Genomic DNA, 56337 nt, shown 5'->3' on the forward strand with positions numbered 1-56337 from the left:
ATCAGGCTTTACGGGCCGGGGCTTTGTGTACCAGGGTGTAGGCGTAATCAACGCCCATGCCGTAGGCGCCGCTGTGCTCGCGCACCAGGTCCATCACCGCGTCGTAGGTCTCTTTACGCGCCCAGTCACGCTGGTACTCCAGCAGCACCTGCTGCCAGGTCACCGGCACCGCACCCGCCTGCACCATGCGGTCAATCGAACGCTCGTGGGCATCCACGCTGGTGCCGCCKGACGTRTCGGTCACCACGTAYACCTCGAAGCCCTCTTTCAGCGCCATCAGCGCCGGGAAGGTCAGGCACACCTCGGTCCACAGGGCGGAGATAATCAGCTTCTTACGGCCGGTGGCTTTCACCGCCGCCACGAAGGCCGCATCTTCCCAGGAGTTCATCGARGTACGCTCAATCGGCTGCACCTCCGGGTGCACCGCCAGCAGCTCCGGCCAGATGTAGCCGCTGAAGCTTTCGGTTTCCACCGAGGTRTAAATGGTCGGAACGTTRAAAATYTTGCCCGCTTTGGCCAGCGCCACGGTRTTRTTTTTCAGCTGCTGGCGGTCGATGTTGGCGACGCCGAACGACATCTGCGGCTGATGGTCGATAAAGATCAGGGTGGAGTTCTGTGGGTCCAGCAGGTCGAATTTAGACATTTTGTTGTTTTTCAGCTGCTGGCGGTCGATGTTGGCGACGCCGAACGACATCTGCGGCTGATGGTCGATAAAGATCAGGGTGGAGTTCTGTGGGTCCAGCAGGTCGAATTTAGACATTTTCAGTTCCTCTTAAATTTTTTCAGTTTTCACATTTCTGTGTGGGTTTGTTGCTGCTGGAAATAAGATTACGTCGGGTTTAAAAAACGGGATAGCGGAAAGAATTTGCTAAGTTGTTGAGTTTTTTTTGACACGGTTTTTTTGCGGTATATAGAAGAATTTATCCATAAAATTCATGGCGGTAAGTCGTTCGAAATTTTCTGACAACTCGTTAAAAATATCCCCTTTTCATTCTCAGTAAATTACGACTACGCTTTTAATCACACCACGTAATCCACCTTTTGAGGAATGAACATGAGCACCTACAACACGCAGGACGGCACGCAGATTTATTACAAAGACTGGGGCAAGGGTAAGCCGGTACTGTTCAGCCACGGCTGGCCGCTGGACGCCGATATGTGGGACAGCCAGCTGAATTTCCTCGCCGAAAACGGCTACCGGGTGATCGCCTTTGACCGTCGCGGCTTTGGCCGTTCTGAGCAGCCGTGGGAGGGTTACAACTACGATACCTTCGCCTCTGACATCAACGACCTGATTAACCATCTGGATCTGCAGGACGTGACGCTGGTGGGCTTCTCAATGGGCGGCGGCGACGTGTCGCGCTACGTTGGCCGTTACGGTTCGGCGCGGGTTCGCGGCCTGGTGCTGCTGGGCGCGGTGACGCCGGCCTTTGGTCAGGCATCGGGCTTTGCAGGCGGGGTGGATGGCTCGGTATTTGACGGGATCCGCGACGGTCTGCGCAAAGATCGTGCACAGTTTATCAGTGATTTTGCCACCCCATTCTACGGGCTGAATGCCGGGCAGACGGTGTCTGAAGGCGTGCTGGCTCAGACGCTGAATATTGCGCTGCTGGCGTCGCTGAAGGGCACCATTGACTGTGTGACTGCCTTTGAGACCACCGATTTCCGTGGCGATCTGGCGAAGGTGGATGTGCCGACGCTGGTGATCCACGGTGATAATGATCAGGTGGTGCCGTTTGAGACCACCGGTAAGCTGGCGGCGCAGCAGATTAAGGGCGCGGCGCTGAAGGTGTATGAGAACGCGCCGCACGGCTTTGCGGTGACGCATCAGGATCGGCTGAACCAGGATCTGCTGGCGTTTCTGCAGACGTTGTAAGGGCTCGTTGTCTGGTTGATCGAGATTCACCGGGCCTGTCAGCGGGCGACCCTCCGCGGGTTACCCCGCTCCGGGCTCATCCCACTGCCCTCCCGAAAAATTGACTGTTTTTTGTCTGTGAACCTTAGGGCTCGTTGTCTGGTTGATCGGGATTCACCGGGCCTGTCAGCGGGCGACCCTGCGCGGGTTACCCCGCTTCGGGCTCATCCCACTGCCCTCCCGAAAAATTGACTGTTTTTTGTCTGTGAACCTTAGGGCTCGTTGTCTGGTTGATCGAGATTCACCGGGCCTGTCAGCGGGCGACCCTCCACGGGTTACCCCGCTCCGGGCTCATCCCACTGCCCCCCCCGAAAAATTGACGGCCTGGTTGACTGGGTGTTTTTAAACGCCTGTGAGCTGGCATAAATTGGCTGTGGAGGCTTGGCGGGCGGCTTTTAATGCCGTTGGGGGGTGGATTATTAATATCATTACTGTTTTAGATGTATTTTGAACATTAGGCTTATCCTGCGTTTTTATTAAGGTTATATGGCGATAACCTTAAAGTTTACCTGCTGAATAGTAAGAAAGATCTTATCGCCGTTTTAAGGCAAATCTGCGCGGTAAAACGGCAGAGTCAGGATGAATTTTACATGACGACCCGCTGGGCGAAGTGGCCGGACCAGCGCAGGGGTAAACCCCCGCTGAGGCCGCGTCAGATATGAGGAAAACGCAGTTTTTTGTAAAAAAATCTTCCGCGTGAAAGCGGCCTTTTTTATGCGATCGCTCAATAAATCATCAGCCTGGCGTCACCCCGGGCAATGCATTAACAACGTTGAACAAAATAAATTATTGAGGTCAGAACTAAAAAGCCATATATTGGCCGCGTTTTTTAGCCGATGAGCTTCATTTTTATTCATTTAATCAATTGCGGCGTGTTGAGCACGCTCGGTTGTAGGAGAGATATGATGACGGATAAAGTCCGTATTGATAGTTTGAATGTGAATTCTGTAGAGGGAAACAACGCGACCTTTTTAGCCAGACAGGCTGAATTTGAGTCGAATGTGAGGAGCTATCCGCGTAAGTTGCCGTTTGCAATTGCGAAAGCTCAGGGCGCGTGGATTACCGATGTTGAAGGTAATCAGTATCTTGACTGCCTGGCCGGTGCGGGAACGCTGGCGCTTGGACACAACCATCCTGATGTTCTGCAAAGCATCCAAAATGTCATTACCAGCGGCTTGCCGTTACATACTCTTGACCTGACGACGCCACTGAAGGACCAGTTCTCTGAGTATCTGCTCTCGTTACTGCCTGGAGCGGGTAAAGAGTACTGCCTGCAGTTCACCGGCCCTTCCGGCGCTGACGCCGTGGAAGCCGCGCTGAAGCTGGCGAAAAAAGTGACCGGCCGTGCCGGCGTGATCAGCTTCTCCGGCGGCTACCACGGTATGACTCACGGCGCACTGTCCGTGACCGGTAACCTGTCGCCGAAAGAAGCGGTAGACGGCATGATGCCGGAAGTGCAGTTTATGCCTTACCCGCACCTGTACCGCTGCCCGCTGGGTATCGGCGGTGAGGCTGGCGTGAAAGCGCTGACCTACTACTTCGAAAACCTGATCAACGACGTTGAGAGCGGCGTGCGCAAACCTGCGGCGGTGATTCTGGAAGCCGTTCAGGGTGAAGGCGGCGTGAACCCGGCGCCGGCCGAGTGGCTGCAGCGCATCCGTAAGGTGACCGAAGAGCACGGCATTCTGCTGATCATCGACGAAGTGCAGGCGGGCTTTGCCCGTACCGGTAAGTTCTTCGCCTTTGAACACGCCGGCATTCAGCCGGACATCATCGTGATGTCAAAAGCCGTTGGTGGCGGTCTGCCGCTGGCCGTGCTGGGTATCAAGAAGCAGTTCGACGCCTGGTCACCTGGCCACCACACCGGCACCTTCCGTGGCAACCAGCTGGCGATGGCCACCGGCCTGACCACGCTGAAGCTGCTGAAAGAGCACAATATTGCTGACAGCGTTGCCGAGAAAGGCGAATGGCTGAAGGGCAAACTGGGCGAGCTGCAGAAGCGCTACCCGGCGATCGGCCACGTGCGCGGTCTGGGCCTGATGCTCGGCATTGAGTTCGTTAAGCCGCAGGAAGCACAGGATCAGCTGGGTTGCTACCCGGCGGACGGCGATCTGTCTGCGCTGATTCAGAAAAAATGCTTCGAAAACGGTCTGATTCTGGAGCGTGGTGGTCGTCACGGTGCGGTACTGCGCCTGTTGCCATCCCTGCTGATCAGCAAAGAAGACCTGGGCGTGTTCCTGGATAAATTTGAACAGGCGATGTTAGCCGCTGGTGTAAAACCAGTCTGAGTGGAGTGAAGTTGATGTCCCGGACAAATCCAATTCTGGCGGCCTCCGCCGAGAGCACCGAGGCCTACCAGCAGGCGATTGCCCAGACCAGCGCGGCCGTGGTGCAGTGGCTGCAGCAGCCTGAGATGTATCAGGGTAAATCTGTTGCCGAGCTGCGCGAGCGCATTCAGCTTGATTTTAACGCTCAGGGCCTGGGTAACCAGGCCGCTATCGAGCGCGCGATTGAGTACTTCCTGAAGGACAGCCTGTCGGTGCACCACCCGCAGTGCGTGGCGCACCTGCACTGCCCGAGCCTGGTGATCAGCCAGGCCGCGGAAGTGTTGATCAACGCCACCAACCAGAGCATGGACTCATGGGACCAGAGCCCGTCAGCCACCATTATGGAAGTGAAGCTGATTGAGTGGCTGCGCACCCGCGTCGGTTACCAGGCCGGCGATGCCGGCGTGTTCACCAGCGGCGGCACCCAGAGCAACCTGATGGGCCTGATGCTGGCGCGTGACGCCTTCTTCGCCCGCCAGGGGCACTCGATCCAGCAGCATGGCCTGACCGGCGATCTGCGTAAGATTAAGGTGCTGTGCTCGGAAAACGCCCACTTCTCGGTGCAGAAAAACATGGCGCTGATGGGCCTCGGCTATCAGTCCGTGACCCTGGTGAAAACCGACGAATTCGCGCGGATGGACATCAACGATCTGCGTGAGAAAGTGGCGCAGGCGCAGGCCAACGGCGAGCAGATCCTGGCGATCGTCGCCACCGCCGGTACCACCGACGCCGGTGCGATCGACCCGCTGCGTGAAATTGCTCAGCTTGCGGCTGAACAGCAGATCTGGGTACACGTTGATGCGGCCTGGGGCGGCGCGCTGCTGATGTCTGAGCAGTATCGTCACTACCTGGACGGCATCGAGCTGGTGGATTCCATTACCCTGGACTTCCACAAGCAGTACTTCCAGACCATCAGCTGCGGTGCCTTCCTGCTGAAGGAAGCGCGCCACTACGAGCTGATGCGCTACCAGGCGGCTTACCTGAACTCTGAGTTCGACGAAGCGGCCGGCGTACCGAACCTGGTCTCCAAATCGCTGCAGACCACCCGCCGCTTCGACGCACTGAAGCTGTGGATGGGCCTGGAAGCGCTGGGTCAGGAGCAGTACGCGGCGATCATCGATCACGGCGTTACCCTGGCACAGCAGGTGGCGGGCTACGTCACTGAGCAGCCGGAGCTGGAGCTGGTGATGAAGCCGCAGCTGGCCAGCGTGCTGTTCCGCTTCCGCCCTGCGGCACTGGCGAACGCCAGCGACGCGGATATCGCGCTGCTGAACCAGAAGATCGGTGACAAGCTGCTGGAATCCGGCCGCGCCAACGTCGGCGTGACCGAAGCCAACGGCATCACCTGCCTGAAGGTGACGCTGCTCAACCCAACCGTGACCCTGCAGGACATCATCAAGCTGCTGGATCTGGTTGAGCTGACCGGGAATGAGCTGCTGGCGTAATCGCCCTGCTGCTACGCCTGAAAAAGCCGGTAACTCTGTTACCGGCTTTTTTATTGCTTAAAATCCGTCCAGAAGAAAATCAATCGCGGCTTTGATCTCATCGCGCTGCGCAGCCAGACTGCTGATCTCTTCACCCAGCATACTGCTGAGCACGCTGGCCATCTGATGCGTCATAACCAGATACTCTTTCCCTTCTATCTTCACGATCGGGCACAGCCTCACTGGCTGAGTTCCCTTAAAGCGATCGCGGGGAAAAAGCGGTATGACCATGCGGATATTCAGCTGGCCGATAATGTCGCTCTGTACGTCAAGCAGCCAGGGGTGGCTTTGCGATCCAGACTGGTTACGATAGACCCGGTACTGCATGATTAAAAGGCCCGGTAGCGATCGGACAACAGACCATTCTCTTCGGTAATCCGGTTGAGTTCATCTAGTCCCTGCTGATTTTCCTGCTGCCAGCGTCTGGCAGCCGTGGCGCGCAGCTCACTGAGTAAAGCAGTTGCCAGGGTGGCAGAGAGATTAATGCCTGCCCGGCGGGCCTCATCATAGAGGGCGGGATCGAGCGTCACGCTAACGGTTTTTTTCTGAGTTGCGGATGATGTGGACATAATTACCCCTGCAGTGAACACGTGTCATGACAAGGGTAATAGCATACAAAAATTAATCATCTGCGTACGAATTTTAATCTTCCGCTGCGGTCCCCCCCTCGCAGATTCTCACAGACGAGTTAACCGCCAGCTACCGTGCCGCCAGCCACACCGCATAGGCTTCATCCCAGATCGCCGCCGGGGTGCCGGCTTTGCCAAGGCCGAAGCCGTGGCCGCCGCGCGACAGCTGGATCTGCTGCACCGGCACGCCGACGCGGCGACAGGTCTCGGTCATGATCACGCTGTTTTCCGGGTCTGAGGTCGGGTCATCTTCCGCCTGGGCGATAAACAGCGGCGGATAGGCGCGGGTCACGTAGTTTTGTACCGACCAGCTGGCCTCTTCTGCCGCCGTGGGATGATTACCGACCATCATCAGGTGGGTATTGGTGTGGGTATAGGGTGGTTCCAGGGTGATCACCGGGTAGATTAGCCCCACGCTGTCGGCCTTTGGCACGATCTCGTCGATGCTATCCTGCGGCGCGTAGGTGGCAAAATCCGGCCGCGCCGCCGCCATCCCCAGCAGGTGCCCACCCGCCGAAAAGCCCAGCAGATGCACGCTGTTCTCCATCGAGCGCACCAGACGAATCGCCCGCTGGGCGTCCTGCAGCGCCACGCGGTTGCCATCCTGCCAGTGCTCCCCCGGCAGCCGGTAACTGAGCACGTAAGCCGTGTAGCCTTTGCTGTTCAGCCAGCGCGCCACCGGCCAGCCTTCGCGACCCATGCCGATCCAGCGGTAGCCGCCACCGGCGGCGATCAGCACCGCTTTACCGTTAGGCTGCTCAGGCAGAAAGCGCTGGATACCGGGGCTGACAATATTCGACCAGGAACCGTTAGATGAAATACGCAGCGCGCCGCTTGGCCCACCACCGCCGGGAGGTTCGTCCGGCCACAGCGGGAAAAAGTCCTGCCGTGCAAACAGATTGTCGGTGCTCATTGCCAGCAAAAATGCGCCGGAGCCCATTAACAGGCGGCGGCGGCTAATCATGGATCATGTCCGGTTTCTCAGGAGTAGGCAGAATCTGGTTACTGAGCGCCTGGGCGGCGGATCTCAGCGGCGAAATAGTATGCACATTGCCAGAGAAATGCTACAGGAGTCACAGTTTTATTATGCCTTAGCAAAATAAATTTGAAGAAAATGCACAACAGACTAGCGGAATGGTAAACGGGTAACCTGAGCGGAGAAAAAGTCGGCGGCAGCGGGCAGAGGCAGAAGGGGCAGCGGGCCCCGATCGCAGGGCCCGCGGGGCAATTACTTCGCGTTTTGCGTCGCGTACTGCGCAACGTTCTCTTTGGTGATCACCTGATAGGGGATCCACATAAAGCGATCTTTACTGGTGCCGTCGATCACCTGTTTCACCATGGTCACCGCGCCTCTGCCCTGCCCGGCCGCGTCCTGGAAGACGGTCAGCGCCAGCCGGCCGTTTTTAATAAACTGCAGCGCGTCCGGGGTGCCGTCGATGCCGGCCACCAGCACGTCTTTTCTGCCGCTCTGGTTGAGCGCCATAATCGCGCCGATTGCCATCTCATCGTTGTTGGCGGCAATCGCGTCGATCTTATTGCCGGAGAGCAGCCAGCCGGAGGTCACATCGACCGCTTCATTACGCATCCACTGGGCGGACTGCTTCTCGACCACCTTCATATCCTTATATTTGGCGATCACCTCTTCGGTGGCTTTGGTGCGCTGGCGCGCCTCTTCCGCCGACAGCGCGCCCATCAGGATCGCCACGTTGCCTTTGTAGTTCATGCGTTTGGCCAGCGCTTCCATCTCCATGCGCCCGCCGAGCAGTGAATCTGAACCGACATAGCCCATTTTGCCGGTCAGCTCCACTTCCGGCTTACGGTTGACGAAAATCAGCGGGATACTGGCTTTGCTGGCCGCATCCATCATGCGCTTCACACCCTGGGTATCCACCGGGTTAAGGATAATCGCATCGACGCCCTGGTTAATAAAGTTCTCCACCTGCTGCACCTGAACCGCCACGTCGCCCTTGGCGTCTTCAAACTGCCCCTGAATCTGCTCTTTTTTCATCTCCTCCGCCATCTGCGTGCGCAGAATGGAGATAAAGTTAAGGTCAAAGTTGGCCAGCGCCACGCCAACGCGCAGATCTTTCGCCTGGGTAGCGGGCGCCAGCGACAGCGCTAAAATTAACAGTCCGGCTTTTTTTGTGTTCATCGCGTTAATCCTGTAGGTATAGGTAAGTTATTATTTTATAAGGTGACAATAGGAAAATGGCCTGCAGATAACGGCCGGTAAGGCGTTGTAAAAAAGCGGCCAGGGCTGACCGCACTGAGATTTACTGCTGAAAATGCGCTGTTCAGACCGGGCACTACCGCTGCCCTCAGATGCCCGGCCTTCTGACGCAATACCCCCAACTCTTCATTACCCGTTGCCGGCGCTTAGCGATCGCCTGCCGCGGGATAAATCGTCGTACTGATGACATAGCAAAGGCTGTGCCAGGCGGCAGATCCCCGCAGGCCGCCGCTCTTACCGCCTCTCGCGCTCGAAAAATGAACATAAAAAGAACATGTCAACTTAACATGTCTATAAAATGGACACTCCGGACGGTGGGCAATGCGAATGTTGCAGATAACCCGGGCAGGGGGATTCGGGCCGGGTGTGGCGGTCAGCGGCGGCGGCCTGATGTCGGTGATGCCCGCGTCGGGCGGTATAACAGACTGAAAAGCTATGATCTGAGCGCCGGCACCTTCTGCGGTTAAGTCCGGCCCGGCGCGCGGCTTTCTGGCGGGAAATGCAAACGGGGAGCTGAAATCAGCTCCCCGTTTTGTCTGCTGCCACCTTAGTTGAGCGGCGTTTTATCTTTCTTCGACAGGCTGTCCAGCCAGCCCATCACAAACGCCGACAGCACAAAGGTCAGGTGAATAATCACGTACCACAGTAGCTTGTTATCCGGGATATTGCGCGCGTCCATAAACACCCGCAGCAGGTGAATCGACGAGATGGCGACGATCGAGGCGGCCACCTTGTTTTTCAGCGAGCCGGAGTCCATTTTGCCCAGCCAGCTGAGCTTCTCCTTATGCTCGGCGATATCCAGCTTGGAGACGAAGTTCTCGTAGCCGGAAAGCATCACCATCACCAGCAGCCCGCCGACCAGCGTCAGATCGATCATCGAAAGCAGCACCAGCACCAGATCGTTTTCCGCAATGCTCAACACGTTCGGCAGCAGATGGAAAACCTCCTGGAAAAACTTAATGGCCAGCGCCAGCAGCCCGATCGACAACCCAAGGTAGATCGGCGCCAGCAGCCAGCGCGAGGAGTAAATGAGATTTTCGACGAAACGTTCCATAGCATCCAGTTCACAGTTAAACAGGCGCGCATTATAACCGATCGCCGATGAACTTTTGCAGAAGGTGCGGGATGGCGGGGCAGAATTTAACGGTCTTCAACACAGGCGTTCAGAATGGAAGTTTGATTGCTGCCGCTCAGGCGGTGACGGTTACCCGACATCTGCCATTCTAACTGCGCTCAGCCCAGCCCCATGTACCCGTCACTTTCCGATCGCTTTCCCCTGCGGTTCCTGCTCCAACGGCAGCACATGATTCACCTGGCGCATTGCCTTATGCCGCTGCTGCTCATAGCCCCAGGGGCTGCTGCGGCCATCAGCAGTGGTCGCCTGGCTGGCTCTGTGTCCAGGGCTCGCCGCGGCCTGCACGCCTGTTGCCGCAAGGGTGCCGGACAACGCGGCGAGCAGCACTGCACGTTTTACGATATGCGGCATAACGGCCTCCGGCCTCAGTGATACTGACGGTGCTGAATACGGTAGTCGCGCGGGGTGATATTGAAATGCTTTTTAAACACCCGCTGGAAGCACTGCTGGGATGAGAAACCGAGATCCATCGAGATGGTCATAATACTTTTGGTCGAATCGATCAGGCACTGCGCGGCCTGCTCAAGGCGGCGGCTGCGAATAAAGGTCGCCAGGGTAATACCGCGCTGCTCTTTAAACGCGCGCTGCAGGTGCCATTTCGAGTAGCCGGACTTCGCCGCCACCGCCTCAATGTTCAGACCTTCCTCTAAATGCTGATCGATCCAGTCGACGATCACGTCCACGATTTCATTCTTCATTGTTGACTCTCCGCGATGACGGGCGTTGGCCGCCCCACTCCAAACCTAAAAGAAAGGATGATTATTGTTATGATTTTATTGAATTTATTGGGATATGAAAAAAATTGCAGAACATATCAAAAATTTATGGAAGGCATGGTATGCCCGCGCTTAAAATAGTTCAAATAGATAAAATAAATCTGTAACAATAGACAGGGGCTATATGTCTGCCAATATGGATCTGAACCTGGTGCGGGTATTTATCGCCATTTATGAAACGCAGAGCGTCAGCGCCGCCGCCGACCGCCTGTTTATCACCCAGCCCTCGGCCAGCTACGCGCTGGCACGGCTGCGGGCTGAGACCGGAAATGAGCTGTTTAAGCGCAGCCGTAAAGGCATGCTGCCCACCTCCACCGCCAGCCAGCTTTACCGGGTCTTTAAGGGGGCGCTGAGCGGCATTGAAAAGGCGGTGGCCGAAACCCGCAGCTTCTCTCCGGAAACATCCTCTCACAAATTCCGCCTCGCCCTCTCCGACCTCGGCGAGCTGCTGCTGCTGCCGCGGCTGGTGAAACACCTGCGTGAGGTGGCACCAAACGTGCGGCTGGAGGTAATACCGATTGAGATGCAGAAGCTGAACGAGTGGCTGCTGACCGGCAAGGTCGACGCGGCGCTGTGCAGCCGCAACGAGAACATTACCCTGGCACAGCGTGACCGGATTATGGATGAGCGCTACGTCTGCCTGCTGAACTGCCGCCATCCGCGCATCGGCGGCGAGATGACGCTGGAGCAGTATCTGGCCGAGCAGCATATTCTGGTGTCGGCCATCAGCGGCCATCAGTTGGTGGAAGAGCGGATCAGGGAGTATGGCGTGGAACGGAATATCGCGCTGGAGGTGCCGCACTTTGCGGCGCTGGGCGAGCTGATCGCCGCCAGCCATCTGCTGGCGACGCTGCCCTCCAGCGCGGCGGCGATCTACGCCGCACGCGGCAACGGCCGCATCGTCGAGCTGCCGTTCCAGGTTCCTAACCTGGAAGTGTGCCTGTACGGCCATACCGAAATTGGCGACATCACCGCCAAAAGCTGGTTCTACAATACGTTAAAGACCGCCTGCCCGCTGATTATGGATCGCAGCAACGTTACTTACGGCGCGGCCCCTGGCTCCAGTAGGCCATAAAGCTGATGGTCTCCTGCGCCAGCCCGCGCTCACCGATCAGGTAGCGGCGCAGATGCTTCACCGCGCTGGATTCGGCGGCCACCCAGCCGTGGAAGAGGCGGTTATCGCTGGCTGCGCGATCCCACAGCAGTTCGCCTTCGCCCTCTTCACGCACGTCCTGGCACACCTGCGCCTGCTCCGGCAGCCTGACGTGCTCTTTCACCGCCGCCAGCAGCGCTTCACCGTAGCGCAGCTCGCCGTGCTCGCGTGCCAGCCAGTGGGCCTCAACGAACGGGTACTCGCTGAGATCCAGCCAGTCACCGCGCGCCGGCATCTCAACAAACAGCTGCACCTGCGGCGGCTGCGGCCAGCCTGCCAGCTGTTCGATAATCGCTTTGGCGGCCGGTAAGGCGGTTTCATCCGCCACCACCAGCGCCTGCTGCACCTGCGGGTGCGGTGCCCACTCATAGCCGCCGCTGTCGGCCTCGTGGGCGCGGTTTGGCGCGGCGATTTGCAAGCTGTCGCCCGGTTGTGCGCCCAGCGCCCAGGCAGAGGCCGGGCCTTCGGTGCCGTGCATCACGAACTCCACGTCGATCTCACCGGCTTCGGCGTTAACGTTGCGCAGGGTGTAGGTGCGCAGGATCGGGCGATCTTCCGTCGGCATGGCGCAGACCCGCTCCCACCAGTGCACCTCTTCGTTAATCAGCCGGGAGGGTTTGCCGCTCAGCGACGGCAGCAGCAGCTTAATACGCTGGTCCGGCGCGTCGATTTTTATCTGCCGTAACTCTTCACCGCTGAACGTACAGCAGAGCATCGACGGAGAGAGTTCCCGTTTACGCGCCAGAACCACGTTAAATAAGCGATACGCCTGTACTGCTGCCATACATCACCTCTGAGACCGGAAAACGTCGCGCGAAGCACCGCGCAGGTAAGGGCAGCAAGGATAGCAAACACAAATGATAATGAGAATGAGTAATGATTCAGTGCGAGCCACCAGAAATACACAGAAGCATTGATCGCGGCGACAAAAGCGGTCAACGTAGGGGCTCTGCTGCCGCCAACCCGGAGTTCACCGATGTCGCTAACCCTTCTGACGCAGCTGGCCGATCTCCCGGCCAGTCAGTGGGACGCCCTGCTGCCCGACGATCAGCCCTTTATGCGCCACGCCTTTTTATCCAGCCTGGAAGAGAGCGGCTCGGTCAGCGCCGCCACCGGCTGGCAGCCGCAGCATCTGCTGTGGATCGAGGAGGGTCGCCCGCTGGCGGCGCTGCCCGGCTATATAAAAAGCCACTCGATGGGCGAATACGTTTTCGATCACGCGTGGGCCGACGCCTGCCAGCGGGCGGGCATCCCCTATTACCCGAAATGGCTGTCTGCGGTGCCGCTCAGCCCGGTGAGCGGCGCGCGGCTGGTAGGGGATGCGGCGGCGGGCGGGCGGCTGTTACAGGCGCTGCCCGGTTTTCTGGCACAGCAGCAGCTGTACAGCGGCCATATCAACTTCAGCGATGCCCGGCTGGCCGCAGAGCTGGCAGCAGACCCGCGCTGGCTGCCGCGCCTCGGCTGTCAGTATCACTGGCACAACCGCGGCTACCGCGACTTTCAGGACTTTCTTGATACGCTGACCTCGCGCAAGCGCAAGCAGCTGCGCAAGGAGCGTGAAGGGGTGGCAAAACAGGGCTTCAGCTTTGACTGGTATCAGGGCCATGAGCTGAATGAGGCGCAGTGGGACTTCGTTTACGCCTGCTACGCCAGCACCTACCGGGTGCGCGGCCGTCAGCCCTATCTGACCCGCACCTTCTTCAGCCTGCTGGCGGAGCGGATGCCCGCCGCGATCCGCGTGGTGATGGCCAGCCACGACGGGCAGCCGGTGGCGATGGCCTTCAGCCTGGTCGACGGCCAGACCTTCTACGGCCGCTACTGGGGCTGCCTGGCGGAGTTTAACCACCTGCACTTTGAAACCTGTTTCTATCAGGGAATGGAGTACGCGATTGCCCACGGGCTGCAGCGCTTTGACGCCGGAGCCCAGGGCGAACACAAGCTGATCCGCGGCTTTGAGCCGGTGCTTACCGACTCCTGGCACCTGCTGCGTCACCCCGGCCTGCAGGATGCGGTGGCGGACTTTCTGCAGCAGGAGCGTGACGGCGTGCGCGCCTGGGCAGAAGAGGCGCGGGAAGCGCTGCCTTACCGACAGACCCACGAGTAACGACCTGCTGCCGGCCCCTTTGTACGGCAGGCAGCCACCGGTGCCGCAGGCGGGAAACCCAGGCCTCTGCCCGCTGTCGCCGGATAACGGCAGCGGACCGCCATTAACGCCCTGTCCGGGGCGCCTTACGGGCGCGCCCTTAATCCCGCTGGCGGTGGCTTACTGCTCGCCAACAAACCCACCCGTCTGGTGCTGCCACAGCCGCGCATACAGCCCGCCCTGCGCCAGCAGTTCCGCGTGGCTGCCAATCTCGACGATGCGCCCCTGTTCCAGCACCACCAGCCGGTCCATCCGCGCAATGGTCGACAGCCGGTGGGCGATGGCGATCACCGTTTTATCGCCCATCAGCGTCTCCAGGCTCTCCTGGATCGCCGCCTCCACTTCCGAATCCAGCGCCGAGGTGGCCTCATCCATAATCAGGATCGGCGCATCCTTCAGCAGCACGCGGGCGATAGCGATGCGCTGGCGCTGGCCGCCGGAAAGCTTGACGCCGCGTTCGCCGACGTGGGCATCCAGCCCGCTGCGCCCCTGCGGATCGGCCAGCAGCGGGATAAACTCGTCGGCCTTCGCCTGATGAATAGCGCGCGTCAGTTCGGCTTCGCTGGCGTCCGGGCGGCCGTAGAGCAGGTTATCGCGGATGGAGCGGTGCAGCAGCGAGGTGTCCTGGGTGATCATACCAATCTGCGCGCGCAGGCTCTGCTGGCTGACGTCGGCAATGTCCTGGCCGTCGATCAGAATGCGCCCGCCGTTGAGGTCATACAGCCTTAGCAGCAGGTTGACCAGCGTCGATTTACCGGCGCCGGACGGGCCAATCAGGCCGATCTTCTCACCGGGGCGGATGGTCAGCTGCAGGCCGTCGATCACCCGGCGCTCGCCACCGTAGTTAAAGCGGATGGCGTCGAAGTGAATTTCACCGCGCGGCACGCGCAGCGCAGCGGACTGCGGCGTATCCTGCACGCTGACCGGCTGCGCGATGGTCTTCAGCCCGTCCTGCACCATGCCGATATTTTCAAAGATGCCGTTAACCACCCACATGATCCAGCCGGACATATTGACGATGCGAATAACCAGCCCGGTGGCCAGCGCAATGGCACCGACGCTGATCAGCGACTGGCTCCACAGCCACAGCGCCAGCCCGGTGGTGCTGACCATCAGCAGGCCGTTCAGCGTGGTCACTACCACGTCCATACCGGTCACCATGCGCCCCTGATGACGGGTTTTTTCGGTCAGATCGTCGATCGCCTCGCGGGCGTAACGGCTTTCCAGGTCGCCGTGGGCGAACAGCTTGAGGGTGGTGATGTTGGTGTAGCCATCGACCACGTTGCCCATCAGCCGCGAACGGGAGTCCGACGACGCTACCGAGCGCGCCTTGATGCGCGGCACAAAATAGCGCAGGCACAGCACGTAGCCGGCGATCCACACCACCAGCGGCATCGCCAGCCGCCAGTCGGCCTCGGCAAACAGCACCAGCGTGGTCACCGCGTAGATCAGCACGTGCCACAGCGCGTCCACCGCCTGCACCGCCGAGTCGCGCAGCGCGCTGCCGGTCTGCATAATGCGCTGGGCGATGCGCCCGGCAAAGTCGTTCTGGAAAAAGCTGACGCTCTGCCGCAGCACGTAGCTGTGGTTCTGCCAGCGGATCATATTGGTCATGCCGGGGTTAATAGTCTGGTGCACCAGCAGGTCGTGCAGGCCGATAAACAGCGGCCGCAGCAGCATCGCCACCGCCGCCATCCACAGCAGCTCACCGCTGTGATCGCGAAAGAAACTGGCCGCGCCGCCGGCGTTTACCAGGTCGATAATCCGGCTGAGGTAGCGAAACAGCGCCACCTCAATCAGCGAGGCGATCAGGCCGATCACCAGCAGCACGGCAAAGCCCGGCCACACCTGGCGCAGATAGTAGAGATAAAAACGCCAGACGCCGTCCGGCGGCGTGGCGTCCGGGGCGGGGCGAAACACATCGATCATCCTTTCAATACGGCTGAACAGCATAAGGCAGGCTCACTTATCCGGCGGGAAACCTCCATCTTAGTCGATCGCGGTTTAAGACAGCCGTCACCTGGTGCGGTTGTTGATGAAAAGTGCTGCCGCCGGTGTCAGGTTTTGCTGCCGCCTGCCGCCAGGAACTGCTTTAATAGCCGGACATTAACGCGGCACGGGGGCAAGGGGTGGAACGACTGGAGTGCGATCGCATGTTTGTGGCGGTGCTGGAGCTGGGCAGCTTTGCCGCCGCCGCCGCCCGGCTGGGCACCAGCAGCGGCCAGGCCTCGAAGCTGGTCTCTAAACTGGAGCGCGAGCTGGGGGTGCAGCTGCTGAAGCGCAGCACCCGGGCGCTGGCGGCCACCGAGGTTGGCCAGGCCTATTTTGAACAGGTGAAAAATCTGCTCGACGAGTGGGACGCGCTCGATGCCTCGGTGCGGCTGGCGGCGGGCCGCCCGTCGGGACGGCTGAAGATCAGCGCGCCGGTCTCGTTCGGCAGCGGTCCGCTGGCCCCTGCGCTGATCGCCTTTGCCCGCGAGTTCCCGGAGATCGCACTGGATGTCAGTTTCTCCGACCGGCTGGTCAATATCGTGGATGAAGGCTTCGATGTCGCGATCCGCATTGGCAAACTCAGCGACAGTAGCCTGATTGCCCGCTGCCTCAGTGATATCCGTGTGGTCACCGCCGCCAGCGACGACTATCTGCGCCAGTACGGCACCCCGCTCAGCTGCCAGCAGCTGGCCGATCACCACTGCATTATCGACACCAACTTTCGCGATCCGAACAACTGGACATTCAGCGTCGGCGGCGAACCGATCAGCCAGCCGGTACGGGGTCGCCTGCACTTTTCCAGCGCCGAAGCCAGCCTGACAGCGGCGAAAAGCGGGCTGGGCATCGCCCTGCTACCCACCTTTATCGCTGCCCCGGCGCTGCGCAGCGGCACGATCCGTACCGTGCTGGCAGCGCATGAAGTGCCTCCGCTCGGTCTGTATGCCGTCTACCCGCCGGCACGCCACCTCGCCCACAAAGTGCGGGCGCTGATCGACTTTCTGGTCAGCCATTTTGCCGGGCAGCCGGAGTGGGATCGGGGCTGGTAACGGAGGCCCGGCAGCGCCATTCAGCCAGTCCAGGCCAGAGCAGAGCTGCCACGGGCAGATTTTCTCTACGGCCGCCCGAAGCGGGCCGGGGCGGCAACGGATGTCCGGCACCACCCTTCGTCAAAAAAGGAGCGCACCGGCTTATTCCTTCCATTCCGGAAGGAATGTTTGCCATTCCGGGCGGATAATCAACCCTGTGGGATCCGTGTACAGTCTGCCTTATCAACTTCCGACTTCCTCTGCACAGGCGACATCACATGACTGATAACCGTACCGCTCCCCTGGCCGCGCCGACTGGCGACGGTAAATACGCGCTGAAAGCCTCGCTGCCCGCCGCAAAACGCCTGTAAGGAGCCCCTATGCTGGTTAACGGTAAGTGGACCGCCGAATGGCACCCGGTGCAGGCCACCGATGAACAGGGCGGCTTTGTCCGCCAGATCTCCAGCTTCCGCCACTGGGTAACGCCGGACGGCGCACCCGGCCCGACCGGAGACGGCGGTTTTATCGCCGAAGCGGATCGTTATCACCTGTATGTCGCGCTGATCTGCCCGTGGGCCTCACGCACGCTGATTGCCCGCAAGCTGAAGGGGCTGGAGCCGCTGATTAGCGTCTCGGTGGTGGAGCCGCAGCTGACCGACGAAGGCTGGCACTTTGGCGACTTCCCCGGCGCGGACCGCGATACGCTGAACGGCGCAGAGTACCTGCACCAGCTCTATACGCGCGCCGACGGCGGCTTTACCGGCCGCGCCACCGTGCCGGTGCTGTGGGATAAAAAAACCGGCACCATCGTCAGCAACGAGTCAGCGGATATCGTGCGTATGCTCAACAGCGGCTTCGGTACCCTGGCTGATAACAGCCTCGATCTCTACCCGGCCGCGCTGCGCGGGCAGATTGACGCGCTGAACGCGCAGGTCTACCCACGGCTGAATAACGGCGTATACCGCGCCGGTTTTGCCACCACGGCTGAAAGCTACCGCGAGGCATATCATGACGTGTTCGCTATGCTTGATGAGCTGGAAACACGGCTGACCGACGGCGGCCCGTGGCTGTTCGGCAACGCGCTAACAGAAGCCGATATCCGCCTGTTTGTCACGCTGATTCGCTTTGACGCCGCCTACCACGGTCTGTTTAAGTGCAACCAGCGCCAGCTGCGCGACTTCCCGGCGCTGAACGGCTATCTGCTGCGGATGCTGGAACTGCCCGGCGTGCGTGAGACGGTGAGCATCGCCCATATCAAGGCGGGCTACTACTCGATCAAAGCGCTGAACCCCAACGGCATCGTGCCGGTGGGACCGGATATGCGCGCTTACGGCTTTCAGGATTAACGTGGCTTAAGACGTCAGTTTATGACGGTAGCAAGGGTGTCGGGAGCCAGTGACCGGCTGGTGATAAAGGTGTTTCTTTAACAGCCGCGCCCCACTGCTGGCCTCTTTCGGCCGTGCCAGGCTGACTGGCTGACTGGCTGACTGGCTGACTGGCTGACTGGCTGACGATTTATGACTTAAGGAACAGGATAATGACAGACGGATTAGTGATTTTGCTGCACGGCGTGGGCAGCAGCGGCGACGATCTCGCCGGGCTTGGCGCGCACTGGGCGCAGACGCTGCCGGGGCTGCGCTTCGCCAGCCCCGATGCGCCCCACCATTTTGAGCACGGCGCGGGCTGGCAGTGGTTCAGCCTGGCGGGGGTCACGCCGGAAAACCGTCCGGCGCGGGTCGCCGCCGCCCGCGAGGCGTTTGACGCGACGATCGCGGCGATCCTCGAACAGCATCAGATGCAGGATCGTCTCGATCGCGTGGTGCTGGTTGGTTTCTCACAGGGATCGATTATGGCGCTCGACGCGCTGGTCAGCGGCCGCTGGCCGGTCGGTGGTATCGTTGCCTTCTCCGGACGGCTCTCCTCACCGCTGCCGCATACGCCGCCGTTAACAACGCCGGTACTGCTGATCCACGGCAGCGCGGACGGGGTGATCCCGCAGGCGGAAAGTGAAGCGGCGGTTGATAAGCTGAGCGCGCTGGGCGTACAGGTCAGCAGCCAGTTTGAGCCGGGGGTCGGGCATACCATTTCGGCGCAGGGCGCGAGACGGGCCGGGGAGTATATTGCCGAAGTACTGGAGATGGGCGCAGAACGGGTTTAGCTCACTGCAGCTGGCAACTTCTGTAAGTTTATCCCGCAGCCTTTCTTCTCTGCCGGGCTCTCTTTATTGCAGCTTCTTCGGCAAGCAGAGAGGCCGGTACCGGTCTGCCTTTAAACATCACGTATTCACCTGACGCGAGTTTTTCTTTTGCCGTGACTTCGGCTGCGTGTTTCAGCCGGCGATCCAGCCAGGCACAAAACGCTTCCATATCTATCGTGTCAGTAGTATCTGGTGATAATGGCATATCCTCTCCTTACCTGGCCTGTCTGGTTCAGCGTGACTATTCCCGGAATAAATTTTTGTCTGCTTTCTGGCTGTTTCCTGCAACCCAGCGCTCTGTCATAAAGTTTGACCAATTCAGGGCGCGCAGCATACCAGCAGTATAGTCCTGCCTTGGTCACGTTGTAATGGTCATAAACTGCGCAGGAAATCGCCGCGAACAGGTCTTTTCTGGCACGCTGCGTCAGCTGAACGCGCCTGAATTCCTGGCCCGCTCCTGACAGGTTAAAACTCACAACCCACCCGCCGCTCCCGGGAACGACCAGCTTTCATCCATGATAAAGAATCGGGCCACCCGTTATCCCGTCCAGCAGCGACTGACCGGTAATACGCAGCAGACCGAGGGTATAGCGAAATCCCTCCCCGGAACTGCCAACCCAGAAATCACGAGAGATGTATTCGCCGGTTGCGGTGCTGCTTACTGATGCATGAGGATCGAACTCATCAACCACCTCAGACTCAGTACGGTCGGTAAAATCATGCCATTCCCAGTGATGCACAATAAGCTCCTGCTCCGTGGATTGCGTATCACTATTTACTCACTCCTCCCGCCGGTGACAATCCTGTTTCAGGCCGAAATTTCCATCCTGCGTACTGCTACGCATAATCCGCAATCGCCGGCGGTTCGCTCAGCGGCAGAGTAATGAGAAACCTCGCCCCGCCCTCAGGCCGGTTCTCCGCGCGGATCTCGCCGTCGTGCAGGGTGACGATCGCCTGGCAGATCGCTAAGCCCAGACCGACCCCCGGCACCGCTGACTCTTTATCCCCGCGTGAGAACTTTTCAAAAATCATCCGCTGCTGGCCGTCGGCAATGCCCGGTCCGCTGTCCCACACCTCCAGCTGCAGCTGCTGCGGCACGGGCTGCGTGGCGCGAATACCGATCGTCGCCCCTGTTCCGGCATACTTCAGCGCGTTTTCCAGCAGGTTGACCAGCACCCGCTCCATCAGCGGGCCGTCCACCTCAATCAGCAGCATCTCTGGCGGCAGATCGAGGAGGATGTCGGCGCTGCCCGGTGCCGGAGCCAGCTGGCGCAGGGCGCTGCCGATCAGCTCGTCCAGCGCCATCCATTCGCGCTGCAGCAGGATGCCGCCGGACTGCAGCCGCGCCATATCCAGCAGGTTATTCACCAGCCGCACGGTGTTCAGCGCCTGGGCGCGCAGCGCGCTGGCCTGCGGCGCGTACGGCGAACCTTCGCTGGCCAGATCCAGCGTCAGGATCTCCGCCTGGCCGAACAGCACGGTCAGCGGGGTGCGCAGATCGTGCGACAGCGCCGCCAGCAGCGCGTTGCGCAGCTGTTCGCGCTCCGCTGCCAGCCGCGAGGCCGCCTCGCGCTGGCCGAGGGCGATGCGGTCCAGCGCGTTGGCGGCCAGCACGGTAAAGGTCTCCACCAGCCGCTGCTGCTCGGGGATCATCAGCTGTTGCAGGTTGACCGGTTCCAGAATCAGCAGGCCAAGGGTTTCCGTGGCGCTTTTCAGCGGCAGCATTTGCCAGGGCACGGCGGGCAGGGTGTCGGTTCCCGCCCCGGCGGGCTGGCCTTTGTCAAAACTCCAGCGCGTGATGGCGCGCTCCGGCTGGGCGCTGAGCCGTGGCTCCCCCACCGCCTGCAGCTCGCCCTGCGCGTCCGGCAGCCACAGCTCGCCACGCGCCTGCAGGGTATTCTCCACGCTGCGCTGGACGATAGCCGCGATATCGCGCGGGCTGCGCGCCCGGCTTAAGCCTTTCGCCAGCTCATACAGATGGTGTGCCCGCCGCTCGCGGTAGCGCGCCACCCGCGCCTGGTAACGCACCCCGGCGGTCAGGTTGCCGACGATCACCCCCACCGCCAGCATCACCGCAAAGGTCACCAGGTACTGCACGTCGGAGACCGCCATAGTGCCGGTGGGCATCACAAACACCAGGTCAAAGGCGACGATATTCAGCAGCGTGGCCAGCACCGACGGCCAGCGTCCCCAGCGCAGCGCGACGATCACCACCGCCAGCAGATAGACCATCACCAGGTTGGCGGAATCCACCCCCGGCAGCAGCCACAGCCCGGCCAGCGTCACGCCCGCGCACAGCAGCGCCGCCGCCGCGTAGCCGCGTAGCCGGCCAGGCCAGCGCGATTCCGCAGCGGGAACGCCCGCGGTCGGCGGCCGCGCCGCGTCCGTCGCGGGTTGATCAAGGGCGACAATCAGAATATCCAGTTCGGGAGCCAGCGCGACCAGCCGGTCGGCAAAGCGCTCGCGCCACGGGCGGCGCGAGGGGCGGCGGCCGGTGATAATTTTTCCGAGGTTATGTTCGCGGGCGTAGCGCAGCACCGCATGTGCTTCGCTGGGGTCGGAGAGGGTGGCGGTTTCCGCGCCCAGCTCCTGTGCCAGCTGCAGGGTGCGCAGAATGCCGCGACGTTTCACCTCCGGCAATCGCCACAGGCGCGGGGTTTCGACATACACGGCGTGCCAGACGCTGTCGAGGCGCGCCGCCAGCCGGGCGGCGGTACGTACCAGCTTCTCGCTACCGCTGTCGTCGCCAATACACAGCAGGATCGCGTCGCGGGTGTGCCAGACCTTCTCCGGCCCCTGGCCGTCGCGCCAGGCGCGCATCTGGTCGTCCACCTGGTCGGCGGTGCGCCTGAGCGCCAGCTCGCGCAACGCGATCAGGTTGCCCTTGCGGAAAAAGTTCTCGATCGCCCGTTCCGCCCCGGTGCCGATATAGACCTTGCCCTCCTTCAGCCGCTGGCGCAGGTCGTCCGGCGGCAGATCCACCAGCACGATCTCATCGGCGGCGTCAAAAAACGGGTCCGGCACCGTTTCGCGCACGCGGATGCCGGTGACGCCGCCGACCACGTCATTCAGGCTCTCCAGGTGCTGCACGTTGACGGTGGTCATCACGTCAATGCCGGCGTCGAGCAGCTCGTCGATATCCTGCCAGCGTTTAGGATGGCGCGAGCCGGGGGCGTTGCTGTGCGCCAGTTCATCGATCAGGATCACCGCCGGATGGCGCGCCAGCGCCGCGTCCAGATCGAACTCCGCGTGCCGCTGATGTGCGGTCGCGCGGCGCGGCAGCAGGGTCAGCCCGGCCAGCAGCGCGGCGGTCTCCGGGCGGTCGTGGGTTTCCACCACGCCGACCAGCACCTCCAGCCCCTGCGCCCGCAGCCGCCGTGCCTCCTGCAGCATCGCCCAGGTTTTCCCCACTCCGGCGCAGGCACCGAAGTAAATTTTCAGCTTGCCGCGCCGGCTCTCCGCCGTCTGGCGCAGCAGCGCGTCCGGATCGGGGCGCTGAATGTCATCGTTCATCGTCATCCTGTTAGCCCCTGTCAAAGGGTGATCTTCCTATGCTGGCAGCGCACTGAACATACCGTTCCGCACCGGCTGGATTGCGCAGAGCGCGCCACTGAGCCGACCATGATCCGCCTGCTCACCCCTTCCTGCACGGTTAGCCTGGTTGAGCCTGCTCGTCAGCGCGTCAGTGCGTCAGTGCGTCAGTGCGTCAGTGCGTCAGTGCGTCAGTGCGTCAGTGCGTCAGCTTATCCAGCGCCAGATTTAACTCAAGCACGTTGACCACCGGGTCGCCGATAAAGGCCGGGCGCGGCGTCACGGTATGTGCATCAATCAGCTGCTGCACCTGCTCCAGTGGCAGCTGGCGGGCAGCCGCCACCCGTGGAGCCTGCCAGTGCGCCGCCGCCGGGGAGATCTGCGGATCCAGCCCGCTGCCGGAGGCGGTCAGCAGATCCACCGGGATCGCGCCTTCCGCCTGCGGGTTCTGCGCCCGCAGCGCCTGTACCCGCCCGGCGATGGCCTGGTCCAGCGCCGGGTTGCTGGCCGCCAGGTTGCTGCCGGAGGAGGCCAGCGCATTGTACGGTGCGTCACCTGCCGCCGACGGGCGGCCGTGGAAATAGTCGGCGCGGACAAAGTTCTGGCCGATCGGCGCCGAGCCGCGCGTCTCTCCGGCCACCTCAATCAGCGAGCCGTTGGCCGGCAGCGGCAGCAGCCACTGCGCCAGCGCGGTGGTTAACAGAGGATAGAACACGCCGGTGACCAGCGTCAGCAGCAGCAGTAAAATCAGGGCAGGACGTAACTGACTCATAAGGGTTCCTCTTACACCAGGCCGCTGACGGTCAGCAGCAGGTCAATCAATTTGATGCCGATAAACGGCACCAGCAGCCCACCGACGCCGTACAGCCAGAGGTTGCGGCGCAGCAGCGCGGCGGCGCTCAGCGGACGATAGCTCACCCCCTTCAGCGCCAGCGGGATCAGAAACACGATCACCAGCGCGTTGAAGATCACCGCCGACAGGATCGCCGAGTCCGGCGAGTGCAGCCGCATCACGTTCAGGCTGTTCAGCTGCGGATAAGTGACCGCAAACGCCGCCGGGATAATGGCGAAGTACTTCGCCACGTCGTTGGCGATGCTGAAGGTGGTCAGCGAGCCGCGGGTCATCAGCATCTGCTTGCCGATATGCACCACCTCCAGCAGCTTGGTCGGGTTGGAGTCGAGGTCAACCATGTTGCCCGCCTCTTTCGCCGCCTGGGTGCCGGAGTTCATCGCCACCGCCACGTCGGCCTGCGCCAGCGCCGGGGCGTCGTTGGTGCCGTCGCCGGTCATCGCCACCAGCCGCCCCTCCGCCTGATACTGGCGGATCAGCGCCAGCTTGGCTTCCGGCGTCGCTTCCGACAGGAAGTCGTCGACGCCGGCTTCGGCGGCAATCGCCGCGGCGGTCAGCGGGTTATCGCCGGTGACCATCACCGTTTTGATGCCCATGCGGCGCAGTTCGGCAAAGCGCTCCTTAATGCCGCCTTTAACGATATCCTTTAACGCCACCACGCCCATCACCCGCGCGCCGTCACAGACCACCAGCGGCGTACCGCCGCCGCGCGCCACCTGCTCCACCAGCCCGTTCACCGCCGCCGGGAAGTCGCCGCCGTTGCTGTCGATATAGCGTTTTACCGCATCGACCGCCCCTTTACGGATCGCCCGCTCGCCGACGTTCACCCCGCTCATCCGCGTCTGCGCCGAGAACGGGATAAAGGTGGCGTTGAGGCTCAGCAGGTCGCGTTCGCGCAGGTTAAATTTCTGCTTGGCCAGCACCACGATGCTGCGCCCTTCCGGGGTTTCATCGGCCAGCGAGGCCAGCTGCGCCGCGTCGGCCAGCTGCTCTTCGGTCACGCCCGGCGCGGGCAGAAACTGCGACGCCTGGCGGTTGCCGAGGGTGATGGTGCCGGTTTTATCCAGCAGCAGCACGTCCACGTCCCCCGCCGCCTCCACCGCGCGGCCGCTGGTGGCAATCACGTTGGCCGCCAGCATGCGGCTCATGCCCGCTACGCCGATCGCCGACAGCAGGCCGCCGATGGTGGTGGGGATCAGGCACACCAGCAGCGCCACCAGCACGGTCACGCTGACCGCGTTGCCGCCCCAGGCGGTAAACGGCCACAGAGTGGCGGTCGCCAGCAGGAACACGATGGTCAGCGCCACCAGCAGAATGGTCAGCGCGATTTCGTTCGGCGTTTTACGCCGGGTTGCCCCTTCCACCATGGCAATCATCCGGTCAAGGAAGGTTTCACCGGGGTTGACGCTGCACTGCACCACCAGCCAGTCGGAGAGGATGCGCGTACCGCCGGTCACCGAGGAGAAGTCGCCGCCGGACTCGCGGATCACCGGCGCGGATTCGCCGGTAATCGCGCTCTCATCCACCGAGGCGCCCCCCTCCAGCACCTCACCATCGCAGGGGATCATGTCGCCGGCTTCCACCAGCACCCAGTCGCCCTTGCGCAGGGTGTCCGCTGCCACCGGCTGGTGCGCGGCACCGTACTTCGCCGCGGCCAGTTTTTTCGCCATGCTGGTCCTGGTGACGCCCTTCAGGCTGTTGGCCTGCGCCTTGCTGCGCCCTTCCGCCAGCGCTTCGGCGAAGTTGGCAAACAGCACGGTAAACCACAGCCACAGCGCGATAGCGGCGGTGAAGGCGGTATCGCCCGGCGTTTTACCTGCGGCCATCGCCGCCGCCAGCAGGCTGGTCAGCACGCTGCCCAGCCAGACGACAAACATCACCGGGTTGCGCAGCTGGGTGCGCGGGTCGAGCTTTTTCAGCGCGTCCAGCAGGGCGACGCGCAGCAGCGCAGCATCAAACAGTGCCTGTTGATTACGACTCATGGTTTTCTCCGCCCTTAACGACTGAGCATCTGCAGATGTTCCGCCACCGGCCCTAAGGCCAGCGCCGGGATAAAGGTCAGCGCACCGACCAGCAGCACGGTGCCGATCAGCAGCGCGACAAACAGCGCGCCGTGGGTCGGCAGCGTGCCGGAGCCGGCGGGCTGGACTTTTTTCAGCGCCAGCGATCCGGCAATCGCCAGCACCGGAATAATGATGCCGAAGCGGCCAGCCAGCATGCAGAACGCCAGCAGCAGGTTCCAGAACGGCGTACTGGCGCTGAGGCCACCGAAGGCGCTGCCGTTGTTGTTAGCCGCCGAGGAGACGGCGTACAGCACTTCGGAGAAGCCGTGCGGCCCCGGGTTGAGCATCGCGCTGCGCCCGGCGTCGGTCATCATCGCCAGCGCGGTGCCGAGCAGCACCAGGCACGGGGTGACGAGGATCGCCAGCGCGGTCATCTTCATCTCCCAGACGGTGATTTTTTTGCCGAGAAACTCCGGCGTGCGGCCGATCATCAGCCCGGCGATAAACACCGCCAGCAGCACGAACAGCAGCATGCCGTACAGCCCGGCCCCGACGCCGCCAAACACCACCTCACCGATCTGCATCAGCCACAGCGGCACCATGCCGCCCAGCGCGGTAAAGGAGTCATGCATGGCGTTGACCGCGCCGCAGGAGGCAGCGGTGGTGATCACCGCAAACAGGCTGGAGTTAAGGATGCCAAAGCGCGCCTCTTTGCCCTCCATATTGCTGGCGCTGTCCGCGCCGAGGCTGAGCAGGTGCGGGTTGCCGTTCAGTTCGGCCCACATCACCAGCGCCACCGCCGCGATAAACATCAGCGACATCGCCCACAGCAGCATATGGCCCTGACGACGGTCGCCCACCGCGTCGCCGAAGGCGAAGCAGAGCGCGGCCGGGATCAGCAGGATCGCCAGCATCTCGATCAGGTTGCTGACGATCGTCGGGTTCTCGAAGGGGTGCGCCGAGTTGGCGTTAAAGAAGCCGCCGCCGTTGGTGCCGAGCATTTTGATCGCCTCCTGCGAGGCCACCGGCCCCATCGGCAGCGTCTGCTTCGCCCCTTCCAGGGTGGTCAGGTCGACATAGCCGTGCAGGTTCTGAATCACCCCCTGGCTGACCAGCAGCAGCGCCATAATCAGCGACAGCGGCAGCAGCACACAGAGGGTGATGCGAGTGATATCGCGCCAGGCGTTGCCGAGATCGGCCAGCGCGCGCCGGGTAAAACCGCGGATCAGCGCAAAGGCCACGGCGATACCGGTGGCGGCAGAGAGGAAGTTCTGCACGGTTAAGCCGACCATCTGGCTGAAGTAGCTCAGGGTGCTTTCCCCGGCGTAGGCCTGCCAGTTGGTGTTGGTGACAAAGCTGACCGCGGTGTTAAGCGCCAGGTCCCAGCGGAGGTCCGGCAGCTGCTGCGGATTCAGCGGCAGGCTGGCCTGATTCATCAGTAGCACAAACAGCAGCAGCAGCCCGCCGGCGTTAAACAGCAGGATCGCCAGCAGATAGCGGGTCCAGTGCATACCGTCAGGGCCCACGCCGCTGACCCGCCACAGCATGCGCTCAACGCCCGCCAGACCGGCCAGCGGCCGGTCGTCAATCAGCCGTGCCAGCCCTTTCCCTAACGGGCGGGCCAGCAGCAGCAGCAGGACCAGATAGCTGGCCAGCAGTAAAGAGGCAGAAGCGGCCATCAGAATGCCTCCGCATTGATCAGTGCGTACACCAGGTACGCCAACAGCCCAGACACCAGCACCATGCCGGTAATTACAGCAGCGCTCACAACACACCTCCACAGGCGTTTTACGTTGCAGCTATTGTTGCGAGCGGCGTGCAAAGTTGATGTAAAAATGCAGGTGCGGGGCGTAAAAAAAGTATAAAAACGCTGAGAGAACGATTGAAATTTACGCTGCCGGTGGCGGAAAAAGGAGACATAATGACAACACAAATGACACCACAAAGGATCGCCCCGATGCCGACTATCCATTTCCGGATTGATGAAGCCACCAAACGCCTGGCTATGCAGGCTGCAGAACGGCTGAATATCAGCCTGACTGAGCTGATGCGCCAGCGCGCGGAACAGCTGGCTGCCGAAGAGCAGGCATATCAGGCCGAAAGCCATGAGCGCTGGCTGGAAGCGCAGATCGCTGAGGCCTTTGAGCGTTACGATGGTGGCGAGACGCAGTTTGTCAGTGATGAAGAGGCTAATAACCATATGGATCGGTTGAAGACGCTGGCAGCAAAGGGGGAGCTGTGAATTTCACCGTCCGCTGGGCAACGTCGGCGCTGGCTGACCGGGAAGGGATCTTTCGCTACCTTAACCGTGAAGCTGGGTTTCAGATTGCTCAGCAGACCGATGATAAATTCATCTCCATGAGCCGTTTACTGGCAGAGAACCCGCTCATGGGTGTTGCCACCGTAGCGGGTGAACACCGCCGCCGGTTAACCGTTGTCCATTTTTCCTTTATTATGGTTTATGCGATTGAAGCGCAGCAGATCGCAGTGCTGCGCGTACTGCACACCTCGCGCAGGGTGGCCGATTTTTATCGCTAACGGAAATCCGGCAGAAAGCGCTTCACGTCCACCTCCTGAAACTGACAGCGGCGGCTCAGGACCTGCTGTTCAGCTCACGGATTTGCGCTGCCGGTTTTGCCCCGCCGGTCACCAGCCACACCGCAACGATAATCACCAGCCCGCCGCTGATAAAGCCGCCGGAGAGCGTTTCGCCCAGGAACAGATAGCCCCACAGCACGCCAAACGGCGGGATCAGGAAGGTCACGGTCAGCGTTTTCAGCGGGCTGAGGCAGCCAAACAGGACGCGTAAAAAGGCGGTATTCACCGAACCAAACACCGGCGTGGCCACGCGCATAAACATAAAGCTGGCGCCCCGGATGGCGGCCAGCAGCAGCAGACGCCCGAAATCCCCTTGCTTCACAGAGTTCTCCTGATTTTTATTCACACGCGGGCAGCCCGGAAGTGGTCAGCCGTGCGGCAACACACTGTTACAGGCGGAGCGTATGACTGAACGCAAGCCGTTATCGGACGGGGAATTCGCCATGCGAAAGTGCGAGCTGTGTCGCGATCGGGAGATATGCGTGGGGCAAAGGCTTCTCTTGCCCTCTGCGGGGTGCTTAAATCGGCTGCTGATCACCAAACGGAGGTTTTATGCTGTCCTCACAAACCCTTAGCCTGGCCATCCACCGTAACTGGGTGGATCTGTACGAAACCATCTGGAAGCCGGAGTTTTTCCCGCGCTGGGCGTCCGGACTCAGCCAGGGGCCGCTGGTGCAGGAAGGCAACAGCTGGAAGGGTCAGGGGCCGCAGGGGGCCGTTAAGGTGCGTTTCACCGATCACAACCCGTTCTGCATTATGGATCACTGGATCGACGGCGGTTACAGCAAAGAGATCTTTGTGCCGATGCGCATCGTCGCCAACGAACAGGGTTCACAGGTGCTGATCACCGTCTTCCGCCAGCCGTTACTGTCAGATGAACGCTACGCGCAGGAGCTGGAGTGGGTGAAGCGCGATATGCAGGCGCTGCAAACGCTGCTGACCGGCTAGCCGGCCCCGTCGGCTGAGCTGGCAGGCGGGCCAGTGCTGGCAGCTGAGCTGGCCTGCAGGCAGACGCGTCGGGGCTGGCGGCTGAGCTGCAACCCGGTTTATTTACCTCTGCGGCCAGCCTGCTCTGTCGCCGCGTAATGCGGGCGTACGCCCGCACGATCTACCCGTTTCAGGATAAGGAGTGTCTGATGGAAAAGATTATTTTTGATACCGACATCGGCGTCGACGATGCCTTTGCCCTCGCTTATGCCGCGAAAAGCTGTGACATCCTCGGCATCACCTGCGTATTTGGTAACGTCGCCGTAGAGCAGGCGGTGCGTAACGCCCGCCTGTTCAGCCATAAAATCGGCCTCGATGTGCCGGTGTACCGCGGCAGTTCGCGGCCGCTGGCCCACCTGCCGACCCCGTCAGCCTGGGACGTACACGGCGCAGACGGGCTGGGCGGGGTGTTTGATAACCCGTGGAGCGGCGCGGCAGAAAACGCCATCGACTTTATTATCCAGAGCGTGCGCGATAATCCGGATGCGCTGACTATTGTGGCGATCGGCCCGCTGACCAATATCGCCGTGGCGATCAATCAGGCACCGGATATTATCCCGCAGATTAAACGGCTGGTGGTGATGGGCGGCGCCTTTGGCAGCCACGGCCACAGCGGCAACGTCACGCCCTTTGCCGAGTTTAATATCTGGAAAGACCCGCACGCCGCCGACCAGGTGCTGAGCTCGGCTATTCCGGTAGTGATGCTGCCGCTGGACGTGACGCTGGAGGTCACCGTCAGCGGTGACGATATTCGCAGCCTGAACCATCCGGTGCTGAGCACCATCTCTCAGGGCTACCTTGCTTACAGCAAACAGCACGGTGTCGAAGGCATGGCGCTGCACGATACCCTGACCATCGCTTACCTGAACCACCCGGAATGGTTTGGCGTCACCACGTCACCGGTACGGGTAGTCACCGACCGCATTAACCGCGGGCAGACGCTGCGCCAGCTTAACAGCCCGGCAACGCGGGACGACCCGTTTGCCGGCTGCCGCCCGCAGTCGCTGTGCCTCACCGTTGAGGCCGAGCACGTGAAAGCGCATTTTATGGCGGCGCTGCGCCAGTAAACCTGCTGCTGCGCGACAGCTGCAATATCGGCAGCGCCAGCAGCAGCACCAGCACCAGCAACATCAGATGCAGCAGCGGAGCAACTTGCGTGGCGTAACGCTAAGCCTGTACGCGCCGCAGCAGCCATAAAAACCACGGTGCCCCCAGCAGCGCGCAGACGATACCGGTGGACACCGGCCACGGCCAGGCGATATTGCGTCCCAGCCAGTCGGCCAGCACCATCAGCGTGGCCCCCAGCAGCGCCGCCAGCCCGGTCTGCGCCGCCACGCTGCGCGCGCCGCTGTAGCGCGCCAGCTGCGGTGCCATCAGGCCGACAAAACTGATCGGTCCGACCAGCAGGGTGCCGGCCGCCGTCAGCGCGGCCGCCAGCAGCAGAATCAGTAACGTACCCTGCCTGAGATTCACGCCCAGCGTGCGGGCCGTTGCCGCGCCCAGTCCCAGCAGCTGCAGCACGCGGCGCAACAGCAGCGCCAGCGGGATCAGCAGCAGCGCCTGCACCAGCCCCGTCACCGCCGCCGCCGCGCTGATACCGGCGGTAGAACCGGTACTCCAGCTGAGCAGCTGCAGCGCGCGCGGGTCGCCGCTCAGCATCAGCAGGCTGGTTAACGCCCCGCTGATGCTGGTGATGCACAGCCCGGTCAGCACCAGCCGCTGCGGCTGAAACCCGTTACGCCCGCCAAGCCACAGAATGGTTGCCGTAACCAGCAGACTGCCAGCCGCCGCCGCCGGAAACAGCAGCGGCAGCGGCTGGCTGACCAGCATAAACAGCAGCAGCACCGCCAGTGAGGCTCCGCTGCTGATGCCGAGCAGCTCCGGGCTGGCCAGCGGGTTGCGCGTCAGCCGTTGTACCAGCACCCCGGCCACCGCCAGCATGGCACCGGCGGCCAGTGACCCGACCATCCGTGGCCAGCGCCACGCCAGCAGCAGGCCGTCCGCTATCTGCCGGTTACAGCCCAGCGACAGCCCGACCGCCAGCAGCAGCAGGCCAGCTAACAGAATAACGCGCCCGGCGCTAAGCGACGCCCCGCAGGCGGGCACCGTCTCCGCCGCCTGCGGCAGACGGATAATGCGCTGGCGCGACAGCAGCAGCAGGATCAGCGGTGCGCTGAACAGCGCGGTGACCGCGCCGGTCGGCACGTCTCCGGCGGCGGGTGAGAGCGTCTGCGCCAGCCGATCGATAAGCCACAGCAGCAGCGCGCCAAACCCCGGCACCCACAGCAGCTGACGGCTGAAATGCCGTACCCCGAGCAGCCGCACCAGCGCCGGGGCCGCCAGGCCAATAAAGCTGATAATACCCAACTGACTGGTGACCAGTGCGCTGAGCACCACGGCGATCAGCAGCGCAAGCAGCCTGACGCGCACCGGCGAGGCACCAAGACTGGCGGCGCTCTGCTCCGACAGGCCGATTAATGCCAGCGGCCGCGCCAGCAGCAGACTCAGCCCGCCGCACAGCAGCAGCGGCAGCGTTAACATGCGCACGCTCTCCCAGCCGTTCTGGCTGAGCGAGCCGGCCTGCCAGCTGAACAGATCGCTGAGGTAGTCGTGGTTGAACAGCACCAGCAGCGTGGAGAGCGCCCCGGCGTACAGGCTCAGTACCATGCCGGCGAGGATCACCTGCAGCGTAGCCAGCCGCTGGCGCGCCACCAGCAACAGCAGCAGCGTGGTCACGCCCGCGCCCGTCAGCGCCACCGGTGCCAGCCCGAACGCCAGCAGGCCGGGGGCCAGTACCAGCACCAGCGCGACGGCAAGGTTGGCCCCGGCAGCCACGCCGAGGGTGGCCGGTTCCGCCAGCGGATTGTGCAGCACCTGCTGAAACAGCAGCCCCGCCAGCGCCAGCGCCCCGCCGGCCAGCAGGCTGACGGCCAGCCGTGGCAAAAAGCTGTAGATCAGCAGCAGGTGACCGCTGTGATGGTCTTGCAGCAGCGGCCGCAGCTGCTGTACGGTCAGCGCCAGCGCGGCCAGCAGCAGCAGTAAAAACAGTTTCAGCGGGGTCATGCGCAACATCAGGGCTCACTCAGCAGCCGCAGCGCCAGGCTGTCGGCAAGACGCAGGGCGGTATGCACCCCGCCAAACGGGAAAAAGGGCGGCAGCGCGACGACGTTGCCCTGCTGTACCAGCGGCAGATGCTGCCACAGCGCGCCGGACTGGCGTACTTTGCGCAGCCGGTCGGTGGTGGTCGGCAGCTCAACGTAAAACAGCCGGGCGTCCGTCAGCGAGGCCAGCCGGTCGAGACCGACGTTGGCCAGCCCCATGCTGCTGACCGGCTGCTGCCAGGCGTTAACCAGCCCCAGCCGGTCAAGCACCGCCTGCACCAGGCTGTGCTGCCCGTACACCGTGGCGTGTTTACCGTCCTGATTGAGTACCGCCACGCACACCGCCGGGCGCGGCCGCTGTGCCAGCTGCTGCCGGTAGTCCGCCAGCCGCCGTTCGCCGTGGGCGATCAGCTGCTGTGCCACGGCCAGCCGGTTAACCCGCTCACCAAGAGCAAGCAGATAGCGGCACAGCGACTGCCAGGCATCGTCCGCCGCCGGATATACCGTGACCACCTCCAGCGGGGCGATACGCTGCATCGCCGCCATCATCGCCGGTGCCAGCGCATCGCTGAGGATCAGCGAGGGCCGCAGCTGTGCCAGATACTCAAGGTTGGGTTCCCAGTACGGCCCGATATCCGCCACCGCCGCAGGCAGCGGCGGCTGCGGAATGCGCCGGCGAAAGTAGCCGCTGTCCGACAGCGCCAGCGGCGTAATTCCCAGCGCCAGCAGCAGCTCCGCCGCCACCCAGTTGATCGCCACAATCCGCTCTGCCGCCAGCGGCTGCCCGCGCACCGCGTGGCTGAACGCCAGCGGTGCCAGCAGCAGCGCCTGCAGGCAGTCCCGCCGCCGCCATGACCCCTGCTGCATCAGAAGTTGTATTTAACCGAACCGATCAGCGTGCGCTCCTGGCCCGGGTAACAGCTGGTGGCGTCGTCACAGGTACCGACGTAATGATGGTCCAGCAGGTTCTGTACGTTAACGCCAAAGGTCAGATGGTGATTCACCCTGTAAGAAGCACCGGCATCGACCAGCGCAAAGTTTTTCACCGGAATGGTGTTAGCGTTGTCGCCGTACATGCTGCCAACGTAGCGCGTACCGCCGTTCAGCGTCAGGCCATCCAGAACGCCGCGGGTGAAGTCGTAGCTTAGCCAGGCCGAGGCCATGTGTTTCGGTACGTTGGCCTGCTTGTTACCCTGGACGCCATCATTGCTGCGGGCGATCTCCGCATCGGTGAAGCTGTAAGAGGCCAGCGCGTGCAGATTCTCGCTCAGCTGCGCCTGCAGTTCCCACTCCACGCCGCGTGAACGCACTTCGCCGGACGCCACCTGATAACCAGTGGCCACGCCGTTGACCAGTTCGTTGGTCAGCACGTTGGTTTTGGTGATTTCAAACGCCGCCAGCGTCATCAGCAGGTCGGCATCCGGCTGGTACTTGATCCCCGCCTCATACTGGTGGGCCTTGCTCGGCGTGAAGGTCTGGTTGTCGCGGTTGGTACCGCTGTTTGGCGTAAAGGATTCAGCATAGCTGATGTACGGTGCCAGCCCGTTGCCCGCCAGCCAGGTCAGCCCGGCACGCCCGGTCCAGGCATCTTTATCCAGCCAGCTGGTGTTGCCGGTCAGGTTGTTCTGCGTGCGCATGCTGATATCGTCATGGCGGCCACCGAGGGTCAGCAGCCATGACGGGGTCAGGTGGATCTGATCCTGCAGGTAGACGCCGAGCTGAGAGGTGGTCTGATCGTTATTGTTCACCGCGTTGGTCGGATCGGCAATCGCCATGCCGTACTGCGGCTGCCAGACGTTCAGCACCGGTGCCGCCGCGCTGAACCGTTTGGCGTTACCGTCCAGCCAGCTGTAGTCGACGCCCCCCAGCAGGGTGTGGCTGAACGCGCCTGTATTGAAGTCGGCCTGCAGCTGGTTGTCGAGATTCAGCGTCTGCATATGCTCATCAAAACGGATGGCGTTGCGCGACTGCTGGCCGCTGGTGAAGTCGATGGCGCCCGGCAGCAGGTTGTTAAGGATGGTATCGGTCTGCCCGACGCGCAGATTCTGCCGCAGCTGGACTGTTTCTGTCAGCTGGTGGCTGAACTCGTAACCGGCGGTGAACTGTTCGTTACGGAAGTGGTTGTAGCTGTAGTCACCGAGCAGGGTATCCGTTACCTTGCCATCCGGCTGCGTCAGTACCGAGATAGTGCCACCAGAACTGTCGCGCAGGTAGTCCGCGCGCAGCGTCAGGCTGGTGTCTTCGTTCGGCAGCCAGCTGAACGACGGCGCGAGATAGAGGCGATCGTCTTTCACTTTCGGGCCGTTGGCATACTGGAACTGGGTGTTGCTGTCCCGCGCCACGCCGACCAGGCGGTAGAGATAGCGGCTGTCACCGTTGATTTTATCGCTGAAGTCGAACTGCAGCTGTCGGCGGTCGAAATTGCCAAGCTGGGCCTCCACCTCATGTACGCCCTGTGCGGTGGGCAGTTTGCTGACGCGGTTGATGATTCCACCGGCATCACCGAGGCCAAACAGCGTCGATGACGGGCCACGCACCACGTCGATGCGCTCCAGCGCGTAAGGCTCGGTGCGGAAATAGCTGTAGCTGTTGTTGAGCTGGCGCAGGCCGTCGCGATAGTCGTTGGTGGTCAGGGCGTTGAAGCCGCGGATGTAGATCCAGTCATAGCCTTTCGGGTCAACGCCGTAGGTTTCAGTCTTCACCCCCGGCACGTAGCGCAGCGCTTCGGTCACGCTCTGCACGTTCTGCCTGTCCATCTGCTGGCGGCCGATCACCGAGACGGACTGCGGCACCTCCAGCAGCGCGGTATGGGTTTTGGTGGCGCTGCTGGTCTGCTGCGGCACGCTGCCACCCAACGCCCCGCCACGGCCGGTCACCGTCAGGGTGTCACCCGCGTCACCCGCAGCGGGCGAGATGGTGATCATATCGTTTTGCCGCTGCCAGATCAGGCCGCTGCCCAGCAGCAGGCGATCGAGTGCACTCTCCAGCGTCATGGTGCCGCTGACCGCCGGGGCTGACTTATTTGCCACCGCCGCCGGTGCCACGATCAGCTGAACGCCGGCCTGTTGCGCCAGCGCATTCAGCGCCGGGGCCAGCGGCTGGGCGGGCAGCGACACGGCTACAGGGGCGGCAGCTACCGCCAGCACCGGCTGGGAACCCAGAGTGACAGCCAGGGCCAGCAGGCTGAATCTAAAGGTTTTTTCCACAGGTGAAGTTAAAGAAAACAGGGTCATGTATCGGTTCCCAAAGGTATGTAATAAGAATCATTACCTTTGAAGACGCTGTGACGGACAAAACCCTGACGTCAGGATGACGTTTTTTTTACGATTTTTTTTCCGCCGTGCTGCGCGGCACGATGAGCGTAGTGTCACCCTGCTTTTTCAGCGTGACCGGCAGCACGGCAGGCAGCGCCCGGGCAAAACTGTCCAGCCGCCCCAGCGCGAAGCTGCCGGTGATGCGCAGTTCCGCCACCCGGGGATCGGCCTGATAGTGCACGCTGCCGTAACGGGCGAACTCGGCCAGCGCCAGCGGCAGCGGGGTGTTGTCGAAACTGACCCGCGCCTGCTGCCACGAGGCCACCGCCTGCGGGGCGATTGCACTCTGCCCCGTCAGCAGGCCGCTGCCGTCACTCTGGCTCTGCTGACCGGCGCGCAGCACGCGCAGATGCGCATCGGTGCGGGCAATCCCCAGCCTGTTCACCAGCCGCCACCAGCCGTAGCGCCAGCCCGCCTGCGGCCCGACGCGCACCGCACCGGAACGCACCGCCACGCTGACGCCCTCTCCGCTCATCGAGTGCGGAATGTAGCGCACGCTGAATTCAGTGCCGAGAACCGTGACGCGCAACGTACCGCTGCGCACCGTCAGCGGGCGCTGCGCCTGATGGGCCACCTGGAAAAAAGCCTGTCCCTGCTCCAGCCAGATCTCGCGATGCTGCGGCCAGTACGCCACCCGCAACCGGGTTTCCGCATCCAGATTCAGTGTGCTGCCGTCCGGCAGGGCGATCAGGCGTTGCTCGCCGCGCTGCGTAGCGTAAACCTGCTCAAACTCTGCCGGCGCCAGCTGCCGCCACAGCGGCCAGATCAGCACCGCCAGCAGCAGTACCGCCAGCGCGGGCCACAGCAGGCGGCGCGGCCGCCGGGCAGGAGCGGCCAGCTCACGCCGCACCTGCTGACGCAGGCGCAGTTTCTCACTTTCGGGCAGTTCACCAAGCTGTTGCCACAGCGCCGTGGTACGGGCAAACGCGGCGGCATTGTCGCCCTGGGTCAGCCAGTGGTTAAACTGCTGTTGCTGTCCGGCGCGGAAACCGGCCTGCTGTCGCAGCAGCCAGGTTTCCGCGCTGTCAGCCTGTTCGGGCCGTAAGGCATCCGGGGTTTTCATCGCATTATCCTTTGCTGTCCTGCCCGCTGGCGCTGCCTTCCCGGCAGGCCACCATCGCCCGAATAATATGTTTCTCTACCATATTGGTGGAAATCCCCATCTGCTTTGCGACCTCGCTCTGCGACAGCCCGTCAATGCGGTGCAATACAAACGCCTGACGACAGCGCGGCGGCAGCGCCTCGATGATTGCCACCAGTCGGGCAGCGTGCTGGCTGCTCTCCGCCTGCGCCTCTGGCTGCCAGCTCCCGGGAGCGACAATAGAGGACTCATCGATATCCTCAAGATTTTCATGGGATTGTCGTTTACTGCTGCGGTAGCGGTCAATCAGCAGATTGCGCGCAATCTGATAGAGCAGGCCGCGGGGCGAGGCGACGTCCCCGCCGGGGGGCAGCGTTAACGCGCGGCTGAAGGTCTCCTGCGTCAGATCCTGAGCACTGTCGTGGTCACGCAGTTTACGCGTCAGAAAGCGCAGGACTTCAACGTAATACTGTTCAAACGCTGACACGATAACTTTTCTCAGGCGACAGGCAACGGATGGGCGAATGAGCGTAGCATCATGTTGAATGATTATCATTGTTATTTTAATGCTGCCCGCCACCCTTTTCAGCCCGGTAAACGGCCCGGATGTCAGCATTCTTCAGCCAACAGGCCTGAACGTAAATCAACGTCAGATATTGAACAAATTATTTGAATGATTTGAGCAAATCACTCCGCTATCAGAATCGCTTCAATGCGCCTATTATTGTTTTCAACGAAGGCAAACAGCCTTCTCCCAAACAAACTTACTGAAGGAATGACCCTATGAAATCTATCAAAACTATTGCTGCTGTTACCGTACTTTCTCTGGCCTCTTTCGGCGCATTCGCCCAGACCGTGGTCGCTACCGGTTCAACCATTGAGAGCGCAGAAGCCCAAATCGCCGCTCAGGCACAGCAGGCCGGCGCGTCTTACAAAATCATCGAAGCCAGCGGCAATAACACCGTGCATATGACCGCCGAACTGGTTAAATAAGCATCCGGCAATGCCCGAACCCTGCCAGACAGGGGACGGGCATGCCCGTTTTTCTGTACCTGCTGCCCCCCACCACTCACACCGTCCTGCCCTGCTCCGCGCGTACATTCCGCGGCTACCTGCCCGATACCTGAAGACTACCGCTAGCAAACGATCGTTGGCTCACACAGCACCGGGAAGTTCAGCGAATTAGCAATATAGCAAAGCGCATGCGCCTGATGATGCAACTGCCGGGCCTGTTCCAGGTCATTGCCTGCGGCAATGGTCACCTGCGGCCGCAACACCACCTGCGTAAAGCGGCCGGTTTTGCCTTCCACCATGGTTCCCTCTGCGTCGTCGCGGTAGGCCTGCACACGAATCCCGGCTTCCGCACACAGGTGCAGATACCATAATTTATGGCAGGCGGAGGCGGCAGCGACCAGCAGATCTTCCGGATTCCAGCGCAGCGGATCCCCTAAGAACGCCGGATCGGACGAACCAGCAATCGGTGGTTTCGCGCCCGCGTTAAGCACAAAATCCCGGCTGTAAGCCTTGTAGGAAGCCGTTCCCTGCCCTTTGTTGCCTGTCCATTCAACCGCAACCCGATAGTGATGTTCACGCTGTGCCATGATGCCTGCTCCGAAATAAGCTGAGAAAAATGCGCTTTGCTGTGGCGACGGATTGAGAAAGTAAAGCATATGGTATACCATTATTCCAAATGTTTTTCAGAGAACCTGTGATGCTGAATAAGCCAGACTCAACGGCGGAAGTGATTGCCGCTTCACTGCGCGAAATGATTAACCGGGGTGAACTTGCCGAGGGTACACGCCTGATCGAGCGTGAACTGGCCAGCCAGTTTTCAGTCAGCCGTATTCCGATGCGTGAGGCTATCCAGCAGCTGGAGAGGGAAGGTCTGGTCGAAAGCCAGCGTAACCGTGGTGCCGCCGTCAGCAGGCTGACCGCCCGTGACGTCAATGAAATCTATCAGCTGCGTGCGCTGGCAGAAGGGGAAGCGATCGCGCTCAGTGTGATGAACCGCAATGACGAAACGCTGGCACGCGCCGGGCTGGTACATCAGCTGCTGGAAACGGCGCAGACGCCGCAAAAACAGGGCGAGCTGAACCGCGAGTTTCACCACATTCTCTACCAGGGCTGCAATAACGGCAGGCTGCTGAAAATTATTGCCGAATTATGTGCCCAGATTGAGCGCTACGAACAGCTGCAACACCGGCTGCTGGCCGATACGCCGGTGTTTCAGCAACAGCATGCCGCCATTCTGGCGGCTTACCGCCAAGGGGATGCGCAGCTTGCCCGTGAAGAGACGGTGCGGCATCTTGCCTCTGCCCGGCAGCGGGTACTGGAAATCATTGCCCGCCAGCCCGGCTGACAGCGGTAAGTCGCTCCGGCGGCCCGGCGTCAGTGACCGCAGGTTCAGATCATCACCGGAACGAAATAATCGATCTTCAGCTGCCGCCCCTGATGCTGTTCAAACCAGCGTTGGTTGATGCGCTCAATATCGTGGCCGTCGCGGCGCACCGCGCGGGCCAGCGGTAGCGCATGCTCATAAATCAACCCGATAAATTCCGCATAGTGCTGTGATTCGCCGCAGTAGCTGAACTGCAGATAGGTCTGGCGCTCAAGGGTGACGTCTATCTGCGCCACCTCCGCCGACACGGCGGTGGCCGTCAGGCACGTCAGATACTGTAGCGTTGAATGCTCCTCCCCCGCCTTACCGCGCACCACGTTAATCAGCCCATACAGATCCTCCGGCGGCGCGGCCAGCGCGGCCAGCCGCGGCTGCCAGAACTGCTGGCGCTTCTGCCAGCAAAAGTCATCGATGGTGTGCAGCGTAAAGGGGAAGTGGTTGAGCTGGCCGCTGAGCGACAGCGCCTCCAGCTCGACCAGCTGCCCGCTGGGCACCGCCTGCGCGGTCAGGTTCACCGGCGGACACAGCCCGGCGCACGACCAGTCCACGGCATCGCGGTACTGCGCAGGGGTAACGTTAAAGTGGCGCTTAAAGGTTTTATGGAACACGTTGTGGCTGGAGAAGCCATGCTCGCTGCCCACCGTATCAATCTGTTTATCGAACAACCGCAGCATAAAGGCGGTGGAGGTCAGCCGCCGCTGGCGGGCGTAGGTGGCCAGCTTCTGCCCGGTCACTTCCTTAAAAATGCGCTGCAGGTGCCACTTGGAGTAACCGGATTTGGTGACAAAGTCATCGATGGTCAGCGGCGTCTGGATATTTCCCTCCAGCCACTGCAGCAGCTGTTGCACCACTTCTTCTTTGAACGTCATTTTCATATTTCACCGCTACGTCGGGTAGTGGCCAGAAGCCTTTCTCTCAGCGCCAGCGGCGCGCCAACGGCAGAGTGAAGTTTAAGGGAGTGCACCAGCCAGGCGCCGTCGGCGGCCAGCCTGGCTGTCTCATGCTGCGGGTCGCTATCGGTAGACTGATGACGCTGCAGGCGCCCGGCCAGCCACTTCGACCAGCGTTCACAAAGCTCCGCAGACGCCATCATCGACAGCGAAAGCGGCACGTGCAGACTGGCTTCTTCCTGCAAAATATCCCGAAAAGACATCATCACATAGGCACGGGTAAAGCTGCCCCAGGCCTCCTCATCAGCCGCCATCAGCCGGTCGATTTCCCGGTCATGTTCGGCTTTAAAGGCATCAAACACCGCATCCAGCAGCGCCTGCTTATGCGGGAAATGGTGGAAGAAGCCGCCCTTGGTCACCCCCGCCGCCTGCGCCACCGCCTGTACCGTCACGGCGGTCAGCCCCTGCTGCGCCGCCATTTCGGCAGCACACTGGATCAGCGCCGCCCGCACCTGCTCCGGCTGTTTTTTACGGTACCAGCCGCGCAGGCAGCATCGGCCGCCATCGTCATTTTCGTCAGTCGGGGGGAGTTTCGACATCATGTCCTCATAAAAGATACCGTACGGTATGTTTTGTGAAGATAGCATAAAGCCCCGCCGGTGAACGCAGCTTTTTTCTTCAGTTCAGGTAAATGTTGTACCGGCTAAATGGACAGTTTACCCATCGACACTGCCCCCCGAGGGTTTATAATAAGTTAACATTTAAATTTTTTATAAACCTGAGAGGCATCATGATTGGAGAACGCTTGCTACGCGCACGCTCAGCTGCAGGTCTGTCGATGCAGGCGTTGGGTGAAGCCGCAGGGGTCAGCGCCAACATGATCAAAAAGTATGAGCACAATCAGAATATGCCCTCTTCCGGCGTTCTGCTTAAGCTTGCAAAAGCATTAAATGTGCGTAGCGAATATTTTTTCCGCCCTTATCAGGTTGAACTTAAAGGGATTGAATATCGCAAACGGGTAGCAACACCCGTTGCGCTGCTAAAACGCATTGAGGCCGATGTTATCGACCAGGCCGAACGCTGGCTTGAACTGGCTAACCTGTGGCCAACGTTTCCGGTAACCCAGTTTGTCCCCCCGCGATACGAGCTGCAATATATCAATGACTGGGATGATATTGAGACACTCGCCGGGCAACTTCGCGACAGCTGGCAGTTGGGTTCAGCACCAATTGCAGATCTGATCGATCTGCTGGAAACACGCGGTATTTTAGTGATTGTTACCGATATCGGTAAACAAACCCGCTTCGACGGTTTGCAGGCAGACGTTGCCGGCAAACCCGCTATTATCGTTTCTTCAAACTGGCCGGGCGATCGTCAACGCTTCACGCTGGCACATGAACTCGGACATCTGCTGTTGCAGGGGCGTTTGTCTGCAGATATGGATGAAGAAAAAGCCTGTAATCGTTTCGCTGCTGCCTTTTTATTGCCAGCCTGCTGCGTTCGACAGCAGACAGGCCAGTATCGCCACCAGATTGAATTTCGTGAACTTTATCTGCTCAAGCAGGAATACGGCATCAGCATGGCCGCCTGCCTGTATCGACTGCTGAGTCTGGGTATTATCAGCCCTGCCCTGCATAAAAAATTAGTCATCCATTTTGCCCGCCAGGGTTGGCGCAGCACAGAACCCGGCACCCCGTACCCACAGGAGAATACCTTCCTGTTTCAGCAACTGGTTTACCGCGCACTGGGCGAAGACATTATTGGGGAAGCTAAAGCTGCCGAATTACTGGGTCTGTCATTAAGTTCATTCCATCAGGCACGCAAGCTGGAGCCCCCCCATGAGACTATTAATCAGTGACGCCAATATCATTATTGATCTGGAGGAAGGGGGTTGCTGGACGCCTTCTTCACCCTTCCCTGGCAGATCATGACGCCGGATATCCTGTTTTACGAAGAGCTTGAGGCATTCCACCCTACACTGCTGGCGAAAGGCCTTAAACTACAGGAGTTGCTCCCGGCAACGATGGAGTTTGCCTGGCAGCTAACTCAGCGGGTTACAGGCCCAGGCCGTCATGATTGCTTTGCCCTGGCACTGGCAAAGCAGGAAAAGTGCCCTCTGCTGACCGGCGACAGGGCGCTGAGGAAAGCTGCCGAGAGTGAAAAGCTGACCGTCATGGGATCCCTCTGGGTGGTAGAGCAACTTGTCCTGCTGGGGACCATCTCACCTGCACAGGCCAGAACGGCTTACCGACGAATGAAAGATGCGGGCAGGCGACTGCCATGGGATGAAGCCTTACTGCGTCTCGAACAGATTTCAACGATCTGACATCTCTGTTATCCAAAATGAAACATTTCACCTTCCTTCCTGCATAAATAAAAAAAATAATCTGACCTGCGTCATATCCTGATGCAGCCGGCATCCCGCCATACGCCGTAACATGATAGTTTTCTCTCAGTCCCGCTTGTTGAGAATTCTGTGATGAAAAAAACTACCCTGACCGATATTGCCCGCGAAGCCGGGGTCGGCGTTGCCACCGTTGACCGGGTGCTGAACCGCCGTGCGCCGGTGCGCCCGGATACTGAACAACGGGTGGTACAGGCGGCGGTGCGGCTGGGCTATCGCTTCGATCGCGATTTCCTCAGTGAAGTCGCGGCCGTCAGCCTCAACGGCGGGCCGCTGCGCATCGGTATTCTTCTGCTCTCCCGCGACCATTCGTTTTACGACAGCCTGGCCCGTGCGCTGGAGCGGGAAGCCGCGCCGTGGCTGCAGCCGGGTACGGCGATTGAGTTTGTCTTTCACGATATCCACGATATTGAAGCAGCGGCCGCAGACATTGAGCAGATGAGCCAGCGCATTAACGTGCTGGGCCTGATCGCGCTGGATAATGCCCGCATCCGCCACGCGGTGGAGAAGGCGGCACAGAAAGGGGTGAAGGTGTTCACTATTCTGTCCGATTTGTCCCCCTGCGGCCATGCCGGCTACGTCGGGCTGGATAACCGCAAGGCGGGCCGAACCGCCGCCTGGGCGGTACAGCGTCTGAGCGGTAAACCGGGGAAAGTGGGGGTGATCATCGGCGATAACCGCTTCCTGTGCCAGGAAACCTGCGAAATCAGCTTCCGCTCCTATCTGCGTGAGCACGCCACCGGCCATATCGTGCTGGAGCCGGTCAACAGCTTCGAAAATTACGACCGCGCATATCAGATAACCCAGACGCTGATCTGTGACCATGCGGATCTGTCGGTGATCTACGCCCCCTGCGGCGGCGTGGAAGGGGTGGTGGCGGCACTGCGTGACAGCGGCAGAAAGCAGGAGATTACCCTGATCTGTCACGGCCCGCTGAAGGATGAACAGCTGGCGCTGATTGATGGCACGCTCGATATTATCATCTCAAACCGGCTGGAGGAGTTGGCAGCGGCGGTGGTGCAGGCAATGCGTGAAGCGGTGGAGGAGAACCAGCGTGGCTTTAGCTCATCACACAGCAGCTTTGAATTGATAACAAAGGAAAATTTCTAAACCGCGCGGTCGGACCACTTCCCCGCATCGGTGGGGGTCACTCCGTCGGATAAGCGGCTGAAAACACGGGAATGATAGAATATCATCATAATTTTCTATCATAATTAGTGCGATCGCCATCAAAAAACAAACATTCCATCATTGATGATAATAGAATTTTTGTTTGATACTTCCTTCAAATAATAACTGAAGGATGTACCCTGTGCCCTTAACACCACCGAAACATAATATGGCCTATGTGATGGCCATCTGCGCGGTTGCCGCTCTCGGCGGGCTGTTGTTCGGCTATGACTCTTCGGTCATTTCCGGCGCCATTGAACCTATCGCCCACCACTACCGGCTCTCCGCCGCCGAAACCGGCTGGGCGGTATCTAACGTGATCATTGGCTGCGTGATTGGCTGCCTGGTCGCCGGCAAGCTGGCTGACCGCTACGGCCGCAAGTCGATGCTGATTATCACCGCCATTCTGTTTGTGGTCTCCGTTGCCGGCACCGCGCTGGCACCGGACTTCACCACCTTTGTGGTATTCCGCATGATTGGCGGGCTGGGCATCGGCCTTGCCTCGGTGATCTCGCCGATTTATATCGCCGAAGTGGCACCGAAAGACTACCGTGGCCGGGCGATGACCATGCACATGGTGTGCTGCGTCGGTGGCCAGGTGCTGGTACTGCTGACTAACTACCTGATTGCCAAAAATGCCGACCCCGAGTGGCTGAATGCCTACGGCTGGCGCTGGATGCTGGGCGCCGCCTTTGTACCCTGCGTGCTGTTCTTCCTGTTCGTTGGGTTTATCCCCGAGTCGCCGCGCTGGAACGTGATGGTCGGCCGCAACGAGCAGGCGCTGAAAACCCTGACCCGCATTTCATCTGCCGAGCACGCCAGACGCCTGATCGGCGAGATTCAGGACTCGCTGCAGCAGAAAGCCTCGCAGCAGGTGACCAGCGAACGCGCCCGCTTTACCCGTAAGACGTCGATTTTCCTGGTGATTGGTATCGGCCTGGCGATCTTCAACCAGCTGACCGGCATTAACGTCATTCAGTACTTCGGCCCGACCCTGCTGATGAACGTCACCCACAATATGCAGGAAGCAATGTATATGACCATCTGGCTGGCGGTACTGCAGTTTGCAGGCGTGATGGCCGGCATGATGCTGATCGACAGGATGGGGCGTAAATCTCTGCTGCTGATCGGTTCGCTGGGTTCTGCCGTATGTCTGCTGATCACCTTCTGGACCTTCTACAGCGGCATGACCGGCTGGGTGTCGGTGATCGGCCTGTTCGGCTTTATGTTCCTGTTCGGCGGTACCTGGGGCCAGGTGGTATGGACGGTGATTGGCGAGATCTTCCCTACCCGCCTGCGCGGTGCCGGGATGGGCTTCTCCATCTGTGCCATGTGGGCCGGTAACTTCTTTGTCAGCCAGTCGTTCCCGATGATGAACCAGAGCCAGTATCTCAACGAGACCTTTAACGGTGCCTTCCCGCTGCTGCTGTTCGCGGTGTGTTCACTGGCCTCCTGGTGGTTCGTTAAGGCGCTGCTGCCGGAAACCAGGGGCGTCTCGCTGGAAAAAATGGAAGCGCTGATTCTGGAACTCTTCGACACCACCCAACAACAACGCAAAACTGCAACCCACTGATTTTTGAGGACGCCAACATGACCATTCATATTGCTAACGCACCCTGCAGCTGGGGCGTGGATGACCCAAAAAACCCGCACCTGCCGCCGTATGAGAAGGTGCTGAAAGAGGCCGCCCAGGCCGGTTATAAAAGCATTGAGCTGGGGCCGTGGACCTATCTGCCCACCGACCCGGCGCTGCTGACCGAAAAGCTGAACCAGTACGGCCTGACGATTGTCGCCGGTACCATCTTTGATGACCTGGTCAGCGAGTCCAACTTCCCGGCGATGGTTGAGCTGACGCACAACCTGTGCCGCAACCTGGCAAAAGTGCCGACCGCCACGCCAGCCCACGGTGCGAATATTCCGGCACCGTACCTGGTGATTATCGACTTCGGCGATGCCGATCGCGCCCGTCTGGCCGGGCAGTATGATAAAGCCGAACGCCTGTCGGACGCCGACTGGCAGCGCATGATCGGCCATATCACCGAAATCAGCCGTATTGCCAAAGAGTACGGCGTGCGCCCGGTGATCCACCCGCACGCCGGTGGCAGCATTGAGTTTGCCGACGAACTGGAAAAGCTGGTGCAGGATATCCCGCACAGCGTGGCGGGCCTGTGCCTTGATACCGGCCACCTGTATTACGCCGGCATGGATCCGATCCCGGCGCTGGCACACTACTTTGACCGCATCGACTATCTGCACTTTAAAGACGTTAACGATGCCGTGTTCCGTGACGTAATTGCCCGCGGCATCGACTTCTTTACCGCCTGCGCCGAAGGGGTGATGTGCCCGATCGGCAAAGGCGCGATCGACTATCCGGCGGTGCGCACCTTTCTGGCAGAACGCAACTACCAGGGCTGGATCACCATCGAACAGGAACGCGACCCGCGCAATGCCGATGGCAGCCTGCACGACGTGACCGAGAGCCTGCGCTACCTGAACTCTGTTGGATTTTAATTTAAGGAACACATCATGATTAACGGCATCAAACCTCTCGATCGCTCCCTGCGCTGGGGCATGGTAGGCGGCGGCGGCACCAGCCAGATCGGCTATATTCACCGTTCCGCGGCGCTGCGCGACAGCACCTTTACCCTCGTTGCCGGAGCGTTCGATATCGATGCGGCCCGTGGCCGCGCCTTCGGCGAAAGCCTCGGCGTGGACGGCGACCGCTGCTACCCGGACTACCAGACCCTGTTTCAGCAGGAAGCAGAGCGGGCGGACGGCATTGAGGCGGTCTCCATCGCCACGCCAAACAACACCCACTTCGCCATCTGCAAAGCGGCGCTGGAAGCCGGCCTGCACGTGGTCTGTGAAAAGCCGCTGTGCTTCACCACTGCCGAAGCAAAAGAGCTGGAAGCGCTGAGCAAACAGCATAATAAAGTCATCGGCGTCACCTACGGCTATGCCGGTCACCAGCTGATCCAGCAGGCGCGCAGCCTGATTGCCGAAGGCGCGCTGGGTGAGATCCGCATCGTGAATATGTCGTTCTCCCACGGCTTCCATAACGAAGCGGTGGAGCTGGCGAACCCGAGCACCCGCTGGCGCGTTGACCCGAAATTTGTCGGGCCAAGCTACGTGCTGGGCGACCTGGCGACCCATCCGCTGTTCCTGGCCGAAACCATGCTGCCGGAGCTGAAGATCAAGCGCCTGATGTGTTCACGTCAGAGCTTCGTGAAAACCCGCGCGCCGCTGGAAGATAACGCCTTCGTGCTGATGGAGTACGATAACGGCGCGGTCGGATCGCTGTGGTGTTCGGCGGTGAACTGCGGATCGATGCACGGCCAGAAGATCCGCGTGATCGGTTCAAAAGCCAGCCTGGAGTGGTGGGACGAACAGCCAAACCAGCTGCGCTATGAAATTCAGGGCGAGCCGGTACGTATTCTGGAGCGCGGTATGGGCTACCTGGCCCCGCGCGCGCTGGAAGAGGACCGCATCGGCGGCGGCCACCCGGAGGGTCTGTTTGAAGCCTGGTCTAACCTGTACCGCCGCTTCGCCATCGCCATGGACGCCACCGATCGCGGTGACACCGCGCTGCTGGCCGACTTCTGGTACCCGGACGTCCACGCCGGCGTGGCAGGCGTGCAGTGGGTTGAGCGCTGTGTTGAATCGGCTGATGCCGGGGCAACCTGGGTCGATTTCGAGTAACCCGGCGCTAAACCGACCACGATGAATACAGGCAGCAGCCCCTGCGGCTGCTGCCTGTTGCTGTCTGACTTCTGACTTCTGACTTCTGACTTCTGCATCATGCCTTCTGCCTTCTGACTTCTGCATCATGCCTTCTGCCTTCTGACTTCTGCATCATGCCTGCTGCCTGGCGGCGAGTTTTACCCGATGCGTTACCTGCCTGCAGAATACGGCCCCTGTCTGAGACAGATGCCGCAACCCCGGTCACTGCAGAGCGACACTCGCTTCCGCCGCCGTCTGCAGCGTGACAAACGGCCCGGCCAGCGTGGCGTTATGGTGGGCGATAATCTGCTCCGCGCTTAACACGCCGCTGTCGGTGGTGCTGTGGGCATCGCTGACCAGCACCACCGTAAAGCCCAGATCCGCCGCCGCCCGGCAGGTGGTATCCACGCAGTATTCCGTTTTCATCCCGACAATCACCAGCCGTTTTACGCCTGCTTCCTGCAGTTGTGCCAGCAGCGTTGTTCCGGCAAAGCAGCTCGGGCGGGTTTTGTTAAAACAGCGGTCACTCTCCGCGCGCGGCAATTCAGCCGCCAGTTGCCACAGCGCGCTGCCCTCTTCGATCGGCGAGCCGGCCGGGCCCGTATGCTGTGCAAAAAACACCGGTGCCTGCTGCTGGTGCGCGGTACGGATCAGGTAGCTAACGTTAGCCAGCAGCGTCTGTTTACTGGCGGGAAGTTGCGGGCCGTGCAGCAGGCCAGCCTGCATATCAATCACCAACAGCGCGGAACGATCGGACATGTGTGACTCCTTTAATTACCGTTAACCGGTTACCACGGAGACACACTGCGCCCCGTCGGTAGCCGGCGGGACGAGGGGGAAGTTTGCTAACTACTCAGGCACGCAAACTCGCCACACGCCGCCGAAAGCGGTGGTGGTGGTTACGGTGGTGAGGAACAGCTGAGTCGTTTGCATCAGGTTAACTTCGCGCACAACGGGATAAATCGCAAGATTTTTTTAGCACAGAATGCCACCGTCGGGCCGTGGTGAAGGAATACCGGGAAGCAAGGCTTCCGCCGGTCATAAAGGATAAATAAACCGGCACAAGCTGAAGAGGTGATAACCATCGGTCCGATCCCTGGCCGTGGTTATCGAGGGTGTATCTGCTGGTGCTTAACGAACGGCACCTGGCGGCACGTGTTTATAGGTGTCTACATAAGCCTGAAACACGCACCTGAAGAAATTTTTCATGATTGCCTATTGCCAGTAAGGTGGAAAAACGCCAAAAAATTATACATGCAGGACGTTTTTCAGGCAATTTGTTTGAAGCAGATCACACTATTCGCCCTAATTATGCTAACTGAATGGTAAACGAATGCAAAACGACATCCGATTGATTCAGATTCATCATCTTGCGAAGTGGCTGGGACAGGCTGAAGAGCGATGGGTAAGCCGGGGTAGTTTTGCAGGAGCAGGGAACGAGGAGCGATGATCGTCGGCGACTGGCACAGATCCCGCAGATCGTCCGGCAGGATTTATGCCGCCGCGCCCAGATGTTCAATCAGGATGCTGGTGCCGATGCCGATCAGCACCACGCCGCCGAAGATCTCCGCCCATTTGCCCAGCACCGGGCCGATAAAGCGCCCCAGCAGAATGCCTGCGGTCGCCATAATCATCGTTGATGCACCAATCGCCAGCGCGGTGGTGACGATATTCACCTGCAGGAAGGCGAGGCCAACGCCGACCGCCATCGCGTCGAGGCTGGTGGCAATCGCGGTGCACACCAGCAGCCAGAAGCCGTGGCGGGTCGGTGCGTGTTCCGGCTCGCAGGCTTTTTTACGCATCCCTTCCATCACCATCCGCCCGCCGAGGATCAACAGCAGGCCAAACGCCACCCAGTGGTCCCACGCCATCACGTACTGGCTGGCCGCCAGGCCGATCGCCCAGCCAATCAGCGGGGTCAGCGCCTCAATCACGCCGAAGATCAGACCGGTACGCAGGGCTTCTTTCAGGCCCGGACGATGCAGGCTGGCACCTTTGCCGAGCGCCGCCGCGAAGGCGTCCATCGACATAGCAAAAGCCAGAATCAGGGTTGCGTAGAGGTTCATTGGTTTTATCCCGGTCTGAAGCGGCACGGACCGTCTGAAGCGTTAAAAAAGGGCTTATGTTGTAAAAATAACCACAGGCCAGCTCAATTGAAGCGCATCCTAGCATGCAAGCCTGAGGAAAAAAAGACAGTAAAATCATGGATTTGAGTATAGCCTTGGCTATACTTTTTAACAGATGCTATTTTTTCTGCAAAAAAGAACGCGGAAACTCTAAAAGAATTACCGCGTTACACAGAGTGTGGGGTTTTATAACCCCGCAGGGGGTGGGGAAAAAATCGGCAAATTACGACCCGTTTTGCCCGCAGAATTTACACAGCCCGGCGTCAGGCACGCCGCCTGTGGGCGCTGTTGCAGTTACCAGACGCGGTAGACGCGGCCGGTCTCCACGCCGTCCACGCTGCGGCGATAGGCCAGCGCCACCCGGCTGGCCGGGGCGCTTTCAAAGCCGGGGAAGAACGGACCGTAGCTCGCCAGTGCTTCGGTGAGCACCGTCGGGCTGACCGCGTTAATACGCAGGCCGGGCAGTTCGTTGGCCGCCGCCAGCACAAACCCCTCAATCGCCGCGTTAACCGCGGTGGCGTTAACCCCGGTGCGGATCGGCTGCTGCGCCAGAATGCCGCTGGTCAGGGTGAAGGAGCCGCCCGGATTGACGAACTCCCTGCCGATCAGCACCAGCCGCACCTGGCCCAGCAGCTTATCCTGCAGCCCACGGTTGAACTGCTCGCTGCTCATCTCCGCCAGCGGACCAAAATGCACGCCGCCGGTGGCGGAGATCACCGCATCCACCCTGCCGGTTTGCGCAAACAGGTCGCGCACGCTCTCTTCGCAGGTCAGATCCACCTGGTAGTCGCCACGGGTGTGGCCGACGGTAATCACCTGATGGTCGCGGCCCAGTTCGTTAACGATGCCCTGCCCCACGGTGCCGGTGGCGCCAGTCACTAAAATTTTCATCTCTGTTCTCCGTTACGCGTTAAGGCCACCATTGTGGCGCAGTGCGTCCGGCGGAAAAATGCGCGATACTTTCGGGAACTCCAAACTCTGGGTTTGTAATCATGGATAAATTACGCAGTATCGAGGCTTTTATCTGCGCGGTGGAGAGCGGCAACTTTAGCGAGGCCGCCCGCCGGCTGGACATCACCGCGGTGATGGTCGGCAAGCACGTCCGCCAGCTGGAACAGGCGCTGGATGCGCGCCTGCTGCAGCGCAACACCCGCCGCCAGAGCCTGACCGAGGCCGGCGAGCGCTACTACCGGCAGTGCAAAGCCGCGCTGTTACAGCTGCGGCAGGCGGAAGAGAGCGTGGAGCAGATGAAGGGCACTCCGTCCGGCCTGCTGCGCATCAGCGCCCCGCTCAACCTCGGGGCCAGCGCGGTGGCCGGGGTAGTGGCCGCTTACCAGCGGCGCTATCCGCAGGTGAAGATTGAGCTGGATCTCAGCGATGAGTTTGTCGACCTGGTCGGCGAAGGCTTTGATTTTGCCCTGCGCGTCGGCAGGCTGAACGCCGGCGACGGGCTGGTCGCCCAGCATCTGGGCGACTATCAGATGGTGGTGTGTGCCACGCCGGACTATCTGGCGCAGCACGGTACCCCGCAGACGCCGCAGGATCTGTACCAGCACCGCTGCCTGTGCAATATGGCGTGGAACAAAAGCAACGCCTGGCAGTTTGCCGGTATTCCGTGGCCGACCGACGGCAGCTTTGTCTGCAACGACGGCCAGGCGCTGCGCCAGGCGGCGCTGGCCGGAGCCGGGCTGATCCTGCAGCCGCGTATTCTGCTGGCGGAGGATATCGCCGCCGGGCGGCTGGTGGAGCTGCTACAGCCGTGGCGACAGAGCAGCCGGCCGATCCATCTGCTGTGGCGGCAGGATCTCAGTCCGTCAGAGAAGCGCCGCAGTTTTATCAGCTGGATGCGTGAGCAGCTGCCCGCGGCGCTGGCGGTTTAATGATTGAACCCGACTGAGCTTTCACCGAAAATAGCGCCAACTGCACGGGGCCAGCGCGCCCCACCCGATGGAATAATGATGAAAAGTCCGTTTTTAACCTTTCTGATGCCGATGGCCACGCTGCTGCTCGGCTTTCTCTCCGCGCTGCTGCTGCCCGCGCCCAGCTTTGGCCTGACGCTGGCCCGCAGGCTGGTCGACACCTTCCATCTGGAGGATATCGGCCAGCTCTATACGCTGGTGTTCTGCCTGTGGTTTTTAGTGCTGGGCGCGGTGGAGTACTACGTTATCCGCTTTATTTACCTGCGCTTTATTCGGCCATAGCCCTGCGGCACCCCGCGCCAGCGGTCGGCCGCAACGCTCCCTGTCGCGGCGCGTTCTCACTGGATCAGAACCACTGGCCAAAACGGCGCATATAGAGGGTTTTCACCCCCTGAGTGAGCAGGCAGTAGCCCAGCAGCGTCGCCAGCAGCCACGGGAAGTAGCTCAGCGGCAGCGGCACCAGCCCGAAGGCGCTGCCCAGCGGGGTGAACGGTATCAGCACGCCCACCACCATCACCAGCCCGGTCATCAGCATTACCGGCAGCGCGGCGCGGCTGCGGATAAACGGAATTTTCCCGGTGCGTAGCATATGCACCACCAGCGTTTGCGACAGCAGCCCCTCGACAAACCAGCCGGAGTGGAACAGCGCCTGCGCCTCGACGCTGTTGGCGGCAAACACGTGCCACATCAGCCAGAAGGTGGTGATATCAAACACCGACGAGGTCGGCCCCATCCACAGCATAAAGCGACCGATGTTTTTCGCATCCCACTTGCGCGGCTGACGCAGAAATTCGCGGTCCATCTTGTCCCACGGCAGCGCCAGCTGCGACAGATCGTACAGCAGGTTCTGCAGCAGCAGCTGTACCGCCAGCATCGGCAGGAACGGCAGAAAAGCGCTGGCCACCAGCACCGAGAACACGTTGCCAAAGTTGGAGCTGGCGGTCATGTTCAGGTACTTAATGATATTGCCAAAGGTCTGCCGACCGACGATCGCCCCCTGCTCCAGCACCAGCAGGCTCTTCTCCAGCAGGATGATATCGGCGGACTCTTTAGCGATATCGCTGGCGCTATCGACCGAGATGCCAACATCCGCCGCGCGCAGCGCCGGCGCATCGTTAATGCCGTCACCGAGAAAGCCGACGGTGTGACCATTGTTCTGCAGCGCCTGCACCACGCGGGTTTTCTGCTGCGGGCTGAGGCGGCAGAACAGCGTGGTGTCGGCCACCCGCAGCGCCAGCCGCGCGTCGCTCAGGGTAGCGATCTCGCTGCCGCACAGCGGATCGCCCGGATCCAGCCCGACGTCCCGGCAGATTTTTCGGCTGATGGTCAGGTTGTCGCCGGTGAGGATTTTCACCGTTACGCCATTTTCCCGCAGCGCGGCCAGCGCGGCGGCGGCGCTCTCTTTCGGCGGGTCGAGGAAGGTCAGCAGCCCGCCGAGTACCAGATCGCGCTCGTCATCAAGGGTCAGCGGCCGCGCCGGTTCTGCCAGCGAACGGCTGGCGACCAGCAGCACGCGGAAGCCCTGCTGCTGGTAGCGCTCGGCCAGCAGGCGGATGCGTTGCCGCGCCGCCGCATCCAGCGGCCGCACGACATCACCATCCTGCCAGTAAGCGGCCACCGCCAGCATCTCCTCCACCGCGCCTTTGCAAATCAGCTGCTGCTGCTGCCCTTCGGCCACCAGCACCGACAGGCGACGGCGCTCAAAATCAAACGGCAGTTCGTCGATTTTTCGCCAGCGCCACAGGGAGGCCAGCGCCGGGTTGCCCTGGCCGTGCGCGAGGATCGCCCGGTCCATCAGGTTTTTCACCCCGTTCTGATGACGGCTGTTCAGCCACGCCAGCTGCAGCACCCGCGCATCGGTCTGGCCGTGCAGGTTCAGGTGCCGGTCGAGGCTAATGTTATCCTCGGTCAGGGTGCCGGTTTTATCGCTGCACAGCACGTCCATCGCGCCAAAGTTCTGGATCGCATTCAGCCGTTTCACCACCACTTTGCGTTTTGCCAGCGCGATCGCCCCCTTCGCCAGGTTGGAGCTGACGATCATCGGCAGCATTTCCGGCGTCAGCCCGACCGCCACCGCCAGCGCGAACAGCAGCGCATCGCGCCAGTCGCCGTTGCTGAAGCCATTAATCAGCAGCACCACCGGCACCATCACCAGCATAAAGCGGATCAGCAGCCAGCTGACGCTGTTCACGCCGCGGTCAAACGCCGTCTGCGGGCGCGCACCGAGCAGCGAGCTGGCCAGCTGACCAAACCAGGTGTCGCTGCCGGTGGCCACCACTACCGCCGTAGCGCTGCCGCTGGCCACCACCGTGCCCATCAGGCAGATACCGGGCAGGCTGAGCAGCGCCTGCTCGTCCAGTTCGCTGGCCGCATGCAGCCCCTGCGGGTGGCTGTCGGTGTCATATTTTTCCAGCGGCAGCGCCTCGCCGCTCAGCGCCGCCTGGCTGACAAACAGCGCGCGGGTGCTGAGCAGCCGCACGTCTGCCGGGATCAGGTCGCCCGCTGAAAACTGCACGATATCGCCGGGCACCACGTCCTGCAAAGGCACTTCAACCGCCTGAGATTCGCCGGTTTCATCGTGGCGGCGCAGCACGGTGGCGGTGGTCCGCACCAGCGACTTCAGCGCGTCTGCCGCCTTACTGGTGCGGTACTCCTGGCCGAAGCGCAGCAGCCCGCTGAGGCCGACCATCACCAGCAGGATGGTCACCCCGGTCAGCGAGGTCGGCTCTCCCTGGTGCAGCGGCAGCAGGTAGTCGGTAAAGAAGCCGATCGCCGCCAGCGCCATCAGCACCCAGATAAACGGATTATTGAAGGCCTGCAGCAGCTGGATCGCCGCCGCCGGTGCGCGATCGCGCGCGACCTGGTTAGGACCATACTGCTGCAGCCGTTCGGCGGCCTGCCGCCCGGTCAGGCCCTCGCGCTGGCTGTTGAGAGACGCCAGAGTGCGCTCGGGGCTTGCACTGGCCGCGCTGACGATCGCCAGGTCCTGGGCCATTTTTAGGTTGGCTTTATGCATTTTCATTAGCCAGCTCCTTGAATCAGATGTTTTTTTACGCGCAGGAATGGGCTCCTGCAGACGAGGATTTTTCAGCATATTCAGGGGGGAGGCGGAGCGGGCAGGCGGAACGGAACGCAGAATTACGGCATCGGTCTCCTTCCGGTATGCGCGCCCGGCCTCTCTCGTGACGGAGGTTCTTTCATCGACAGGTCCTTGCGATAAACGGGTTAACAACGCCCGCACGCCAGCGGCGTTAGCGCGGCGCGGGGGCAGCAAAAGGGGGGATGAGACAGCTCGGATTAGGAGGTGAAACAACGCCCGCCGGGTGACGGCAGGCGCACAACGGATGCAGGCCTGCCGTTAAAACATGTCGGTTACAGGGTGACTGTCCAATTGTGTGCTCCATAAAAGAAAGTGGCGAAATTCTAAGCCTGCGACGAGGGTGTTGTAAACCGCCGTGATGGTTACCTTCATCAACCTTTACTCAACGAACTACGAATTCTCCGATCCTCCCGCCGAGGTTGCCACCCACTGCGCTGGTCAGAAAAACCACCCGTTCCTCGGCCGCCGCCGCCGCGTAAATGGAGGGCAGCCGCCGTAAAAGCAGCTTAAAATCGCGATTAGCGCTGAAAAAAGCAGCAATTGTCAGCATTTATCGCTGACTGTAAACTTTTATTTGGCCGTTTTGCAGTGAATCACGCCAAAAAATGTCGCTTTAGCCCTGCCATATTCCTGCAAATATCGCGTATCGAACATTATCCTCTTTTCGCACCGTCACCCGGCCCCGTGCGGCTTTTACCCCCATTGAATGGGCGTAAGGCTGTGGGTAGTATTTTGGGTTCACTGAATAAAATATAAGAATCCATTATGCCAGCCACCATCGCACCCTCCATCGACACCGAACCCGACGCCACGCCCGTAAACTCACGCGGTAAAGTGGTGGTCGCTTCGCTGGTCGGAACCGCTATCGAATTTTTCGACTTCTATATTTATGCCACGGCGGCGGTGATCGTCTTCCCGCATATCTTCTTCCCGCAGGGGGATGCCACCGTCGCCACGCTACAGTCGCTGGCCACCTTTGCCATCGCCTTCGTTGCCCGCCCGATCGGCTCCGCGCTGTTTGGTCACTTCGGCGACCGCGCCGGGCGTAAGGTGACGCTGGTCGCTTCGCTGCTGACCATGGGCATCTCAACGGTGGCGATCGGCCTGCTGCCGACCTACGAGACCATCGGCGTGTTTGCGCCGCTGCTGCTGGCGCTGGCGCGCTTTGGTCAGGGCCTCGGCCTCGGCGGTGAGTGGGGCGGCGCGGCGCTGCTGGCCACTGAAAATGCCCCGGCGAAGAAACGTGCGCTGTACGGCTCCTTCCCGCAGCTGGGCGCGCCGATCGGCTTCTTCTTTGCCAACGGCACCTTCCTGCTGCTCTCCGCGATACTGACCGACGAGCAGTTTATGAGCTGGGGCTGGCGCGTGCCGTTTGTGCTCTCTGCGGTGCTGGTGCTGATCGGCCTCTACGTGCGCGTGTCGCTGCACGAGTCGCCGGTGTTTGCCAAAGTGCAGAAGGAGAAGAAGCAGGTTAAGGTGCCGATCGGTACGCTGCTGAGCAAGCATCTGGGTACCACCATCATCGGCACCTTTATCATGCTGGCGACCTACACGCTGTTCTACATTATGACCGTCTACTCGATGACCTACGGCACCACGCCGGCGCCAAACGGGCTGGGCATTCCGCGTAACAGCTTCCTGTGGATGCTGATGCTGGCGGTGATCGGCTTTGGGGTGATGGTGCCGATTGCCGGGCTGCTGGCCGACCGCTTTGGCCGCCGCAGGACGATGATCGTCATTACCCTGCTGATTATTGGCTTCTCGCTGCTGTTCCCGTCACTGCTCGGTTCCGGCAACCAGACGCTGATTATGGCCTTCCTGGTCTGTGGCCTGAGCATTATGGGGCTGACCTTCGGTCCGATGGGCGCGCTGCTGCCGGAGCTGTTCCCGACCGAGGTGCGTTATACCGGGGCATCGTTCTCCTATAACCTGTCGTCGATTCTCGGGGCATCCGTAGCACCTTACATTGCCACCTGGCTGGCACACACGGCTGTTCTACGTCGGCCTCTACCTGGCCGCGATGGCCTGCCTGACGCTGATTGCGCTGATCCTGTGTAAAGAGACCCGTAACCAGTCGCTGTTTGACTAACCTCCCGGGCGGCCCACCGCGTGGCCGCCCGCATTTTTTTGTCACTCCCC

52 protein-coding genes and 1 pseudogene are annotated in these 56337 nt (G+C 61.0%); 23 read left to right on the forward strand and 30 right to left on the reverse strand.

Annotation, left to right across the window (positions count from 1 at the left end; genetic code table 11):
• Nucleotide 1 precedes the first annotated feature (1 nt).
• On the reverse strand, nucleotides 2-643 hold the full coding sequence (locus tag ASF13_RS19825; RefSeq protein ID WP_056241168.1) for a hydrolase: 642 nt from the start codon (nucleotides 641-643) through the stop codon (nucleotides 2-4).
• Nucleotides 644-1054: 411 nt separating this feature from the next.
• On the opposite strand from ASF13_RS19825, the gene ASF13_RS19830 reads away from it, so the two are divergent.
• The 3 genes from ASF13_RS19830 to ASF13_RS19840 all read left to right on the forward strand — a co-directional run bounded on the left by ASF13_RS19830 (nucleotide 1055) and on the right by ASF13_RS19840 (nucleotide 5687).
• Entirely contained in the window at nucleotides 1055-1876 is an 822-nt protein-coding gene (locus ASF13_RS19830; protein WP_056240581.1) for an alpha/beta fold hydrolase, read from the forward strand.
• Nucleotides 1877-2820: 944 nt separating this feature from the next.
• Nucleotides 2821-4203: a diaminobutyrate--2-oxoglutarate transaminase gene (locus tag ASF13_RS19835; protein WP_056241170.1), complete on the forward strand. Its 1383-nt coding sequence runs from the start codon at nucleotides 2821-2823 to the stop codon at nucleotides 4201-4203.
• Between the two features lie 14 nt (nucleotides 4204-4217).
• Nucleotides 4218-5687, forward strand: a complete 1470-nt coding sequence (locus tag ASF13_RS19840; RefSeq protein WP_056240584.1) for an aspartate aminotransferase family protein — start codon at nucleotides 4218-4220, stop codon at nucleotides 5685-5687.
• 57 nt (nucleotides 5688-5744) lie between these two features.
• Here the strand turns inward: ASF13_RS19840 and ASF13_RS19845 are convergent, their stop codons facing one another.
• From ASF13_RS19845 to ASF13_RS19875, 7 genes are all read right to left on the reverse strand, one after another.
• Nucleotides 5745-6053 (reverse strand): CcdB family protein, encoded by a 309-nt coding sequence (locus ASF13_RS19845; protein ID WP_056240587.1) that lies wholly within the window; start codon nucleotides 6051-6053, stop codon nucleotides 5745-5747.
• A 2-nt stretch (nucleotides 6054-6055) separates the two neighbouring features.
• Nucleotides 6056-6295, reverse strand: a complete 240-nt coding sequence (locus tag ASF13_RS19850; protein ID WP_056240592.1) for a type II toxin-antitoxin system CcdA family antitoxin — start codon at nucleotides 6293-6295, stop codon at nucleotides 6056-6058.
• A 130-nt stretch (nucleotides 6296-6425) separates the two neighbouring features.
• The gene (locus ASF13_RS19855) at nucleotides 6426-7319 is read right to left on the reverse strand and encodes an alpha/beta hydrolase (protein WP_056240595.1); all 894 of its coding nucleotides are present in this window, start codon (nucleotides 7317-7319) and stop codon (nucleotides 6426-6428) included.
• A gap of 264 nt (nucleotides 7320-7583) precedes the next feature.
• Nucleotides 7584-8507: a substrate-binding domain-containing protein gene (locus ASF13_RS19860; protein WP_056240596.1), complete on the reverse strand. Its 924-nt coding sequence runs from the start codon at nucleotides 8505-8507 to the stop codon at nucleotides 7584-7586.
• A 625-nt stretch (nucleotides 8508-9132) separates the two neighbouring features.
• The gene (locus tag ASF13_RS19865; RefSeq protein WP_056240600.1) at nucleotides 9133-9639 is read right to left on the reverse strand and encodes a TIGR00645 family protein; all 507 of its coding nucleotides are present in this window, start codon (nucleotides 9637-9639) and stop codon (nucleotides 9133-9135) included.
• A 201-nt stretch (nucleotides 9640-9840) separates the two neighbouring features.
• Complete coding sequence (locus ASF13_RS19870; protein ID WP_056240604.1) at nucleotides 9841-10071, reverse strand: hypothetical protein; 231 nt, start codon at nucleotides 10069-10071, stop codon at nucleotides 9841-9843.
• A gap of 14 nt (nucleotides 10072-10085) precedes the next feature.
• Nucleotides 10086-10418, reverse strand: coding sequence for a helix-turn-helix domain-containing protein (locus tag ASF13_RS19875; RefSeq protein ID WP_056240607.1), 333 nt, complete (start codon nucleotides 10416-10418; stop codon nucleotides 10086-10088).
• A 202-nt stretch (nucleotides 10419-10620) separates the two neighbouring features.
• Between ASF13_RS19875 and ASF13_RS19880 the strand changes: the two genes are divergently transcribed.
• The gene (locus tag ASF13_RS19880; RefSeq protein ID WP_072166447.1) at nucleotides 10621-11571 is read left to right on the forward strand and encodes a LysR family transcriptional regulator; all 951 of its coding nucleotides are present in this window, start codon (nucleotides 10621-10623) and stop codon (nucleotides 11569-11571) included.
• On the opposite strand, the gene ASF13_RS19885 is transcribed toward ASF13_RS19880, so the two are convergent.
• Complete coding sequence (locus ASF13_RS19885; protein ID WP_056240610.1) at nucleotides 11534-12433, reverse strand: siderophore-interacting protein; 900 nt, start codon at nucleotides 12431-12433, stop codon at nucleotides 11534-11536. The two genes, ASF13_RS19880 and ASF13_RS19885, sit on opposite strands and share 38 nt — an antisense overlap.
• 192 nt (nucleotides 12434-12625) lie before the next feature.
• On the opposite strand from ASF13_RS19885, the gene ASF13_RS19890 reads away from it, so the two are divergent.
• On the forward strand, nucleotides 12626-13753 hold the full coding sequence (locus ASF13_RS19890) for a GNAT family N-acetyltransferase (RefSeq protein WP_056240612.1): 1128 nt from the start codon (nucleotides 12626-12628) through the stop codon (nucleotides 13751-13753).
• Between the two features lie 159 nt (nucleotides 13754-13912).
• On the opposite strand, the gene ASF13_RS19895 is transcribed toward ASF13_RS19890, so the two are convergent.
• Nucleotides 13913-15745 (reverse strand): ABC transporter ATP-binding protein, encoded by a 1833-nt coding sequence (locus tag ASF13_RS19895; RefSeq protein ID WP_056240614.1) that lies wholly within the window; start codon nucleotides 15743-15745, stop codon nucleotides 13913-13915.
• Between the two features lie 176 nt (nucleotides 15746-15921).
• On the opposite strand from ASF13_RS19895, the gene ASF13_RS19900 reads away from it, so the two are divergent.
• The 3 genes from ASF13_RS19900 to ASF13_RS19910 all read left to right on the forward strand — a co-directional run bounded on the left by ASF13_RS19900 (nucleotide 15922) and on the right by ASF13_RS19910 (nucleotide 18967).
• Nucleotides 15922-16830, forward strand: coding sequence for a LysR family transcriptional regulator (locus ASF13_RS19900; protein WP_056240616.1), 909 nt, complete (start codon nucleotides 15922-15924; stop codon nucleotides 16828-16830).
• Between the two features lie 359 nt (nucleotides 16831-17189).
• The gene (locus tag ASF13_RS19905; RefSeq protein ID WP_056240619.1) at nucleotides 17190-18155 is read left to right on the forward strand and encodes a glutathione S-transferase family protein; all 966 of its coding nucleotides are present in this window, start codon (nucleotides 17190-17192) and stop codon (nucleotides 18153-18155) included.
• A gap of 191 nt (nucleotides 18156-18346) precedes the next feature.
• Entirely contained in the window at nucleotides 18347-18967 is a 621-nt protein-coding gene (locus tag ASF13_RS19910; RefSeq protein ID WP_056240621.1) for an alpha/beta hydrolase, read from the forward strand.
• 28 nt (nucleotides 18968-18995) lie between these two features.
• Here the strand turns inward: ASF13_RS19910 and ASF13_RS19915 are convergent, their stop codons facing one another.
• The 7 genes from ASF13_RS19915 to kdpF all read right to left on the reverse strand — a co-directional run bounded on the left by ASF13_RS19915 (nucleotide 18996) and on the right by kdpF (nucleotide 27158).
• A complete protein-coding gene (locus ASF13_RS19915) occupies nucleotides 18996-19211 on the reverse strand; it encodes a hypothetical protein (protein ID WP_056240624.1) in 216 nt (71 codons plus the stop codon).
• 304 nt (nucleotides 19212-19515) lie between these two features.
• The gene (locus ASF13_RS19920) at nucleotides 19516-19746 is read right to left on the reverse strand and encodes a hypothetical protein (RefSeq protein ID WP_056240628.1); all 231 of its coding nucleotides are present in this window, start codon (nucleotides 19744-19746) and stop codon (nucleotides 19516-19518) included.
• Nucleotides 19747-19843: 97 nt separating this feature from the next.
• The gene (gene kdpD, locus ASF13_RS19925; protein ID WP_056240632.1) at nucleotides 19844-22519 is read right to left on the reverse strand and encodes a two-component system sensor histidine kinase KdpD; all 2676 of its coding nucleotides are present in this window, start codon (nucleotides 22517-22519) and stop codon (nucleotides 19844-19846) included.
• A 217-nt stretch (nucleotides 22520-22736) separates the two neighbouring features.
• A complete protein-coding gene (gene kdpC, locus ASF13_RS19930; RefSeq protein ID WP_056240635.1) occupies nucleotides 22737-23309 on the reverse strand; it encodes a potassium-transporting ATPase subunit KdpC in 573 nt (190 codons plus the stop codon).
• Nucleotides 23310-23320: 11 nt separating this feature from the next.
• Nucleotides 23321-25369 carry a potassium-transporting ATPase subunit KdpB gene (gene kdpB / locus ASF13_RS19935; protein ID WP_056240639.1) on the reverse strand — a complete coding sequence of 683 codons (2049 nt, stop codon included), beginning with the start codon at nucleotides 25367-25369 and terminating at the stop codon, nucleotides 23321-23323.
• A 14-nt stretch (nucleotides 25370-25383) separates the two neighbouring features.
• Entirely contained in the window at nucleotides 25384-27069 is a 1686-nt protein-coding gene (gene kdpA, locus ASF13_RS19940) for a potassium-transporting ATPase subunit KdpA (RefSeq protein ID WP_056240643.1), read from the reverse strand.
• Nucleotides 27069-27158 carry a K(+)-transporting ATPase subunit F gene (kdpF, locus tag ASF13_RS24100; RefSeq protein ID WP_082502391.1) on the reverse strand — a complete coding sequence of 30 codons (90 nt, stop codon included), beginning with the start codon at nucleotides 27156-27158 and terminating at the stop codon, nucleotides 27069-27071. The genes kdpA and kdpF overlap by 1 nt, the downstream gene beginning before the upstream one ends.
• A 189-nt stretch (nucleotides 27159-27347) precedes the next feature.
• Here kdpF and ASF13_RS19950 point away from each other — a divergent pair, with 189 nt between their 5' ends.
• The gene (locus ASF13_RS19950; RefSeq protein WP_056240646.1) at nucleotides 27348-27632 is read left to right on the forward strand and encodes a hypothetical protein; all 285 of its coding nucleotides are present in this window, start codon (nucleotides 27348-27350) and stop codon (nucleotides 27630-27632) included.
• Nucleotides 27629-27928: a type II toxin-antitoxin system RelE/ParE family toxin gene (locus ASF13_RS19955; protein ID WP_056240650.1), complete on the forward strand. Its 300-nt coding sequence runs from the start codon at nucleotides 27629-27631 to the stop codon at nucleotides 27926-27928. Before ASF13_RS19950 ends, ASF13_RS19955 begins: the two co-directional genes overlap by 4 nt.
• A 55-nt stretch (nucleotides 27929-27983) precedes the next feature.
• Here the strand turns inward: ASF13_RS19955 and ASF13_RS25415 are convergent, their stop codons facing one another.
• Nucleotides 27984-28310, reverse strand: a complete 327-nt coding sequence (locus ASF13_RS25415) for a hypothetical protein (protein ID WP_056240654.1) — start codon at nucleotides 28308-28310, stop codon at nucleotides 27984-27986.
• Nucleotides 28311-28540: 230 nt separating this feature from the next.
• Between ASF13_RS25415 and ASF13_RS19965 the strand changes: the two genes are divergently transcribed.
• Both ASF13_RS19965 and ASF13_RS19970 read left to right on the forward strand, forming a co-directional pair.
• Nucleotides 28541-28936, forward strand: coding sequence for a hypothetical protein (locus ASF13_RS19965; protein ID WP_056240657.1), 396 nt, complete (start codon nucleotides 28541-28543; stop codon nucleotides 28934-28936).
• Between the two features lie 188 nt (nucleotides 28937-29124).
• The gene (locus ASF13_RS19970; RefSeq protein ID WP_056240662.1) at nucleotides 29125-30042 is read left to right on the forward strand and encodes a nucleoside hydrolase; all 918 of its coding nucleotides are present in this window, start codon (nucleotides 29125-29127) and stop codon (nucleotides 30040-30042) included.
• 100 nt (nucleotides 30043-30142) lie between these two features.
• Here the strand turns inward: ASF13_RS19970 and fhuB are convergent, their stop codons facing one another.
• From fhuB to ASF13_RS19995, 5 genes are all read right to left on the reverse strand, one after another.
• The gene (fhuB, locus tag ASF13_RS19975) at nucleotides 30143-32038 is read right to left on the reverse strand and encodes a Fe(3+)-hydroxamate ABC transporter permease FhuB (protein ID WP_200929799.1); all 1896 of its coding nucleotides are present in this window, start codon (nucleotides 32036-32038) and stop codon (nucleotides 30143-30145) included.
• 8 nt (nucleotides 32039-32046) lie between these two features.
• Nucleotides 32047-32943: an ABC transporter substrate-binding protein gene (locus ASF13_RS19980; protein ID WP_072166449.1), complete on the reverse strand. Its 897-nt coding sequence runs from the start codon at nucleotides 32941-32943 to the stop codon at nucleotides 32047-32049.
• Nucleotides 32943-35309 carry a TonB-dependent siderophore receptor gene (locus ASF13_RS19985; protein WP_056240666.1) on the reverse strand — a complete coding sequence of 789 codons (2367 nt, stop codon included), beginning with the start codon at nucleotides 35307-35309 and terminating at the stop codon, nucleotides 32943-32945. Before ASF13_RS19985 ends, ASF13_RS19980 begins: the two co-directional genes overlap by 1 nt.
• 88 nt (nucleotides 35310-35397) lie before the next feature.
• Nucleotides 35398-36453: a FecR family protein gene (locus ASF13_RS19990; protein WP_056240669.1), complete on the reverse strand. Its 1056-nt coding sequence runs from the start codon at nucleotides 36451-36453 to the stop codon at nucleotides 35398-35400.
• A 4-nt stretch (nucleotides 36454-36457) separates the two neighbouring features.
• Nucleotides 36458-36958, reverse strand: a complete 501-nt coding sequence (locus ASF13_RS19995; protein WP_056240671.1) for an RNA polymerase sigma factor — start codon at nucleotides 36956-36958, stop codon at nucleotides 36458-36460.
• A gap of 296 nt (nucleotides 36959-37254) precedes the next feature.
• On the opposite strand from ASF13_RS19995, the gene ASF13_RS20000 reads away from it, so the two are divergent.
• The gene (locus tag ASF13_RS20000) at nucleotides 37255-37464 is read left to right on the forward strand and encodes a YdgH/BhsA/McbA-like domain containing protein (RefSeq protein WP_056240674.1); all 210 of its coding nucleotides are present in this window, start codon (nucleotides 37255-37257) and stop codon (nucleotides 37462-37464) included.
• 143 nt (nucleotides 37465-37607) lie between these two features.
• Here the strand turns inward: ASF13_RS20000 and ASF13_RS20005 are convergent, their stop codons facing one another.
• Nucleotides 37608-38072, reverse strand: a complete 465-nt coding sequence (locus ASF13_RS20005) for an OsmC family protein (protein WP_056240677.1) — start codon at nucleotides 38070-38072, stop codon at nucleotides 37608-37610.
• 110 nt (nucleotides 38073-38182) lie between these two features.
• Between ASF13_RS20005 and ASF13_RS20010 the strand changes: the two genes are divergently transcribed.
• Nucleotides 38183-38830: a GntR family transcriptional regulator gene (locus ASF13_RS20010; RefSeq protein ID WP_056240681.1), complete on the forward strand. Its 648-nt coding sequence runs from the start codon at nucleotides 38183-38185 to the stop codon at nucleotides 38828-38830.
• Nucleotides 38831-38874: 44 nt separating this feature from the next.
• Here the strand turns inward: ASF13_RS20010 and ASF13_RS20015 are convergent, their stop codons facing one another.
• Nucleotides 38875-39744 (reverse strand): helix-turn-helix domain-containing protein, encoded by an 870-nt coding sequence (locus tag ASF13_RS20015; RefSeq protein ID WP_056240685.1) that lies wholly within the window; start codon nucleotides 39742-39744, stop codon nucleotides 38875-38877.
• Nucleotides 39741-40358 carry a TetR/AcrR family transcriptional regulator gene (locus ASF13_RS20020; protein ID WP_072166462.1) on the reverse strand — a complete coding sequence of 206 codons (618 nt, stop codon included), beginning with the start codon at nucleotides 40356-40358 and terminating at the stop codon, nucleotides 39741-39743. Before ASF13_RS20020 ends, ASF13_RS20015 begins: the two co-directional genes overlap by 4 nt.
• Nucleotides 40359-40549: 191 nt before the next feature.
• Here ASF13_RS20020 and ASF13_RS20025 point away from each other — a divergent pair, with 191 nt between their 5' ends.
• From ASF13_RS20025 to ASF13_RS20050, 6 genes are all read left to right on the forward strand, one after another.
• Nucleotides 40550-41617: an ImmA/IrrE family metallo-endopeptidase gene (locus ASF13_RS20025; protein WP_056240687.1), complete on the forward strand. Its 1068-nt coding sequence runs from the start codon at nucleotides 40550-40552 to the stop codon at nucleotides 41615-41617.
• Between the two features lie 33 nt (nucleotides 41618-41650).
• The gene (locus ASF13_RS20030) at nucleotides 41651-42085 is read left to right on the forward strand and encodes a DUF3368 domain-containing protein (protein WP_233208929.1); all 435 of its coding nucleotides are present in this window, start codon (nucleotides 41651-41653) and stop codon (nucleotides 42083-42085) included.
• Between the two features lie 153 nt (nucleotides 42086-42238).
• Entirely contained in the window at nucleotides 42239-43273 is a 1035-nt protein-coding gene (locus tag ASF13_RS20035) for a LacI family DNA-binding transcriptional regulator (protein WP_056240690.1), read from the forward strand.
• Between the two features lie 202 nt (nucleotides 43274-43475).
• On the forward strand, nucleotides 43476-44906 hold the full coding sequence (locus ASF13_RS20040) for a sugar porter family MFS transporter (protein ID WP_235515081.1): 1431 nt from the start codon (nucleotides 43476-43478) through the stop codon (nucleotides 44904-44906).
• Between the two features lie 17 nt (nucleotides 44907-44923).
• Nucleotides 44924-45844 (forward strand): TIM barrel protein, encoded by a 921-nt coding sequence (locus tag ASF13_RS20045; RefSeq protein ID WP_056240698.1) that lies wholly within the window; start codon nucleotides 44924-44926, stop codon nucleotides 45842-45844.
• A gap of 15 nt (nucleotides 45845-45859) precedes the next feature.
• Entirely contained in the window at nucleotides 45860-47032 is a 1173-nt protein-coding gene (locus tag ASF13_RS20050; protein WP_056240704.1) for a Gfo/Idh/MocA family protein, read from the forward strand.
• 243 nt (nucleotides 47033-47275) lie between these two features.
• Here ASF13_RS20050 and ASF13_RS20055 read toward each other — a convergent pair whose 3' ends face one another.
• The 3 genes from ASF13_RS20055 to ASF13_RS20065 form a co-directional block, all read right to left on the reverse strand.
• Nucleotides 47276-47812, reverse strand: coding sequence for a cysteine hydrolase family protein (locus tag ASF13_RS20055; RefSeq protein ID WP_056240706.1), 537 nt, complete (start codon nucleotides 47810-47812; stop codon nucleotides 47276-47278).
• 734 nt (nucleotides 47813-48546) lie between these two features.
• Nucleotides 48547-49119, reverse strand: coding sequence for a manganese efflux pump MntP (mntP, locus tag ASF13_RS20060; RefSeq protein ID WP_056240710.1), 573 nt, complete (start codon nucleotides 49117-49119; stop codon nucleotides 48547-48549).
• A 354-nt stretch (nucleotides 49120-49473) separates the two neighbouring features.
• Nucleotides 49474-50070 (reverse strand): short chain dehydrogenase, encoded by a 597-nt coding sequence (locus ASF13_RS20065; RefSeq protein WP_056240713.1) that lies wholly within the window; start codon nucleotides 50068-50070, stop codon nucleotides 49474-49476.
• Nucleotides 50071-50171: 101 nt separating this feature from the next.
• On the opposite strand from ASF13_RS20065, the gene ASF13_RS20070 reads away from it, so the two are divergent.
• Complete coding sequence (locus ASF13_RS20070) at nucleotides 50172-51059, forward strand: LysR family transcriptional regulator (RefSeq protein WP_056240716.1); 888 nt, start codon at nucleotides 50172-50174, stop codon at nucleotides 51057-51059.
• Nucleotides 51060-51137: 78 nt separating this feature from the next.
• Nucleotides 51138-51380: a DUF1158 family protein gene (locus ASF13_RS20075; protein WP_056240720.1), complete on the forward strand. Its 243-nt coding sequence runs from the start codon at nucleotides 51138-51140 to the stop codon at nucleotides 51378-51380.
• A 64-nt stretch (nucleotides 51381-51444) separates the two neighbouring features.
• Here the strand turns inward: ASF13_RS20075 and mgtA are convergent, their stop codons facing one another.
• On the reverse strand, nucleotides 51445-54192 hold the full coding sequence (gene mgtA, locus ASF13_RS20080) for a magnesium-translocating P-type ATPase (protein ID WP_072166450.1): 2748 nt from the start codon (nucleotides 54190-54192) through the stop codon (nucleotides 51445-51447).
• A gap of 771 nt (nucleotides 54193-54963) precedes the next feature.
• Here mgtA and ASF13_RS20085 point away from each other — a divergent pair.
• Nucleotides 54964-56287: pseudogene (locus ASF13_RS20085) on the forward strand (MFS transporter).
• The last annotated feature ends 50 nt before the right edge of the window (nucleotides 56288-56337 follow it).

Source organism: Erwinia sp. Leaf53 (genome assembly GCF_001422605.1).
Taxonomy (GTDB): Bacteria; Pseudomonadota; Gammaproteobacteria; order Enterobacterales; family Enterobacteriaceae; genus Erwinia.

Bases quoted from the DNA above. Each gene is read 5' to 3' on its own strand.
- ASF13_RS19830 (WP_056240581.1), top strand. From the start codon at position 1,055: ATGAGCACCTACAACACGCAGGACGGCACGCAGATTTATTACAAAGAC.
- ASF13_RS19835 (WP_056241170.1), top strand. From the start codon at position 2,821: ATGACGGATAAAGTCCGTATTGATAGTTTGAATGTGAATTCTGTAGAG.
- ASF13_RS19840 (WP_056240584.1), top strand. From the start codon at position 4,218: ATGTCCCGGACAAATCCAATTCTGGCGGCCTCCGCCGAGAGCACCGAG.
- ASF13_RS19845 (WP_056240587.1), bottom strand. From the start codon at position 6,053: ATGCAGTACCGGGTCTATCGTAACCAGTCTGGATCGCAAAGCCACCCC.
- ASF13_RS19850 (WP_056240592.1), bottom strand. From the start codon at position 6,295: ATGTCCACATCATCCGCAACTCAGAAAAAAACCGTTAGCGTGACGCTC.
- ASF13_RS19855 (WP_056240595.1), bottom strand. From the start codon at position 7,319: ATGATTAGCCGCCGCCGCCTGTTAATGGGCTCCGGCGCATTTTTGCTG.
- ASF13_RS19860 (WP_056240596.1), bottom strand. From the start codon at position 8,507: ATGAACACAAAAAAAGCCGGACTGTTAATTTTAGCGCTGTCGCTGGCG.
- ASF13_RS19865 (WP_056240600.1), bottom strand. From the start codon at position 9,639: ATGGAACGTTTCGTCGAAAATCTCATTTACTCCTCGCGCTGGCTGCTG.
- ASF13_RS19870 (WP_056240604.1), bottom strand. From the start codon at position 10,071: ATGCCGCATATCGTAAAACGTGCAGTGCTGCTCGCCGCGTTGTCCGGC.
- ASF13_RS19875 (WP_056240607.1), bottom strand. From the start codon at position 10,418: ATGAAGAATGAAATCGTGGACGTGATCGTCGACTGGATCGATCAGCAT.
- ASF13_RS19880 (WP_072166447.1), top strand. From the start codon at position 10,621: ATGTCTGCCAATATGGATCTGAACCTGGTGCGGGTATTTATCGCCATT.
- ASF13_RS19885 (WP_056240610.1), bottom strand. From the start codon at position 12,433: ATGGCAGCAGTACAGGCGTATCGCTTATTTAACGTGGTTCTGGCGCGT.
- ASF13_RS19890 (WP_056240612.1), top strand. From the start codon at position 12,626: ATGTCGCTAACCCTTCTGACGCAGCTGGCCGATCTCCCGGCCAGTCAG.
- ASF13_RS19895 (WP_056240614.1), bottom strand. From the start codon at position 15,745: ATGCTGTTCAGCCGTATTGAAAGGATGATCGATGTGTTTCGCCCCGCC.
- ASF13_RS19905 (WP_056240619.1), top strand. From the start codon at position 17,190: ATGCTGGTTAACGGTAAGTGGACCGCCGAATGGCACCCGGTGCAGGCC.
- ASF13_RS19910 (WP_056240621.1), top strand. From the start codon at position 18,347: ATGACAGACGGATTAGTGATTTTGCTGCACGGCGTGGGCAGCAGCGGC.
- ASF13_RS19915 (WP_056240624.1), bottom strand. From the start codon at position 19,211: ATGCCATTATCACCAGATACTACTGACACGATAGATATGGAAGCGTTT.
- kdpD (WP_056240632.1), bottom strand. From the start codon at position 22,519: ATGAACGATGACATTCAGCGCCCCGATCCGGACGCGCTGCTGCGCCAG.
- kdpC (WP_056240635.1), bottom strand. From the start codon at position 23,309: ATGAGTCAGTTACGTCCTGCCCTGATTTTACTGCTGCTGCTGACGCTG.
- kdpB (WP_056240639.1), bottom strand. From the start codon at position 25,369: ATGAGTCGTAATCAACAGGCACTGTTTGATGCTGCGCTGCTGCGCGTC.
- kdpA (WP_056240643.1), bottom strand. From the start codon at position 27,069: ATGGCCGCTTCTGCCTCTTTACTGCTGGCCAGCTATCTGGTCCTGCTG.
- ASF13_RS19950 (WP_056240646.1), top strand. From the start codon at position 27,348: ATGCCGACTATCCATTTCCGGATTGATGAAGCCACCAAACGCCTGGCT.
- ASF13_RS19965 (WP_056240657.1), top strand. From the start codon at position 28,541: ATGCTGTCCTCACAAACCCTTAGCCTGGCCATCCACCGTAACTGGGTG.
- ASF13_RS19970 (WP_056240662.1), top strand. From the start codon at position 29,125: ATGGAAAAGATTATTTTTGATACCGACATCGGCGTCGACGATGCCTTT.
- fhuB (WP_200929799.1), bottom strand. From the start codon at position 32,038: ATGACCCCGCTGAAACTGTTTTTACTGCTGCTGCTGGCCGCGCTGGCG.
- ASF13_RS19980 (WP_072166449.1), bottom strand. From the start codon at position 32,943: ATGCAGCAGGGGTCATGGCGGCGGCGGGACTGCCTGCAGGCGCTGCTG.
- ASF13_RS19985 (WP_056240666.1), bottom strand. From the start codon at position 35,309: ATGACCCTGTTTTCTTTAACTTCACCTGTGGAAAAAACCTTTAGATTC.
- ASF13_RS19990 (WP_056240669.1), bottom strand. From the start codon at position 36,453: ATGAAAACCCCGGATGCCTTACGGCCCGAACAGGCTGACAGCGCGGAA.
- ASF13_RS20000 (WP_056240674.1), top strand. From the start codon at position 37,255: ATGAAATCTATCAAAACTATTGCTGCTGTTACCGTACTTTCTCTGGCC.
- ASF13_RS20005 (WP_056240677.1), bottom strand. From the start codon at position 38,072: ATGGCACAGCGTGAACATCACTATCGGGTTGCGGTTGAATGGACAGGC.
- ASF13_RS20010 (WP_056240681.1), top strand. From the start codon at position 38,183: ATGCTGAATAAGCCAGACTCAACGGCGGAAGTGATTGCCGCTTCACTG.
- ASF13_RS20015 (WP_056240685.1), bottom strand. From the start codon at position 39,744: ATGAAAATGACGTTCAAAGAAGAAGTGGTGCAACAGCTGCTGCAGTGG.
- ASF13_RS20020 (WP_072166462.1), bottom strand. From the start codon at position 40,358: ATGTCGAAACTCCCCCCGACTGACGAAAATGACGATGGCGGCCGATGC.
- ASF13_RS20025 (WP_056240687.1), top strand. From the start codon at position 40,550: ATGATTGGAGAACGCTTGCTACGCGCACGCTCAGCTGCAGGTCTGTCG.
- ASF13_RS20035 (WP_056240690.1), top strand. From the start codon at position 42,239: ATGAAAAAAACTACCCTGACCGATATTGCCCGCGAAGCCGGGGTCGGC.
- ASF13_RS20045 (WP_056240698.1), top strand. From the start codon at position 44,924: ATGACCATTCATATTGCTAACGCACCCTGCAGCTGGGGCGTGGATGAC.
- ASF13_RS20050 (WP_056240704.1), top strand. From the start codon at position 45,860: ATGATTAACGGCATCAAACCTCTCGATCGCTCCCTGCGCTGGGGCATG.
- ASF13_RS20055 (WP_056240706.1), bottom strand. From the start codon at position 47,812: ATGTCCGATCGTTCCGCGCTGTTGGTGATTGATATGCAGGCTGGCCTG.
- mntP (WP_056240710.1), bottom strand. From the start codon at position 49,119: ATGAACCTCTACGCAACCCTGATTCTGGCTTTTGCTATGTCGATGGAC.
- ASF13_RS20065 (WP_056240713.1), bottom strand. From the start codon at position 50,070: ATGAAAATTTTAGTGACTGGCGCCACCGGCACCGTGGGGCAGGGCATC.
- ASF13_RS20070 (WP_056240716.1), top strand. From the start codon at position 50,172: ATGGATAAATTACGCAGTATCGAGGCTTTTATCTGCGCGGTGGAGAGC.
- ASF13_RS20075 (WP_056240720.1), top strand. From the start codon at position 51,138: ATGAAAAGTCCGTTTTTAACCTTTCTGATGCCGATGGCCACGCTGCTG.
- mgtA (WP_072166450.1), bottom strand. From the start codon at position 54,192: ATGCTGAAAAATCCTCGTCTGCAGGAGCCCATTCCTGCGCGTAAAAAA.